35 protein-coding genes and 8 pseudogenes are annotated in these 41,664 nt (G+C 62.8%); 23 read left to right on the top strand and 20 right to left on the bottom strand.

The features are described from left to right. From ALII_RS23000 to ALII_RS23180, 7 genes and pseudogenes are all read right to left on the bottom strand, one after another. Nucleotides 1-284: pseudogene (locus ALII_RS23000) on the bottom strand (hypothetical protein); the annotation flags it as partial. Between the two features lie 132 nt (nucleotides 285-416). Continuing rightward, nucleotides 417-644: a hypothetical protein gene (locus ALII_RS23195; protein WP_024588634.1), complete on the bottom strand. Its 228-nt coding sequence runs from the start codon at nucleotides 642-644 to the stop codon at nucleotides 417-419. Continuing rightward, the gene (locus tag ALII_RS23190) at nucleotides 641-1,420 is read right to left on the bottom strand and encodes a recombinase family protein (RefSeq protein WP_244437466.1); all 780 of its coding nucleotides are present in this window, start codon (nucleotides 1,418-1,420) and stop codon (nucleotides 641-643) included. The genes ALII_RS23195 and ALII_RS23190 overlap by 4 nt, the downstream gene beginning before the upstream one ends. Nucleotides 1,421-1,453: 33 nt before the next feature. After that, nucleotides 1,454-1,776: pseudogene (locus ALII_RS23185) on the bottom strand (recombinase family protein); the annotation flags it as partial. A gap of 400 nt (nucleotides 1,777-2,176) precedes the next feature. Further along, a complete protein-coding gene (locus ALII_RS0118110; protein WP_024588632.1) occupies nucleotides 2,177-2,599 on the bottom strand; it encodes a hypothetical protein in 423 nt (140 codons plus the stop codon). Between the two features lie 7 nt (nucleotides 2,600-2,606). Further along, nucleotides 2,607-3,452, bottom strand: a complete 846-nt coding sequence (locus ALII_RS0118105; protein WP_152529678.1) for a hypothetical protein — start codon at nucleotides 3,450-3,452, stop codon at nucleotides 2,607-2,609. A 3-nt stretch (nucleotides 3,453-3,455) separates the two neighbouring features. Beyond that, a complete protein-coding gene (locus ALII_RS23180) occupies nucleotides 3,456-3,614 on the bottom strand; it encodes a winged helix-turn-helix domain-containing protein (protein ID WP_244437465.1) in 159 nt (52 codons plus the stop codon). Between the two features lie 281 nt (nucleotides 3,615-3,895). On the opposite strand from ALII_RS23180, the gene ALII_RS0118095 reads away from it, so the two are divergent. Beyond that, nucleotides 3,896-4,423 (top strand): hypothetical protein, encoded by a 528-nt coding sequence (locus ALII_RS0118095; RefSeq protein ID WP_152529677.1) that lies wholly within the window; start codon nucleotides 3,896-3,898, stop codon nucleotides 4,421-4,423. A gap of 358 nt (nucleotides 4,424-4,781) precedes the next feature. Here ALII_RS0118095 and ALII_RS0118085 read toward each other — a convergent pair whose 3' ends face one another. Continuing rightward, the gene (locus ALII_RS0118085; RefSeq protein ID WP_024588627.1) at nucleotides 4,782-5,078 is read right to left on the bottom strand and encodes a hypothetical protein; all 297 of its coding nucleotides are present in this window, start codon (nucleotides 5,076-5,078) and stop codon (nucleotides 4,782-4,784) included. Nucleotides 5,079-5,316: 238 nt separating this feature from the next. Next, nucleotides 5,317-5,873: pseudogene (locus ALII_RS22130) on the bottom strand (transposase). A 108-nt stretch (nucleotides 5,874-5,981) separates the two neighbouring features. Here ALII_RS22130 and ALII_RS0118070 point away from each other — a divergent pair. Continuing rightward, nucleotides 5,982-6,263, top strand: a complete 282-nt coding sequence (locus ALII_RS0118070; protein ID WP_035450172.1) for a hypothetical protein — start codon at nucleotides 5,982-5,984, stop codon at nucleotides 6,261-6,263. 817 nt (nucleotides 6,264-7,080) lie between these two features. Here ALII_RS0118070 and ALII_RS22995 read toward each other — a convergent pair. Further along, a complete protein-coding gene (locus ALII_RS22995) occupies nucleotides 7,081-7,401 on the bottom strand; it encodes a hypothetical protein (protein ID WP_024588624.1) in 321 nt (106 codons plus the stop codon). A gap of 252 nt (nucleotides 7,402-7,653) precedes the next feature. On the opposite strand from ALII_RS22995, the gene ALII_RS0118060 reads away from it, so the two are divergent. From ALII_RS0118060 to ALII_RS0118030, 7 genes are all read left to right on the top strand, one after another. Beyond that, a complete protein-coding gene (locus ALII_RS0118060; protein ID WP_024588623.1) occupies nucleotides 7,654-8,976 on the top strand; it encodes a DUF1598 domain-containing protein in 1,323 nt (440 codons plus the stop codon). A gap of 39 nt (nucleotides 8,977-9,015) precedes the next feature. Next, on the top strand, nucleotides 9,016-10,071 hold the full coding sequence (locus tag ALII_RS0118055; RefSeq protein ID WP_152529676.1) for a hypothetical protein: 1,056 nt from the start codon (nucleotides 9,016-9,018) through the stop codon (nucleotides 10,069-10,071). Next, complete coding sequence (locus ALII_RS0118050; protein WP_024588621.1) at nucleotides 10,029-12,146, top strand: vWA domain-containing protein; 2,118 nt, start codon at nucleotides 10,029-10,031, stop codon at nucleotides 12,144-12,146. The genes ALII_RS0118055 and ALII_RS0118050 overlap by 43 nt, the downstream gene beginning before the upstream one ends. A gap of 23 nt (nucleotides 12,147-12,169) precedes the next feature. Then, the gene (locus ALII_RS0118045) at nucleotides 12,170-12,898 is read left to right on the top strand and encodes an ATP-binding cassette domain-containing protein (protein ID WP_024588620.1); all 729 of its coding nucleotides are present in this window, start codon (nucleotides 12,170-12,172) and stop codon (nucleotides 12,896-12,898) included. 1 nt (nucleotide 12,899) lies between these two features. After that, on the top strand, nucleotides 12,900-14,816 hold the full coding sequence (locus ALII_RS0118040; RefSeq protein WP_024588619.1) for an FtsX-like permease family protein: 1,917 nt from the start codon (nucleotides 12,900-12,902) through the stop codon (nucleotides 14,814-14,816). 34 nt (nucleotides 14,817-14,850) lie between these two features. Then, a complete protein-coding gene (locus ALII_RS0118035) occupies nucleotides 14,851-17,979 on the top strand; it encodes an SUMF1/EgtB/PvdO family nonheme iron enzyme (protein WP_161632281.1) in 3,129 nt (1,042 codons plus the stop codon). Nucleotides 17,980-18,101: 122 nt separating this feature from the next. Further along, entirely contained in the window at nucleotides 18,102-19,571 is a 1,470-nt protein-coding gene (locus tag ALII_RS0118030; RefSeq protein WP_024588617.1) for a hypothetical protein, read from the top strand. Between the two features lie 202 nt (nucleotides 19,572-19,773). On the opposite strand, the gene ALII_RS23175 is transcribed toward ALII_RS0118030, so the two are convergent. Then, nucleotides 19,774-20,472 carry an IS3 family transposase gene (locus tag ALII_RS23175; protein WP_348265987.1) on the bottom strand — a complete coding sequence of 233 codons (699 nt, stop codon included), beginning with the start codon at nucleotides 20,470-20,472 and terminating at the stop codon, nucleotides 19,774-19,776. Nucleotides 20,473-20,607: 135 nt separating this feature from the next. After that, a pseudogene (locus tag ALII_RS23170) lies at nucleotides 20,608-20,844 on the bottom strand (transposase domain-containing protein); the annotation flags it as partial. Between the two features lie 110 nt (nucleotides 20,845-20,954). Here ALII_RS23170 and ALII_RS21390 point away from each other — a divergent pair. The 5 genes and pseudogenes from ALII_RS21390 to ALII_RS0117995 all read left to right on the top strand — a co-directional run bounded on the left by ALII_RS21390 (nucleotide 20,955) and on the right by ALII_RS0117995 (nucleotide 24,410). Beyond that, the gene (locus ALII_RS21390) at nucleotides 20,955-21,287 is read left to right on the top strand and encodes an IS110 family transposase (protein ID WP_024588615.1); all 333 of its coding nucleotides are present in this window, start codon (nucleotides 20,955-20,957) and stop codon (nucleotides 21,285-21,287) included. A gap of 357 nt (nucleotides 21,288-21,644) precedes the next feature. Beyond that, nucleotides 21,645-22,547 (top strand): annotated as a pseudogene (locus tag ALII_RS21385) (IS110 family transposase). Nucleotides 22,548-22,914: 367 nt separating this feature from the next. After that, nucleotides 22,915-23,126, top strand: a pseudogene (locus ALII_RS22900) (IS110 family transposase); the annotation flags it as partial. A gap of 170 nt (nucleotides 23,127-23,296) precedes the next feature. After that, entirely contained in the window at nucleotides 23,297-23,554 is a 258-nt protein-coding gene (locus ALII_RS0118000) for a DNA cytosine methyltransferase (RefSeq protein ID WP_024588613.1), read from the top strand. 187 nt (nucleotides 23,555-23,741) lie between these two features. Further along, nucleotides 23,742-24,410: a hypothetical protein gene (locus ALII_RS0117995; RefSeq protein WP_152529673.1), complete on the top strand. Its 669-nt coding sequence runs from the start codon at nucleotides 23,742-23,744 to the stop codon at nucleotides 24,408-24,410. A gap of 51 nt (nucleotides 24,411-24,461) precedes the next feature. On the opposite strand, the gene ALII_RS0117990 is transcribed toward ALII_RS0117995, so the two are convergent. Beyond that, nucleotides 24,462-25,238: a cyclase family protein gene (locus ALII_RS0117990; RefSeq protein WP_024588611.1), complete on the bottom strand. Its 777-nt coding sequence runs from the start codon at nucleotides 25,236-25,238 to the stop codon at nucleotides 24,462-24,464. A gap of 175 nt (nucleotides 25,239-25,413) precedes the next feature. Between ALII_RS0117990 and ALII_RS0117985 the strand changes: the two genes are divergently transcribed. Further along, on the top strand, nucleotides 25,414-26,124 hold the full coding sequence (locus ALII_RS0117985) for a ribonuclease activity regulator RraA (RefSeq protein ID WP_024588610.1): 711 nt from the start codon (nucleotides 25,414-25,416) through the stop codon (nucleotides 26,122-26,124). 43 nt (nucleotides 26,125-26,167) lie between these two features. Here the strand turns inward: ALII_RS0117985 and ALII_RS0117980 are convergent, their stop codons facing one another. Then, nucleotides 26,168-26,464 (bottom strand): DUF6074 family protein, encoded by a 297-nt coding sequence (locus tag ALII_RS0117980; protein ID WP_152529672.1) that lies wholly within the window; start codon nucleotides 26,462-26,464, stop codon nucleotides 26,168-26,170. A gap of 185 nt (nucleotides 26,465-26,649) precedes the next feature. Between ALII_RS0117980 and ALII_RS0117975 the strand changes: the two genes are divergently transcribed. The 4 genes from ALII_RS0117975 to ALII_RS0117960 all read left to right on the top strand — a co-directional run bounded on the left by ALII_RS0117975 (nucleotide 26,650) and on the right by ALII_RS0117960 (nucleotide 31,181). Beyond that, nucleotides 26,650-27,972, top strand: a complete 1,323-nt coding sequence (locus tag ALII_RS0117975) for a tetratricopeptide repeat protein (RefSeq protein WP_024588608.1) — start codon at nucleotides 26,650-26,652, stop codon at nucleotides 27,970-27,972. A gap of 83 nt (nucleotides 27,973-28,055) precedes the next feature. Continuing rightward, complete coding sequence (gene xylB, locus ALII_RS0117970; protein ID WP_024588607.1) at nucleotides 28,056-29,504, top strand: xylulokinase; 1,449 nt, start codon at nucleotides 28,056-28,058, stop codon at nucleotides 29,502-29,504. Nucleotides 29,505-29,508: 4 nt separating this feature from the next. Then, nucleotides 29,509-30,819, top strand: a complete 1,311-nt coding sequence (gene xylA / locus ALII_RS0117965; RefSeq protein WP_024588606.1) for a xylose isomerase — start codon at nucleotides 29,509-29,511, stop codon at nucleotides 30,817-30,819. Between the two features lie 143 nt (nucleotides 30,820-30,962). Then, nucleotides 30,963-31,181 (top strand): hypothetical protein, encoded by a 219-nt coding sequence (locus ALII_RS0117960; protein ID WP_024588605.1) that lies wholly within the window; start codon nucleotides 30,963-30,965, stop codon nucleotides 31,179-31,181. 3 nt (nucleotides 31,182-31,184) lie between these two features. Here ALII_RS0117960 and ALII_RS0117955 read toward each other — a convergent pair whose 3' ends face one another. Further along, nucleotides 31,185-31,958: an IclR family transcriptional regulator C-terminal domain-containing protein gene (locus ALII_RS0117955; RefSeq protein ID WP_024588604.1), complete on the bottom strand. Its 774-nt coding sequence runs from the start codon at nucleotides 31,956-31,958 to the stop codon at nucleotides 31,185-31,187. Nucleotides 31,959-32,083: 125 nt separating this feature from the next. On the opposite strand from ALII_RS0117955, the gene ALII_RS0117950 reads away from it, so the two are divergent. From ALII_RS0117950 to pcaF, 3 genes are read left to right on the top strand one after another with little or no spacing between them, the layout of a single operon-like run. Beyond that, the gene (locus tag ALII_RS0117950; protein WP_024588603.1) at nucleotides 32,084-32,821 is read left to right on the top strand and encodes a 3-oxoacid CoA-transferase subunit A; all 738 of its coding nucleotides are present in this window, start codon (nucleotides 32,084-32,086) and stop codon (nucleotides 32,819-32,821) included. Beyond that, nucleotides 32,818-33,489 carry a 3-oxoacid CoA-transferase subunit B gene (locus ALII_RS0117945; RefSeq protein WP_024588602.1) on the top strand — a complete coding sequence of 224 codons (672 nt, stop codon included), beginning with the start codon at nucleotides 32,818-32,820 and terminating at the stop codon, nucleotides 33,487-33,489. The genes ALII_RS0117950 and ALII_RS0117945 overlap by 4 nt, the downstream gene beginning before the upstream one ends. Nucleotides 33,490-33,491: 2 nt before the next feature. Beyond that, nucleotides 33,492-34,700, top strand: a complete 1,209-nt coding sequence (gene pcaF, locus ALII_RS0117940) for a 3-oxoadipyl-CoA thiolase (protein ID WP_024588601.1) — start codon at nucleotides 33,492-33,494, stop codon at nucleotides 34,698-34,700. Between the two features lie 74 nt (nucleotides 34,701-34,774). Here the strand turns inward: pcaF and ALII_RS0117935 are convergent, their stop codons facing one another. The 5 genes and pseudogenes from ALII_RS0117935 to ALII_RS0117915 form a co-directional block, all read right to left on the bottom strand. Then, on the bottom strand, nucleotides 34,775-35,560 hold the full coding sequence (locus ALII_RS0117935) for a carnitinyl-CoA dehydratase (RefSeq protein ID WP_024588600.1): 786 nt from the start codon (nucleotides 35,558-35,560) through the stop codon (nucleotides 34,775-34,777). Beyond that, nucleotides 35,557-37,597, bottom strand: a pseudogene (locus ALII_RS21375) (acetate--CoA ligase family protein). Before ALII_RS21375 ends, ALII_RS0117935 begins: the two are co-directional and overlap by 4 nt. A gap of 187 nt (nucleotides 37,598-37,784) precedes the next feature. Continuing rightward, nucleotides 37,785-38,948 carry an acyl-CoA dehydrogenase family protein gene (locus ALII_RS0117925; RefSeq protein ID WP_024588599.1) on the bottom strand — a complete coding sequence of 388 codons (1,164 nt, stop codon included), beginning with the start codon at nucleotides 38,946-38,948 and terminating at the stop codon, nucleotides 37,785-37,787. A gap of 192 nt (nucleotides 38,949-39,140) precedes the next feature. Continuing rightward, nucleotides 39,141-40,199, bottom strand: a complete 1,059-nt coding sequence (locus tag ALII_RS0117920) for a 3-hydroxyacyl-CoA dehydrogenase NAD-binding domain-containing protein (protein ID WP_024588598.1) — start codon at nucleotides 40,197-40,199, stop codon at nucleotides 39,141-39,143. A 193-nt stretch (nucleotides 40,200-40,392) separates the two neighbouring features. Then, the gene (locus tag ALII_RS0117915; RefSeq protein WP_024588597.1) at nucleotides 40,393-41,307 is read right to left on the bottom strand and encodes a 3-keto-5-aminohexanoate cleavage protein; all 915 of its coding nucleotides are present in this window, start codon (nucleotides 41,305-41,307) and stop codon (nucleotides 40,393-40,395) included. Between the two features lie 73 nt (nucleotides 41,308-41,380). On the opposite strand from ALII_RS0117915, the pseudogene ALII_RS0117910 reads away from it, so the two are divergent. Next, a pseudogene (locus ALII_RS0117910) lies at nucleotides 41,381-41,664 on the top strand (GlxA family transcriptional regulator); the annotation flags it as partial.

Below are 41,664 nucleotides of genomic sequence, written 5' to 3'. Positions count from 1 at the left end.
AAATCCTGCCCCCGCAACCACCGAGACTTGTATCTTTCCCCATTCCTCACGTCGCTGCGCAAGTTCTTTCTGGAACCGCGACATGAAGGCAACCTCTCGTCCGTCGTCTTCAGCACGCCCTCCGAGCGGAGGCGGGTGTACTCGGCCTGCTTCTCGAGCCCGAGACGCTTCTCCTCGGCCTTCCATGCCTCGAGAGAGGCAAGGATCGCGGCCAGTCTGCCGTGGATCTGAAGATCGACACCTTTGTCGTTAGGGGCCGGCAAGATGATAACCTGCTGGATCATCTTGCGAACGAGGTTGACTGCCTTGCCGACCTCGTCGCCGCCGCCTCCGTTGCCGATGCTCGCGCACAGCGCAGAAATAGCAACGCGCAGCAGGGAAGAGGAGAAAACAGGGGAGGAGGTCGATTCCGCCGCCTACTTCGGTGACTGGTTCGTTGCCACATCTCGCTGCACGGCCAGCTTCTCAAGTTCAGCTTCGAGTTCGTCGAGCATGGTGTTGAACATTGCGAGACTCGTTCGCCCTTCCAGTTCCCGCCTTGTCATCTGCTCGAAGATGCTGCGCTGCCTGTATTTTGCTCCCCGTATCCTGGCATCCAGTTCTTCAGTGGTTGGTTCCCGAGCGTTCAACGCTGCTTCGTTCACGCGAGCGGCTCTCTGGACGTCCTTTTGGATCTGCTCGAGACTGACGACTGAAAACAGGCTTGCCGGAAAAGCAGCCACCACGCGTGCCTCAAGTTCGGCGCCGCGGATGCCCTTGTTGTTTGAGCAGCGTTCGCCATCCAGATGCTCGATCGGCAACTTTTTAAGTCTGTTTGTGCAACTATAGCGCCGGTTCGCTCCCGACACCGCGAAGCGCCCGCCGCAGACATCACACTGGAGTAGACCGCTGAGAAGATAGGTCGGCCGATGATTGCGGTTGAACGCATTGGTTGTTGTGCGGTCGAATGTCTCGTTGGCTTCAGCTGTTGCGTCTTCACGCGGGACCAGAGCTGATCCTCGACGATCCGCAGTTCGGGGACCTCCCGCAGAACCCAATCTTCACGCGCATTCGACTGCGCGACGCGCCGCTCCATGTCGGGGTCCTTGACGAATTCGCGGCGGTTCCAGACGATCCGGCCTACATAGAGTTCATTGTTCAGTACTCCCGTCCCACGTTCGCGGCTTCCGCGGATCGCTGCGTCGCGCCAGTGGGCGCCTCTTGGGCCGGGAACGCCGTCGGCGTTCAGTTCGGACGCGATCTGCTGCGGTGACTTGCCGTTCGCATTGTCGGTGAATATCCGCACGATGATATCCGCTTGCTCCGCGACGATCTCGCGGTGGCCAGGAATCCGCTCGCCCTTCTCATCATAGATCAGTCTGGGCTGATATCCGTAGGACAGCCCGCCAGCCGCCTTCCCCTCTTTGACTGCCTGCCGCATACCGTCGCGCGTGCGTCGGCGGATTTCCGAAATCAGTTCCTGGCTGAGGACCGCCTTCATCGCCAGATGCAGATCGTCGATCCTACCGTCGTGAACAGTGTGGAGCTCAGCGCCCCAGAACTTGAACCGCATGTGCAGCCGAGCGCTCGTTTCCAGGTCCCGCAAAATGCGATCCAAGGTCACGCTCAGAACGCGGTCGATGCCGCGCCGTTTGACGCGGGCCTCGAGTTCCAGAATACCGGACGGATCTTGTAGCGCGTGCCGCTCACGGCGTGGTCAACGAATTCCTCGGCGATCGTCCAGCCGTGCTTGGTCGCATAGTCCCGACAGACCTCCAGCTGCGTCTCGATCGACACCTCGTCCTGCTGTCCGTGGAATAGCGGGCGTAGATGACGACGGTGACGGGCATGCAGAACTCGTGCGGGAACGGTGGATCAGAGATTCAGCCTATACAGGCAGTACGCCAGCGAGCCCAGACCGTGGGCGCATCAAAAGGAGTCGATGTTTATTGAAATCGCAATTTGATCTGATCACATCTGACAGCTGGCGTCGGTTTCTGCGCGACGTTTTTCGATCAACGAGCGAGGGTAGATCTGAACCGTTCCGTCAGTGGCAGCGGCACGGTTGATGATATTCGAGGGTCGATCTTGCCGATGTTGCGGGCATAGGAAGAGCGTTTCAAGCGGCCAAAGCAGCGACCGATTTGGATTCATAGAACAAGAAGGGTTCGAGCTGTCAGATCGTCAACGTTTCAGCTCAGAAATCCTTACCGCTCCGGCAGCCCGGCGATCTGCAGTGCCCTGATTGTGGCTTCAAGCGATCTGGAGCGCTGTAGAAGAACCGTCTTCGATGTTTGGCCAGGGTCCAGGTTGGATCATGTGCACGCAGCTTCGCCATCTCCATTTTCGCCTCGCCCTGGCGGTCGAGCAAAACCAGCACGATGGTTCGCAAAAGGTAAGTGGTCCGTAGCACGATCTCGTCGCTGCTGCGGATGGCATCCAGAACTTCCAAAGCCGCTGCGGGTCCGCGCGCCGCCAGCAACGCAGCAGCCTTCATGCTAGACAACTCCTGCTGCCGAGGGTCGCTGGCAGGATGAAGGTCCGACGCCCGCTCGATCCATTCGACTGCCAAGTCGGTTTGCCCGCCAACGATCGGTATCTCGACCAGATAGTAGACCAAGCGGCCATCATAGGGCGACAGAGCAAGCGCGGCCTCTGCTTCGGCCCAGAGCCTGCTCGAACCTGCGTTCGGCCAGAGGGGCATAGGCAAGCGAAACGTGCGCGTTCAACCTCAACATCGGCGAAGCCGCAGCATCGCCCAGGACCTCGCGGGCGAGTTGACTTGCGCGCCTGATCTCTACCAAGGGCACCTTCCAGCCCCTGGCAAACCTCCATATGAAGGTCGAGGCTTGTTGAGCTTTGAGGAGGCTCGATTCGGGAAACCTCGAAAGCCCTTCCTTCAGGACAATGTCGGCTCGTTCAGCGGCTTCCGGCGTGCCTATTGCGATCCTCGATAGGACGCGCAACATGTAGTCGTATTCCTGAAGGTTGGCCGTGTCCTTGCCCCAGGCCTCACGGTACTGTTTTATGTGGGCACCGAGTTCATCCCCCATCTGGCGGAGGTTGACCGAACGCCTCTTGTATTGAAAGCTCGAACTGCGGGCGACGACCGCGAGGTTGGGCACACGCGCCAGCATGGCGATTATATCGCCGCCGACGCCTTCACCGAAATAGGCAAGATCGGGGTTGCCGGACATGTCCTCAAATGGCAGTACGGCAACTGACAGATTCCCAGACATATCGGCACCTGGCAAGGCTTGCATGATCCGCAAAGCTGCCAGACCGACACTGGTGACCAACACGATCCCAATCATTGCGAGAATGACCGATCGTGATGTGCCGGGTTGCCGATACTTCACCCCCCAGAATTGTCGGCCGCTGACAGCACGCGTTTCGGCGGCGCCAGTAATCGCCTTTCGATTTGGTCCGACAACATCCGGCATGAAGCGGTAGCCGACTCGGGGTACCGTCACGATTCATTCACCGCCGCCTGGAGCCGGTCCGAGGACCTTGCGCAGCGAGGCGATCTGTACATGAAGATTGGCCTCCTCGACAGTCGCGTCCGGCCAAGCGGCGTCGAGCAGTTCTTCTTTCGTCAGAACGTCGCCTGGACGCTGCAAGAGCGTCTGGAGCACACGCACAGCCCGTTGACCGACATGCAACGGGTCGCCTTCGCGCAGCAAAGTGCCGTTGGCGCTGTTGCGGCGGAATGGACCAAAGATCAAAGAAGACTATTCCATGATCCGGCATAATAGCCGCTTAAGAAAAGATTCAGAAATTCTTTCGCCGCTGTTCGATACGCGCCAGCCAACCCCTTTTCATCGTGCCGCCTAGCGACCCTTACGGGAAGCAGCCACGCAGGTGAGCATCGGCATCATCCGCGTGTCTCGTTTCATTCCAGATGGAGGAGACTGCCATGAGAACCGTGTTGGGAATCCTTGTTATCTTGACGAACGCCGGTCTTGCCGCGGCCCAGTCCGCTGCCCCGGTTGCCGGCGATGATTTTCAGCCGGTCATTGAGACGACCAACCCAGGGGCGGTTGGTATCTGGCTGCCGCACCCTGTGGAAGGCTATTCCGCTCGATCGGTCATGATCATTGGGAGCGATGGGCGGTTCGCAACGTTTGTCGCCCCCCGCGAGGATGGCAAAAGAACGAAGGGAGGCGCCGACGGGCTGAACGCTGTCAGTGGATCCTGGGATTTGGCTGACGACGGGGGTGAATTCGTTCTGATTCTCGACAATCACCTGTCTCGCAAGATGCCGGGAGCGACGCGATATCTCCAGATGCTGCTGCTGGGCGACGAACTGTACCCCTATCCCGGCATGGAGAATCGCTTTCCGAGTATGCCGGGGTCTCCCCAACTGGCTATTTGGGCGAACCCTGAATTTGTCATCCTTGGGCTGAGTTCACCTGCACGCGTTCACAGCGGTGGGAAAGCATAGTGCGCCATACGGAAGCCTTCTTCCGGATCGGGAGGCACGAAGTAGCGGGTCACTTCATGAAACGTGTCTTCACCGACATGCCCCCAGTAGATTCCGTTAGGTCGTTGGCGTTGCGTGCCGAATATTGGAAAGGCACTGGTCGTCCTCTGCCCCGATGACGTGCAGGACATGATCGGCTCCTGCTTGATCGAAGATGCTCCGCACCCACCGCCGGCTTTCAAGTGGCAGATGAGTTCAATCGCTCGGCTGGCGTCCTTCAGGCAGGCCGGCCCTGACAAGAAGCTCGCTCATGAATGCCACGTCTAATGACCGACGAAAAAGGGAATCTGCAAATGCTCTGCGATGGAACAACGCGGGTTTACCTTGAGCAGGCCTGACGCCGGCACCTGCGCGAGTTCCTGCTCGCCGGCCGCTGTCGCCGCTGCTTCGAAAGGATATATTCGACCTTGTAAGTAAGCCGCTCAAGAATTTGCAGCCCGGCGTCCCGGCGCAAAATCCCGCCGGGGCAATCACCTATTATTTTCCCGTTGCACAGTTTGGCAAGCGCCAGAACAGCGTCCTGGAGTTCCCTGGCAACGATCATATCGCCGAGGTCTTCATTCCCATTGGCTTCCTCGTCCGCCCCATATTTAACAGGCTCGCCGCCAGCTTCCATTCCAGTCTTCTGAAGTTCCGGGCTTGAGGTTGGACAAGCGGCATCTTCCCAACTTGGAGCATGGCGTTCATCCGAACCCACAGATCGTTGTCCATGCCCAGACTGAGGATATCCTTCGAGGCTATCGAGTTGCAATAATGCTTCGGCGGCCGGATATCTGCAGAAATAACCCGCGTACTTTTTGGGAGGGGACCGAAATATACGCGGCGACTTGCGATCTGCTAGGGCTGAGACTCGTTCAGACCCAGAACGCGAGGAGGGTCGCGAGGGCGACAGCCGAGAGTAAGTTGCGGGCGAGTTTGTCGTAACGGGTGGCAACCCGCCGGAAGTCCTTCAGCCTGCAGAAGGCTGCCTTGATGCGCCAGTGTCCCCTGTAGCGGACCTGGTCGTAGTCGATCGGCACCTTCCGGTTCGATCGCCCTGGAATGACGACATCGGCACCTTCGGCGTGCAGGCGTCTGCGCAGCGCGTTGGCGTCGTAGCCCTTGTCCGCGATCAGGCAGTGCACCCGACCGGCCGCGTCCATCAGCGGCCCGGCCCTGGGGACGTCGGCGACGTTGCCTGCCGTCAGCAGCAGAACGGCCGGCCGGACCAGCGGTTAAAGCGGTTGTAGATCGTCGTGGACGGACCGTATTAGGCCGGTCAGTCCTGCCAGCGACAGCCTGTCTTCAGCACGTGCAGGATGCCGCTGATCACTCGGCGATCATCGACCCTACGCGCGCCCGGCTGGTTCTTCGGAAGGTGCGGCTCGATCGCCGCCCAAGCCTCGTCGTCTAGCCAGAAAAGCCTGCTCATCATCGCCTCAGTCGAAAAACGACGGCAGGGAATCTGATTTGCTACGGACCTTCAACACCCTGATTGAGTTTCGACCCTAAGCTCAGGGCCTGTCAATTCGTTTGAGATGTGATTGATGGCGATGCCGGTCTGGACCTGTCGATGGGAACCGCGCAGGTCTGCATCGTGGATGAAAAGGGTGGGAAGCTCGCCTCGATGAAGGTCGAGAGCGCTCCGGACATGATGGTACATGCGTTGCGCGACGTCGGTGGCGTCGAACGGGCGGTCCATCGAAACTGGCCGCATGTCGCTGGCAATCTGTCACGGCTTGCGTACTCTCGACGTTCTTCCATAGTGGGCATCGATGCGCGTCAAGGTCACCAGAGCTTGAAACTCGAACTTCAGGTGTGAACCGAGCGCAGCAAACGTGCGGTGTCCGGAAACGGCCGAAATTACTGTGCTGGCGGCCAAGACGGCGCATGCTCAGAATGTGTTTAGTTTGTAGGTTTCGCGCTAGCCATGTCCATCTAGACTGCCATTCATGCGTGCACACAACAAATGTTGCGGGCACCCCCCCAAATGTGTTCTCATGCCGTTACGTACATTCACCGTCAGGTGATGGGGGGTCCGCCATGAGAACACATTTGATTAGCATGTTACTTTTCGGGCTAGCATTGAATGGCTGCCAAACCGTACCTAAAAGTCAAATTCCAGGTCGAATGTATGATGCATGCCAGCCGCATCTTTCCAATTACATGTCAAAGCCAGACCACAAATATATGGTTGCCGGTGTCTCCGGCAGCAGAAACCGATGCTACTGGAATTGGAGCAAAGCGACTTGGCTGGATGCTCGGCGAGTAGCGTTGAAGGACTGCGAGGATGCGGGCAATCAAGAGTGCTGGCAGTACGCCACCAACAACACGCTTCAGCCTTTCGTCCATATCGTTGAAGGCCAGCGAGCCGAACGCGCCGCAGCGCGTAATCGAGCCGCCAATACGAGAAACCAGTACCGCGCGCGCTCTTCAGCGACTCCTGCGCGAAGCGTATCGGGTCAGGGCGGTGGCGGGCAAGCCTGCTTCGACAGACGTCAGAACGACATCTCGGCTAGGTTCATTTCACGAGTTAATGCGGCTGCAGGCATCTGTCAGCAGGGTACCGTCTCGAGGGACATGTGGCAGGCAGTCCTTGAAGCCGCCGCTGCCTGCAACATGCCTGAGGCCACCCGCAGCTACATCCGGTCGAACTTCTCGCAGTCCAGGCAGACAATGCAGAATTCCTGTGCTCGATAGCGTACGATCACATCTGCTATTTCGTCGTCAACCTGATCAACAATGCGGCGAAGCTCACTCCGACCGGTGAGGTCGGGCCGTCGGCGCGCCAGGAAGGCGATTGGATCGATATCTTCGTTTCCGACTGGATCCCGGTAACCACCGGAAGACGTGGAGAAAGTCTTCGACAGGTGGGTGAGCGGTTGAACCGGATAACTTAGACAATGGCCTCCGGCGAAAATGGTGCAGTTCAGACTACCCCCACAGTAATAATTGAACATGAAATTCTATATTTAAAGACGAAGTAAAATGAGAGCGACGGGCAGGCGACTAAATCATATTTGTCTGAATTAATAGCGGCTTCCATTTTACTTTGCCGCCGCATGAGTCAATTGCGTCTCGCAAATCGGCTTGGTTGAGATTCGAACTCGAACAATTGAATGAATAGGCGAACGCAATTCCTTCTGGAAATTCTTGCACTCCTTATGTAGACTGCCATTTGACTGGCGCGATAACTGGAGGCTGTGTGTGCAATGCATCGGCGGGTGGTGTTGGAGATGATGGCAGCCGGTGCGGCCGCGCTCGCACAGGGACTTTCCGTCAATCAGGCGCTGGTACAGGAGCTTTGGTGTGGAATCGCGTCAAGGGAATACGCCGCCGACGCGCAGATCGCCGTATCGCTTCGCCAGGTATCCGAGGAGTTGAAGGAGTGCCTTGCCAATGGTGGCGCGCGCGCACCGCTCAAGAGCGCCTGTGGAACTTTCCTGCAGCTTGGAGGCATGACGCGGCTCGACGGGCTTGTTTACGATCCCGCCGGTCAGGATCTGATCCTGTGGGGACTGGCCGATTCCGATGCCGAACCCTTGCATCTCGACGATTTCGTCGTCGCACTGAGAAGTGCGTTCTGGAAGTATCCGCAGACAAAAGACGGAAAGGAAATATTCTATTCACCGGCGATCTCGCTGGACGCAGTCGAGCCGCAATGGCGGCAATTCAACGCAATGATCGACAGCGGCGAAATCCACGATCGGTTTGACCTCCAGACTGAACGCGGACGTGCCGATATTTCGGAATTCTGCAAGACGCTGGGAATGAGAATCCGGGTGGACGGTCTGGAACGTCATTCGCGGCTGGCGTTCGTGCTGGTGGATGCGGACTACCGGATGAAACTGGTGAGCGGCGGGGCAATGCACCTCAACATCAAGGATCCGTTTCCCTCGGCAGATACGGCGTTATACCGGCACTGGCACTATCTTTCGGCGCATGGCCGACAATCGGCTGAGTTCAAATCCCATCCGACGCGGTTCTGGTTCACTCCGGGCGAGTTTCGGGTCGAGGCGGACTGGCAGAACAATATCGCCCACCTCAAGACCTCGCAGATACTCCTGAGGGATGCGGAACAAGGGTGGGTCGATGGAGCCGGAGAATCCGTCGATATCGATGGCGCCAATCCGTTCCGGCGCGCATTCACCTGCGCATGGACCGAACGGATGGACGAGGTGATCGAGTCGGACAAGATCTGGAGGGAGATGTTCAACGTCTTCCGGCATATGGCGATCGCGCGCTTGATCCACGACAACGACTTGGTGGCCAAAGCGCGGTTCGACGCCAGCTACCTGCTCGAAGGGCATCGGATCGAACGTTACGAAATGCCCGACCACATCACTTTCGTTTCCGATGTGAGGCAAATAGAGGAGTTTGGGTTGAGCAAGCATTATGGCATCTGCGGCGGTGTTTCGGTCGGGTTCGACAGGGATACGCTGGTCGAACGGCAGACAGAAGGCAAGCATCGCGATCTGACGTCCCGGATCGCGGGAGCGCGGCCGAATGCCGATGCCCTGAGTTGGATGCTGTAGGTCCAGGGCCTTGAGCGGAGCGGGAGGCAATTATTCTCAATGAAGGCTTCGCGACAGACCAGTTTGCGCAATAGGTCAGCCGTGCTTTCGCTGGCAGCGGCGCTGACAATGACGGTGGCGGCCTTCGTCGCTCCGGTCCATGGGGAAGAGGTTGGGCCTGGCGCAGAGTACATGCTCGGTGCCATGTTCACCCGCACGACATATCAGGACGTCGCGCCTGATTTTTCTTGCGAGAATTATCCGTTGACCGGGTCCGGTATCGAGGCCCTCGAAAATGACGGCAAGAAAGTTACCGTTCACGCCGAGCATAGCAGGCCGCTGATGCGCGTGCTGATGCGCCAGCAGCTACCGGTCGAACTCCAGGTGACCGACATCCGCGACCAGCAAGCGTTCCGGCGAACCGAGCGCGACATCGTCATCGTCTACCAGGACTATACGCCAACGACCCAGGCCCGGTTGGAGCAATTCACCCGCATGCTTGCGCTGACGCGCGAAAGTATCGTCGACCAAATCCGGTGCGGTGGCGATGACGTCGCGCTTTATGCGCCGTTCAACAGGTTCCACCCCGAAACCGGTATGCTGGAGCATTCGGGTGAGGCGATTGCCTTCGTCACCGACATCTTCGAGCGGCAGGCCGAAGGAGCCTACCCCTGGGTCGCCGATTTCGACCTCTCCGAAATGAAGCAGGGCGACGAGACTTTAGTCGTCGAAAAAGCCGAATGCGCGCCGGACGGAAATTTCATGATCGCTTCGATGTCCCGGATCATCGACGCGCACGAAGATCAGGTTACGATCGCGCGCAGCCGGATGATGGCCGTCGCCAACAATTACGGCGTCAGCGGCGACGCGACGCGACGCTCGGTGGTGGAGCGCAGTCTCGACGACAGCCACTACTGGTGCGTGCCCAAGCGAGAGTTCTGCTACAAGAATGTGGAATTCGGCCAGTTCCAGGTGGAGGCCGAGCCTGGCGTCGAAGTCATCCTTGAGCGAAACAAAGCCTACAATTTGAGCCTCGGTCTGGTTTCCGCCTTTCAAAAAGCCTTCGTCGATCAATGCGCGCCGGCGATGGCCGGCGCGGAATCAAGTGGGGAGTAGGTGACATGCTGTCTCGAGGCATCGGTTTGAACGGCGGCAAGAAGCCGCGACTGGCTGCGGTAACAGCTCTGACCGGAGCCTTCGTGGTGGGACCGGCTCTTTTCAACGCGGGACTCGTGAGGGCCGACCTGTCCGACGTCGAATGCAATACCCCCGAACAGGTCTGCGTTGTCACCACGCTCGGCCTGCCGCTGCGGCTTTTGACCAAGCCCCAGTCCAACATCTACATCCAGCCGGACGAAACCTCGGCCCAGCTCCATGGCAACGTCGAGGCGTTCAAGCCGTACTATGCGTTCGAGGCGATTGACGTCGAATTCACCAACGAACTGGACGCGACGGGCTGGTTCCGGGTGGGACCGACTTTCCAGGCGCCTGAGGGCTACATGCGCGCCCAGGACGTGGTCATCTGGAAGCAGGCGCTGGCCGTGACGTTCACGAATCCAGGTCCATCGGAGCGCAAGCCGGTGCTGATGTTCGACAACGTGCAGTCCCTCGAGACGACGGTCGCGGAGGCTTCCAACGATCCGCAGGTCGCCGAAGACCTCTACCAGCGGGTTCTGTCCAGCGATGTACCGCCGGAAATCAAGAGCCGGGAGCCGAACGGCTGGGTCGATGTCGAGAAGTCGTTCTATCTTATGCCGATCGTGTCGTACCGGGACCTGTCCCTGTTCTGGCCGGGCGGTGACCTCAAGGCGGTGCAGGTGGCGGCGGTCACCAATGCCGCGCGCTCGCAGCAGCAAGACGCATGCAACCTCCGGAACTCGGACGGCAACGAATGTATTCAGCGCCAGAGCGGCGGCGGCGCGGGTTCCTTGGGTCTCGACGCCGTCTTCGTCATCGACACGACGTCGTCGATGCAACCCCATATAGACGCGGTGCGCAATGCGGTGCGCGATGCCGCCCGTTCGCTCAGTGCCAACGCCACCTCGGCTGATACGTTGAAGCTCGGCCTGGTCGGCTATCGCGACGATCCGGATTCCTCTCCGGGCCTCGAATATGCCGCACGCAACTTCACCAGCGAGACCCTGCTCGATGCCGACGGCTTCATCGAGATGATCAGCGACGGGACCGTCAAGGCGGCCAGCGTCGGTAGCGGCGACTATACGGAGGACGTCTTTGCGGGCCTCAAGGCGGCGATCGACGCGACGCCTTGGACGCCGGACCACGGCCGCGTCATCATCCTCATCGGCGATGCCAGCGCTCATGGTACGGAATCGCAAAAGAACTCGACCGGCCTCGATGAACGCTCGATCAAGGCGCTTGCCAGCGAGAAGAACGTCTATATCGCCGCTCTTTACATCGGCAGCGAGACGGATAGCGATTACACCATCGCGCGGCCGCAATACGAAACCGTTGCCGCCGGTGACGGCGAGTCGGCGATCGCGTTTGCCCGTGTAGATCCGCAGGGCAGCGAAGGGGGCCTCGAACTGGCGTTGCGTGATTCGATCGACAAGATCGTCGGGCTCGTGGCCAACAGCGATTTCGCCGGCATCATGAGCGGCAGCACTGATGCCGGCGATGCGGCGGGCCAGGCGATCGTCGGCGCCGTGCGCGCCGCTGTCGTGGACTATATCGGCAAGGACGCGGTACCGCCCAGCAACATGGTCGTTTGGGCTCTCGACCGCGACCCGTCGAACTTCAGGAAGAAGGCGTTCGATATCCGTGTGGTCGTGACGCGCAACGACCTCATCGACATGATGGAACTGCTCAAGACCCTGCTTGCAGACCTCGATGACGAACAGGTGGGCGGCGGCTTCGTCTTCATGGGCGCACAGCAGCAATCTGGCAGCACCTCCGTCGACCTCGGAATAGCCGAGGCGCAGGCGATCAACGAAAGCGAGATGACGCCGAAATGGGCGAAGGCGCTGCCCTACCGAAGCGAACTTCTGTCGATGACGCTGGAAGAATTCAACCAGATGCCGGCTGACAGCCGCGCGAGCTTCGAAAAGAGACTCAACGCCCTCGTTTCCTTCTACGACACGATCCTCAACAAGCCCGAAGCCTGGATCGTTCTGAACGAGCAGGCCGGACCCGAAGAGAAGGCCTATCTGCTCGATCTGGCGAATCTGCCTTAGGACTCGATGGCGGGGGCTGCGCGATGACGGACAACATCCTGGTGCTGGAAGGCTTGAGCAAGGTCCTCTCTTCCGATGCCGGCGAATTCGAGCTCCTTGTCGACCGGTTGGCGCTGGAGCGCGGCAAGTTCTACGCGCTCGTCGGCAAGAGCGGCAGCGGCAAAAGCACGATGCTCGACCTGCTTTCGATGGTCTCGTTTCCCACCTCCGTCGACCGTTTCGAGATGATCAGCGAGACCGGTACGGTCGACCTTGCCGGCCTGATAGCTTCCGGCAAAGACGCCGACATATCGGCGGTGAGGCGGACGAAGTTCAGCTACATCCTCCAAAGCGGAGGACTGTTTCCCTTCCTGACGGTGAGGGAAAACCTCGCGCTCCCGTTCCAGCTCCGCAATGCACCCGTTCCGCCGGGCTATTTCGAGCGCTTTGCCGAACAGTTCGACATGGTCCACCAACTCGACAAGAAGCCGTCCGCGTTGTCGGGCGGCCAGCGGCAGCGCGCCAGCATCCTGCGGGCGCTCGCCGGCGAGCCGCAGATGGTGCTCGCCGACGAGCCGACCGCGGCAATCGACGAGACGATGGCACTGATCGTGGTGAAGGAGTTCCGCGATCTTGCCGCGCGCCAAGGCGCCACGGTACTGATGGTTTCGCACGATCTCGACCTCGTCGGGCGTTTTGCGGACCAGATTTTCACGCTCAAGCCGCACGTCGTGTCGCCACGCCTGACGCGGTCCGAACTGGAGGCGCATTGACATGACGGTCACGGCGAGCGGCACGCAGGCGTCCGGCGGCAGGCCCCTGCCCGTGACCGTCTTCGTGGCGCTGAAGGACCTGCTTGGCGAGCGGCTGCTGTCGGTCTGCCTGATCCTGTGCGTCGTCGCGGTGCTCACCCCGATCATGCTGCTCACCTCGGTCAAGGTCGGATTCATCGACCGGCTGAAGCAAGACTTCATCTCCGACCCGTCATTCCGCGAGATCAGGCCACTCGAAGCGGATTTGCGTACCGACGCGTTCTTCAAAGACGTCACCTCGTGGCCGGGCGTGCTGTATCTTCAGCCGTCGGTCATGCTGACGCCCCGCGACGTCGATTTTCAGGTGGCCGATGGCAACGGCATGCGGGGCAGGGCACGGCTGGTGCCCACCAGCGCGGACGATCCGATCTTCCAGGACAATTTCGAAGGCGCCCCGCCGACGGATGACGGCCTTGCCCTAAGCACCGATCTGGCGGCGCAGCTTCGAGTCGAGATCGGTTCGAAGATCAATCTCCTGATCAGTCGAATCGAGGGCGACCGCAACAAGATCGTCTCGATGGAGATGACTGTCGTCGGCTTGGTGCCCCAGGAGCGTGCGACGCTGCCTAGTATCTATGCGACAACACAGATCGACCGGGAAGTGGAGGACTATCGCGCCGGAATCGCAGTGCCGGGGCGAGGCTGGCCCGGAATATCCGCCACGCCACGCCGGCATTATTCCGCGCTCGTGGTCCGGCTGACGGAGCCGCTCGGTGAGACGGCGACCGCGGAACTGCGCATCCGCGTCGGCACGACGCAGGTGGAAAATGCCGCGCCGTCTCAGATCATCGGACGACTGATGCCCGAAGGCTTGCCGGACTGGCTTCAGCCGGTCGATCCCGAGCTGGAATTTCTCGTCCTGCTCAACGGCGATCGCGGGTATTCCGCCCGTGAGGTCGAGGAGGGTAACGCCGTCCTCGGCAACAGGTCGGCCCACGTGATCGGCCTTGCCCCAACGCTTGCAGCCACGGTGCTTGGCGAACAAGTGCCCTTCGCAGGTTATCATCCCGAACTTCATCTGGCGGGCGGCAGCGCCGCTGCCGTAATGGAGCGGGTGCGCGGACTGGGCGAGGATTACGTGCTCAACAACCGCGTGGCCCTGCCCGAGCGCTTGCGCGCCGCCTGGCAGACGGCCGGCGAGCCGGCGGCCGTCGAGATCGAATTCGCCTATGGCGAGAGCGCCGCCACGAAAACCGTCACGGTGCCGGTGCGCGTGGCGGGCTTCGTCGAAGGCGGCGCGGCGATAGCCAGCAGCAGCCTCATCGCTATGATCGCCCGCGGCAAGGAGGTTCCGATCGTCTTCGACCCCCTCGCCGAAAGCTTTGCCGAGACTTCGGTCGGCTATCGCGGGTTCCGCCTCGTCGGCGAGGAACTAGAGGACATTCCGGTGCTCGTCAGGCGTTTCGAGGAAATCGGTGTCGGCGTCAGGGCCCGCTCCGACGCCATCATCAAGCTGCAACGGCTCGAACGCAGCCTGAATATCCTGGTCGCCGTGGTCGCCCTCGTCGGGCTGGCGGGCGGTTACGCGATCCTGACCGCGAGCTTTTTCGCCAACGTGAAACGCAAGCAGGTGGACTATGCGACCATGCGCCTGATCGGCATGGCCAAATCGACACTGTTCCGCATCCCGATCGCCCAAGCGCTGTTCATATCGGCGGCCGGCTATGCGATGTCGATCGCACTCTACCATCTCATCTCGTGGCTGCTGAACAGGTTCATCGCCGCCGAACTCGGCTTCGATGGCCGGCTGTCGGTGCTGCGGATCGAACACTTCTTCTTCATCGGGATTTTCGTGATCGGGGGCGCCTGTCTCGCCTCCATCGCCGCTTCGCGCGAAGCGACCCGCATCGATCCGGCGCATGCGCTGCGCGGGGCATAGAACAACGGGGCGGCGCAAGGAGAGGGGCGAAGGAATGTTGGACACGAAGCGATGTCTCTGCTTTATCGCATGTTGCATCCTGTTGGCGCTGACGTCGGGGCGCGCGCTGGCACGGGTCTGCGAGGAAGCAAGGCTGACGGCCGAAGTCGTCGCCCGCTGGCACAATCCGTATCCCTCCGCTGACGATTTCCTGTTGCCGCTGCCGCTCGGCATGACCGTGGCCTTCACACCGATCGGATTGAGCACGCGGGGCCTTTATGGTGACGAACGGACCACCTACACGATGGGTGCACGCGAGACGCAACTCTTCGAGACGCCGCTGGAGGTACGCGTCGGTTCGTCGATCACGCTCAGCACGCGCGAGACGCTGCTGTTGATGGGCAAATACGAGTTGAGCAAGGCACAGTATGTTGCCGTGCTCGGCCGCGGCAATATGCGCCGGGGTATCGAAACGCTGGTGTCGCGCACGCTAGAACCGCGCATCAAGATTCTCTTTTCCGATTTCCTCCGGCCGGGCGATCCTTGCGAAAACAAGTTCACCAGCGAGATGGCGCTGGTTATGACCGAACCGGTCACGTTTCTGAACTACCGTTCCTATATCGAATTTATCGACGAGCTGAACGACTATTGCATCAACACACCCGCCTGCCGCCGCCAGCTTGGCGTGCTCGGCCGCAATCAGGACTATCCTGGGTTTGTGCGGCTACCGACCGAGCATGAATGGGAATTCGTTGCCCGCGGAGGGCGTGAGTTCGTCGCCGGGAGGCTGACGCGCGATCAGTTGCAGGGCGACGTGCCGGCGCTGCCGGAGGGAAAGACCATCAAGGATTTCGCGCATGTAGGTTCGGATCCGCAGCGGCTCGTGCCGATCGGCTCCAGGGATCCGCTGTTCGGCGTCTACGACATTCTCGGCAACGCCGAAGAACTGATGCAAAATCCCTTCACGGCCGAAAACGGCTACGGCGCCGTCGGCGCTTACGTCGGGCGCGGCGGGCATTACAGGATGGCACAGGAGGAACTGAGGGTCTCGCGGCGGGTCGAATTGACGGCTTTCCAGCGCGACGAAGCGACCGGGCAATTCGTCACCCAGTATTTTCCGTATACCGGGCTGCGGCTGGCGATGGGATATCCGATCGTCGGCTTGCAGCAGCGCACGGGCTCTAATGAGCTGGCGGGTGATTTCAAGGACACCTACGTCCCGCCCCAGGAGGCCGGTGATCGTGCCGGCGCGACGATTGCCGAGGCGCGCGACATGGGAGCAATCACCTCCAAGCCTTCCACGTTGCGCGACCGTGTGGGCGGTACCGATACGCTCGACATCTACCGCATGACGCTGCGCGGCTACGGATTGATCCAGCTTGAGGCGACGAGCATTTCGGGCAGTGTCAGGATCGACCTGCTCGACGAAAGCGAAACCCAGCTCGCATCCGCGACCGCAAGCGAGGGCGCGCCGGCGAAGCTCGACACCCCACCCTTGATGCCGGGGACTTACTTTTTGCGTGTCGCACCGCAGGGCAACACGTCCGCGGAGCGGACATACAACATTTCCCTTGTCACCAGTTCTGCGCCCGATACCGGCGTGGCGCAGATGACGACCGCAGAATTGGCCCAGGCGGTGCGCCTCGGAGCGCGTCAAGTTATCACCGAGCAGGGATTCGTCGGCGAAGGCGATCGCGTCGATCTCTATCCCATGCATGACATTGCCGGCAGAGGCGGGGTCGTCTTCACGCTTTCGCGCTATCGGGGCACGGCAACGCTTGCTTGGTACGACGAGGGGCAACAACGCATCCACGAGGTGTCGGGCGACGGTTCTGCCGAACTAGAACTGGTCGTGCCGACCCGCCGCGGCGACAGGGGGTTTTTGCGCGTTAGCGCCGATACGGGACCTGGAACGGTCTACGCATTGGAGGCGGAGGCAAGACGGCCCTACGACGTGATGCTGACCACGGCTCGTTCCCCAAAAAACATTGCTCGTATCGAGAGCGGCAAGACCCATGTAGGCTATCTGAGCAGCGCGCTAACCGAATTGAACCTACTTATATCGCTCACTGACCGCAAGAAGGTCAGGGTTGAACTCAGCGAGCTGTCTGCGGATGTCGATCTCGACATCTTGAACGATGACGACGAACAGATCGAATCCAATCACCAGAGGGCCGGCATCACCGCCGAATTTTTCCAGCAGGATCTTGATCGAGGCCGCTATTTCGCGCGAGTTCGTCTCAAGGACAGGGCTGGAACAAGCCGGTTTTCGATCACGGTTTACGTTGACGAGCCGACCAAACAGCTTGTCCGTACGCCTGACGACGCGCGCCGGTCAGCGGCCGATTTGGGCCGGTTGTCAGGGTCGCCGATCTCGCGGGTGGTGAACAGTGCCGAAGCTCACAATTACTACCGTTTCAGGGTCGACGGTCTCCAGCATGTAACGGTGGACGTCTACGGTTTTACCGCCGACGTCGATATCGACCTTACGCTCGAGCGCAACAACAGAAGCGTCATTGCCAAATCCTCGAACGTCGGATCCGAGCCGGAATCGATCCAGCAGCGGCTGCAAGGCGGTGAATACTTCCTGCGGCTTTCGCGGGCCGGCTCGGCGACCAATTCCTATTTCAACCTGAATATCAGCGGCTTTTCGCAGCCTGCCGAGTATCGCTTCGAACGGCATGGCGATCTGGTGGAGAATTCGGGGGACTATCAGATACGCAAAATGGGAAACTCCTGCTACCTTCTAACCCGCGCCCAGGCGATCCATCCCCAAATCGGTTGGCGACGCGAGTGGCCGGTCTTCAAGGTCGGCGTCGAGCGTGGTGACGGAAGCGTCTGGATCGCCCTTGACGCTTCCGTCAAGGCTGATGGCACGGATGTTTATGAAGCCAATAGTGCAACCCTTTCAATTGACGGCCAAACCTTGGGTCGGGACACGACAGTCATGTTTGAGAACGCCTGGCTCAAACCCCTCACCTACAGCAGCGATCGCTCGCAAACTTATGTCTCCAACGATGCGATCAGAGGGTTCCGCCGCGGCTCGACGATGCGCGTCACAGGGAAAAGCGCTCTGACGGGAGAAGACGTATCGGTGACGTATAGTTTGCGCGGCTATACGAAGGCCGCTCAGAGAATCAACAACTTATGTGGCGCGAAGGCGGATTGGGTATGGAGCAATTAAGTTGCTTTCATCTTGTAAGAATTTTTTTCCAGCAGAATTGGCTTGGGTATAGAGCTCACTTTCTTTTGCAGGTGACTTAAGGTAAAGTAATTTGTCGAGTTGAGGCTCATGGGGAGCGAGACATGCCGTATCTCATGATGAGTCGGATGTTTTTACTGACGTCCGCATTGGCTGCCGCAGTCTTCGTGAGCGCAGGCGGCGCAGCGGTCGCGCAGCACTCCATGCAAAACGAGATCAGGCTGCGAGAAGAGGCCAGCCAGATCAGGCTGGATCTCGATCATGCGCGGCAACGCCACCAGCGATATGACCACATCATCCGGGAATTCTTGGCCGGCCGGGTAACCCGCGAGGAGATGAACTATACGCGGGAACTCCAGCGCCGCAACGCTGCCGACATGGCGCGGTACGAATCCCGGCAGCAGGAGTTGCAAAGGGCCTTCCAGCTTTACGACAGCCAGCGCAAGCACCAGAATGAGGAAAGCCGCAAGCGCGCCGTTCACGAACATTACAACCGGCAGGACACGTTTTCCCGTCGGGTACGGCAGGATGCCTACCAGGCCGAACGGTCCGTGCGAGACGGCATGGGCTGGGTTGCCAACAAATGGGACGAGGTGAAAGGCATAAAGGACAGCATCTCACTTGATCGGATCTTTGACGAAAACGATTCGGGCGGAACTGCCCCGGAGAATTATTATCCGAACACGTTCTTCTTCCCGCCCGAACAGGAATCGTTCGAGGGCAGTGCTGCCGAGAGGCGCGTTCAAAGAGCCCAGCCGCCCAAATACGAGAAAGCCAAGCAAATTTCTGCTTACCAGCAGCGTTGGGCGGAGGAAGATGCGCTACTTCGACGGCTGAATAACAGGGCGCCCCAAGGCGCCGGCGGCGGCTACCAACAGGGCTTCCAACAGATCGATCCAGGCGCGGCATACAGGTATGAAACGGGAATCTCCGGTGGGCGCGGCGACAGCCTCGAGACCGGGATCGTCAATCCGCTGGGCGAAAATCCCTATGTGCCTGCGCAACCGGTTGACAGAGGCACCTGGGAAGAACCCCGGCCGGGTCAGCGTCCGGGCTGGCAGGAGGTCATGCCCCGCGAAGGCCCGCGTCCGGGTTGGCAGGAGGTTCGCGGTGATCCCGACTATGATCCGCCTCAGCAATTCGGCCGCGCCTATTCGGATGACGGCGGGGCTGGCGCCGGCATCGACCGCGCGGACTTGCAGAGGCAGCCTGCGATGGGAGGCCAGCTGTATCAGGACATCTCGCGCGGTTCCGACCCGTCGTCCGGCAGCGGACAGACATATGGCACCGCCTACGGTGACAACACGGCCGGTGGCGCCGCTCCGGACGCCTATGGCCAAGCTCGTAGTGTCCCCGGCGCAGATCCCTATGGGCAAGCCCGGCAGACGGCACATGGCGGCGCTACGATTCACGACCCTTACCACCGCCACCTTACACTGTCGGATCCCGTGGACCCCTATCCGACCGAACCCGACGATCTCGGCGGCGTTTCCGCCGATGTCCGACCCAACATCGTCACCGGCCCGGGGATGTCCTCGCTGCGCGACAGTATCCTGACGATGACCGCCAAATGAGTCTGCGCGGCATGGCTGCGCGGTGAGACTGCTGGAAGGGGGAGGCTCCCATCACCAAGCCCTCGAGCAATGTTCCGTAAATCGGGCAGGTGATCCGCCAGCCTTGCAACTGCTTCGGAGGATTGGAACTCCGTGCCTTCATTCCGGCAGCAGGGGGTCCTCGTGACTGTGATTCTGGAGTGGGCCCCTCGGGCCGGACAATTCAGGCTACTGATTTAACTGTTGGCCGGGTGTGCGGATCCTCGAATTGCGTGGGACTGAGATAGCCGAGGGCTGAGTGAAGCCGTCGACAGTTGTAAACCTCTTCCAGGAAACGCGGAAGGCTTTCCACGACGTCGGCGAAGGTCTCGAATGCCATCGGATAGTCAGCCTCGACCTTGAGCGTCTTCATAAAGCTTTCCGCTTTGGCATTGTCATAGGGATTGCCGCGCCGGCCCATGGAGCCGACCAGCCCATGGGCGGCAAGATGATCGCGATAGGCTGCCGCAGCATATTGCGAACCGCGGTCGGAGTGATGCACGCAACCGGCCAGCGGCCTGCGCGCTTCGATCGCAGCGGTCAGCGTCGCCAATGTCAGCTGTGCGTCGATCGACCGGCTGATGGCATAGCCGACGACCCGCCGTGACCAGGCGTCCAGGATAACCGCGACATAGATTAAGCCGTCGACGATGGTGACATAGGGGATGTCGGCCACCCAGAGCTGGTCGGTTCCGTCGGGAATGATGGAATGATGTCGCCGGCGAGGTTCGGAAAGATCGGCTGGCCGTGATTGCTGTCCGTCGTCGCCGTGAAGCGGCGACGCAATCGCGGCTCCAGATCGTGCTCGCGCATCAGGCGGCGGATTTTGTTGTGATTGACGACCATGCCTTGCTGTCGAAGAGCGGCGCGGACACGACGCCAGCCATAGTGTTCGAACTCGTCGCAGATGGTAGCGATCGCCTCGACGATCGTAGTGTCGTCGTTCGATTTCTCGGGACTGTCGTAGTCGGTCGGTAACCGCTGTTCTCAGGCCACGGCCTTGAGTGGCGCGGGGAGCATAGGCCCATGGCAGCAGGTCGTCGATCTGGTTCTGCGGGTGACCGGCGACGATGCGGGTGATGCCGTCGGCGAGGTAGGCGTACGGGTCGACGCCATTGAGCTTTGCGGCTTCTATGAGCGAGGCGATCGTCGCCCAATGTTCTCCACCGCCGTCGGAACCGGCGAAGAGCGCGTTCTTCCGGTTGAGGGCGATTGGCCTGATCGAGCGTTCGATGACGAGCTGCAACCGGAAATCGGTTCCATCGAACGCTCGATATTGGCCTGCCACCGCACGAGCGAGATCAGCCAACGGCTGAAGACAATACCGGCGTCAGCATCATCACCGCGACGGCGATCGCAGCGACGATGGCTGACGCCAAAGTGTTCGAATCCGGCAGGCACTTTGCCGCCTGGGTAGGTCTTCCGCCAAGACAGTCAGGGACCGGCGGCAAGGTCCATCTGGGCAATATCTCGAAGAAGGGGGAAGCCTATTTGCGCCGTCTTCTGGTCCTGGACGCGACCGCGCTTATCAGCTACGCCCGGAACAGACCGGAGATCGCGATCTGGATCAATGGATTGTTGGCGCGCCGGCCACCGAGGGTGGTCATCGTCGCGGTCGCCAACAAGCTGGCGCGAATTGCTTGGGCCGTCATGGCTGGCGGCAAAGGATACAAGGGTGGCGCGGTGACCGTCTCGTGATCACTGTGAATCGGGAATAACGGAACCAAACCACCTCAACGGAATGGCGGGAGCATAAACGACGTAATGGCTAAAGGGTCGCGTGTCCGACGGCCTGGAAAACCCGAACCTGTGCAGGCACCTCGCGTGCGTCACTGTTATTGGGACCAAGTCGGCGGACTTGCCATTAGGGCCGGGCGGGCATCGACCCGCGCTGAGAGGCCGGAGGGATGACCGCAACCGACCACCAGCCAAGACGAAGAAAAAGCTCTTGCCTGGCAGGCATCGTTCACGGATGAAGGTGTGGATGGCGCCGGTGCCAACTCAGCGAACGTGGCAAGGTAGACATCAGGATTCACTCGAAGGGGAGTAACCTTGATGCCTGCACTGAATATCGGCCTTGATCTGGCCGAGCACGTTTTCCAAGTCCACGGAACCGATTAGAACGGCGAAGTCGTTCTTCGCAAGAAGCTGCGCCGCTCGGAGATGATCGAGTTCTTCCGGCAACTGCCCAGCACGACGAGGTCGACGCGGAGGCGATCTGCGAAGCGGCGACGCGGCCGACAAATGCGGTTCGTCGGGGTCAAGAGCGTCGACCAACAGTCCGGACTCATGCTGCACCGAACGCGGTAGCTGCTGGTCAAGCAGCGCACCATGTTGGGGAACTCCTTGAGGGGACAACTCGCCGAGTTCGGATTGATCGCGCCCCAAGGGACGTGGAGCATTCCGGCCCTGCACGATGTTGCACGCGGCTCCAGCGAGGCTGTCCTGCCCGATGAGGTTCGCGGATGCGTCGAATTGATCATGGGGCAGATCGACGATCTCCAGTCCCCTGTTGCTGCGCTGGACAAGGCGCTCCTTGTCAGTCACCGGGCCAGCTAGATCAGCCAGAGGCTGCAAACCGTTCCCGGCATCGGCCTCATCACCGCGTCGGCCATTTCGGGCAACCGTCGCCAACGCCCGCGCCTTCAAGTCCGGTCGGCACTTTGCAGCCTGGATCGGCCTTGTCCCGCCCCAAAGCGGCACCGGCAGCAAGGTTTATCTCGGCTGCATCTCGAAGAAGCGCGATCCCTATCTGCGCAAGCTGCTGGTGCTGGGCGCGACAGCCGTGATCCGATACTCGCGCAACAAGCCGGGACTGGCGGACTGGATCAACGGCCTGTTGCGCGGCGGCCGGCGCGGGTGGTGACGGTCGCGGTGGCCAACAAGCTGGCGCGGATCGCCTGGGCCATCATGCGCCGCGGCGAGAGGTTCAATCAGGCCTTGTCAGCGGTTGCCTGAAATGTGGTATCGACATCGATTTCTTCCTGAGAACAAACGCGATCACCCTGATGAGGGGTGGGGCAATGGCGAGAGCGACGACGACGTAATGGCAACCGGTCGAAGGACCGACGATCTGGGAAATCTGTACCTGTGCACGTGCTTCGGGCACAACCAAGATGAATAGATCCAGATCAGCGGACTACCATTAGGGCCCTGCTGACAATCGGTCCGCTTTCATGAGGCCGGAACGATGACCGCATCTCGACTTTTGCAGGTTGCTAAGACGTCAAAGAGGTTCCCGCCAGGCCGGCGCCCAACTTTCCAAAATGTGTCGACGGGATGAAGATATCGCTCGTCAACATTCAACAGAGAGCACCTTGTGAGCATGGACGCTATTGCGATCGGCCTCGACCTGGCCAAGAACGTTTTCCAACTGCACGGCGTTCAATCGGATGGGTGGTTGTCGTGCGTAAGAAGTTGCGGCGGTCGGAGGTCATCGCGTTTTTCAGTAAGCTTGCGCCGTGCCTGGTCGGCATCGAAGCTTGCGGAAGCGCGCATTACTGGGGGCGGGAGTTGGCGGCGCTCGGCCACGAAATTGGTCAGTTGAGAAAATTCTGTCTGACGCCGCGGGCAGCACAAGGAGTGCTGCGCCGGGCGGAGCGCTACGGCTACCGGATGCCGCCGGTTCTACTGGAAGCGCTGCTGTCCACCATCCGCCGCGGTTAGGCACGCTTCTGGCCAGCGGTTCGGGTCTCAACCGGGCCGGCATGAAGTCGACGGAACTGAGTTTCCTCGTCGTCCAGGAGGATACGGCGTTGGGCCTGATCGTTCGACGGCCGACACCGCTTGAGGCGCTGCGTGCGCACGGGTTTCCGGACAGATGGCTTGACGGCATCATGTTCGAGAATGGGCCGCTTAAGGACATCGAGGTTTACCGGCTTGCCGGCAATGCGTGGCCTGTGCCGGTGGCGGCGCCCATTTTGGTCGAGGTTCAAAAGCATCGGCTTTCATCCTGCACGGTCTGAGAAGCCACATCGGAACCGAATCAAAAAGGCCGGCAGACTGCCGGCCTTTTGCGGTGGCGGTCCGACGATAGGATGTGTCCGCGCGGCGTTGTGTACCATTCAGTTGCGGACGGATCTAAGGTCGTTATCCCGATAGGCTGACAACCTTCGATCAGACTGGTCATGCGAACGGAAAAGGAGATTTCGCATGACCAGAACCAAACCATCCACAGGTACACGATCACAAGCGACCGTGACCGCGCCGCCGGCCCTGATCTTCGTCGGTTCCGACAAGGGGGGCATCGGGAAAAGCTTTCTGTCTGCGCTCACAGCGGACCTTCTCGACGTTGCGGGTATGGCACCGCGTATGGTCAAGATCGACGAACAGGAACGGCTACCGGCGCTCTATCCAGATCGCGTGACCACGGTGTCGCTCGCATCGATGGACGACGTGCGCCGCGATCCCGGTGCGATCGTTGCCGCCTTCGATCCGCATTATGCGGCGATCGAGCGGACGATGGTGGACGGCGTGACGACTATTGTCGGCATTGGCGGTCCGCAGCAGACGGCGGTGGAGGAATACTGCGCACTGGTCGATCTCGACGCCGATCTGGTCGAGGCAGGTATACGCGCTGCCTGGCTTGTGCCGGCGACTTCCGAGCCTGAGGCTATGCGCGGCGCGGTACGCACCAAAGGGGCGATTGCGCGTGTTCTGCCATCGGCCGGTCAAGCTCTCATTCTCAACGGAGGTGACGGCGATTTCCGCTTCTATCCGATGATGACCGCGTCGATGGCTTCCACCACGATCCTCTCTGTGACGAGCGCCTTGGCTGGCGGGCTACTCGCTATCCTCATGAACAGAATGTCTTACTCATGAGTATATTGCAAGGGTGTTCGGTATTTCGCTTTCGGCTGTCCGAAATCACCGTCAATCGTCGATGATCGCGACCGCCCGCGTCCAGCCGGCGGAGGCCTTTTCGATCTTCACGGGGAAGCAACTTACGGTGAAGCCAGTGGCGGGCAGCTCTTCGAGGCGGTGGAGCTTCTCGATGTGGCAATAGCCGGTGTGGCGGCCGGCCTTGTGGCCTTCCCAGATGAGCGAGGCATCGCCCGTCTCGGCATATTTGCGGGCGGTGTGGACGAAGGGCGCGTCCCAACTCCAGCCGTCCGTTCCAGTGACGCGGATGCCGCGGTCGAGGAGGTACATCGTCGCCTCGTAGCCCATGCCGCAGCCGCTCGCGACATAGTCGGGTCGGCCGAATTTCATGCCGGCGGACGTGTTGACGACGACGATCTCGAGCGGCTGCAATTCGTGGCCGATGCGCTTCAGCTCCGCTTCGACATCGGCGGCCGTGATGACATAGCCGTCGGGAAAATGGCGGAAGTCGAGCTTCACGCCGGGTTGGAAGCACCAGTCGAGCGGCACCTCGTCGATGCGCCAGGCGGGTTCGCCATGGTTCATCGTCGGGTGGTAGTGCCAGGGCGCGTCGAGATGGGTGCCGTTGTGGGTCGACAGAACGACGCGCTCCACCGCCCAGCCGGCGCCGTCCGGCAGGTCTTCGGCCTTGAGGCCGGGAAAGAAGGGCAGGAGCTGGCCGATGCTCTGCTTATGATCGATGTATTCGATCGAGGGGATCTGGATCGGCGGATCGGCCGGGATGTCGTTGGCGATCGGTACGGACAGGTCGATGATGCGGCGGGCCATGGGTTCTCCTCCGAAGGTTGCCCGCATAGGCGTACAAAGCGGAAGGCCGGTCGCGCAACTGGCCGGCGACGGGGCCAGCGGCGAATGCGATCGGTCCAGGCCATGTGGGCGGTTTCCCCGGCGCGCATTTGCGCTTAGAGGGAGTGCAACCAACCCAAGCGAGGAGTTTTAAGGAATGGCATTGGATCAGGCGGCAATCGAGACGCTGAAGGGCGTTTCCACGGCGACGCTCACCACGGTTCTGTTGAAGAAGGGGCTGCGCAATGTCTGGATGCGCGGCACCAAGCCGCTGCGTCCCGGCCAGCCGCGCTCGGTCGGCCCGGCCTTCACCTTCCGCTTCGTGCCCGCGCGCGAGGATCTTGCGACGCCGGCAAGCTGGGGCTCGCCGATTTCGACCCGCGCCGCCATCGAGGCGATGCCGGAGGGCGCGATCGCCGTCATCGACGGCCAGGGCGTGATGGATGCCGGCGTCTTCGGCGACATCCTCGTCTCGCGCATGGCCAAGCGCGGCGTTGCCGCCATGGTGACGGACGGCGTGGTGCGCGACCTTGCCGGCGTTCTCGGCGCGAATTTTCCGGTGTGGTGCAACGGCGTCGCGGCCTCGCCCTCGGTCGCCGGGCTGACCTTCGTCAACTGGCAGGAGCCGATCGGCTGCGGCGGCGTCGCGGTGTTTCCCGACGACGTGATCGTGGTCGACGATGACGGCGCGGTGGTCATTCCCGCGGCGCTCCTCGACGACGTCCTCGCAGAGGCGCCCGAGCAGGAGCGTTTGGAAGCCTGGATCATGGAAGAGGTGGATCGCGGCGTCGCGCTGCCGGGCCTCTATCCGATGAATGCGGAAACGAAGGCCCGCTACGAGGCCTTCAAGGCCGGCTCGTCGAAGTAAGGAGGATTGCCGGGCGCTGCCGATGCCGCGCCCGGCTTTCCGCTCAGCGCAGGGAAATGATCTCGGCCATCCAGGGCTCGGCGTCGCGGCGCGCGGCCATCGTCTGGTCGACCTCGTTGAAGAAGGCACCGACCGCCTCGTCCTGGGCGAGTTCGGGCAAGCCGAGGAGTTCGAGTTCGGCAAACATGGTCTGGGCCACGCGTCCGGCGTAGCGGTCGGCGACGCGGTCATTGCTCGCACGCTGCAAGGCGGTGGCTACGGCCTCGATGCGGCCCTGCCGGCGCTCCATCGGGAACAACCGGATCGCGGCACTGGCCGCTTCATCTTCATTCAAACGCACGCTACCCATCCCCTCGGTCACGAAATGCAAGTCTGCCGGTGCGAATCGCCCGGCGTTGTCCGCATGATTGTCGCCGCGTGGTTGACGAGATGTTACTTTCGCCGAAATGCGCGTGAACGCGGCAGGCTTGGCATCGTGGCCGCGGCAGGCGTAGGCTCGGCGCCGTCATCAACCGGGACTGCTTCATGGCGACCGACGCGCTCGATCTTTCCATCTCCGGCGGGGCGAACGGGGCGGACGCGCATCTGCGGCGCGGGGTCGCCGACCTGCAATGCTTCATCGGCGATCCGGTCGGCGCGGCGAATGCGGCGATCGAGGCCGATCCCGACACGGTGATGGCGCATGTGCTGAAGGGCTATCTCTACGGGCTTTCGACCGAGCCGACGGCCGGTCCCGTCGTCCGTGCTGCGCACGGGGCCGCGGTGGCGCTGCCGGCCAATCCGCGCGAGCGGGCGCATGTCGCAGCGCTCGGCCATCTCGCCGAAGGCCGCTGGCACGATGCAGGGCGCGTGCTCGCCGATTTGACCGGCGAGCATCCGCTCGATGCTTTGGCGCTGCAGGCGGGGCACCAGATCGACTTCTTCACCGGCAGTGCGCTGATGCTGCGGGCGCGGATCGAGCGCGCGCTGCCCGCCTGGGACGAAAGCATGGCGGGTTACCACGCCATACTCGGCATGCACGCCTTCGGGCTCGAGGAAAATGCCGATTACGGCGCCGCCGAGCGGGCCGGCCGCCGGGCGGTCGAGCTCAATCCGCGCGATGGCTGGGCGCAGCATGCGGTGGCGCATGTCATGGAGATGCAGTGCCGGCAGCGCGAGGGCATCGCCTGGATGCGCGGCAATGCCGAGCGCTGGACGAAGGAGAGTTTTTTGCAGGTCCACAATTGGTGGCACCTCGCGCTCTACCATTTCGACCTCGGCGAGACGGACGAGGTGCTGGCGCTCTACGACGGGCCGATCTTCGGCGCGCGCTCGACCATCGCGCTCAACATGGTCGACGCCTCCGCGATCCTCTGGCGGCTGCATCTGGGCGGGGTCGATGTCGGCGACCGCTGGGCGCCGCTGGCCGCGCAATGGGCGCCGCATGCGGGTGCGTCGGCCTACGCCTTCAACGACATGCACGCGATGATGGCCTTCGTCGCGGGCGGTCGCGAGGAAGAAGCGGCACGCCTTCTGGCCGCGCAGGACGAGGCCGTCGCCGGCGCGGACGACAATGCCGGCTTCACCCGCGATGTCGGCCGGCCGATCGCCCGCGCGCTCCACGCATTCGGTCGCGGCGATTATGCGCAGACGGTGCGGTTGCTTAGCGCCGTGCGGTCGCGGGCGCATTCCTTCGGCGGAAGCCACGCGCAGCGCGATGTGATCGACCTGACGCTGATCGAGGCGGCGATCCGGTCCGGCGACCGCGCGATGGCTGGAAGACTGACTGCCGAGCGCGCCTTGCGGCGCGAAGCGAGCCCGATGTCGGGCATCCTGCGGCAGCGGGCGGACGCCATCGCCGTCGTGTGATCGCGATTTATTGCGAGTTCCGAAAAAATTCGACTCGGCGGCGGCGCGCAATCTGCTAAGAGTGCGTCCGGGAGGATTTTTTCATGTATCTCGGGCTCGATCTCGGCACGTCCGGTCTGAAGGCGCTGCTGATGGACGGCGACCAGAAGGTCGTCGCGTCGGCACCCGCAGCGCTTTCCGTCTCGCGGCCGCATGAGGGCTGGTCCGAGCAGGACCCGGCCGACTGGATCGCGGCGGCCGAGGAGGCAGTCGGGGCGCTGGCCCAGTCCCACCCGCAGGAAATGTCAGCCCTGCGCGGCATCGGCCTTTCCGGCCAGATGCATGGCGCGACGCTGGTCGATGGCGCCGGCATGGTGCTGCGGCCCTGCATTCTTTGGAACGATACGCGCAGCCACGCCGAGGCGGGCGCGCTCGACGCTGATCCGCGCTTCCGGCAGATCACCGGCAACATCGTCTTTCCCGGCTTCACCGCGCCCAAACTCGCCTGGGTGCGGGCCAACGAGCCGGAGATTTTCGCGCGTGTCGCGAAGGTGCTCTTGCCGAAAGACTATCTGCGCCTCTGGCTCACCGGTGAAACGATCTCCGATATGTCGGATTCGGCCGGAACGGCATGGCTCGATGTTACCAATCGGCGATGGTCGCCCGAGTTGCTTGCCGCGACGGGCGTTGGCGAAGAGCACATGCCGCGCCTCGTCGAGGGCACGGCGCCTGCCGGCCAGTTGCGCGGCGAACTTGCGGCCAGATGGGGCATGACTGGCCATGTCGTCGTGGCGGGCGGGGCGGGGGACAATGCGGCCTCGGCCTGCGGGCTCGGCGTCGCCAAGGGCGGTGAGGCCTTCGTTTCGCTCGGCACTTCGGGCGTCGTCTTCGCCGCTACCGATGCCTACCTGCCGAATCCTGAGAGCGCGGTCCACACCTTCTGCCATGCGATCCCCGCGACCTGGCACCAGATGGGCGTCATCCTGTCGGCGACTGATGGGCTCAACTGGCTCGCCGGGGTCACCGGCGCGAAGCCGGCCGAGCTGACGGGCGAACTCGGCGCCGAGCTGCGCGCGCCGTCGGGCGTCACCTTCCTGCCCTACCTGTCGGGCGAGCGGACGCCGCACAATGATGCCGCGATCCGCGGCGCCCTCATTGGCCTGTCGCACCAGAGCGACCGCGCGAGCCTGACGCAGGCCGTGCTCGAAGGCGTTGCATTTGCGCTGCGCGACAATCTCGAGGCGCTGCGCGCGGCAGGAACCGAGCTGTCATCCGTGATGGCGGTCGGCGGTGGCTCCCGCTCGCAGCTCTGGTTGAAGACGATCGCGACGGCGCTCGGCATCCCGGTCGAGCTGCCGGCCGACGGCGATTTCGGTGCGGCCTTCGGCGCCGCGCGCCTTGGCCTCATCGCGGCGGAAAACGCCGAGCCGGCCGCGGTTCTGACGCGGCCCGGCATCGCCTCCACCATCGAACCCGACCGCGCGCTGGCCTCGGCTTATGGGGACGCCTATGCGCGTTTCCGCGCGCTTTATCCTGCACTCAAAGGAGTCTGACCTCATGAGCACCGGTTTCTTCGGCGACACCAAGCCGATCAAGTTCGAAGGCCCAGAATCGACGTCGGAGCTGGCCTACCGTCACTACGATCCGAACGAGATCGTTCTCGGCAAGCGGATGGAGGACCATCTGCGCTTTGCCGTCGCCTACTGGCACTCTTTCGCCTGGCCGGGCGGCGATCCGTTCGGCGGTCAGACCTTCGAGCGGCCCTGGTTCGGCGACACGATGGAAGCGGCCAAGAAAAAGGCCGACGTCGCCTTCGAGATGTTTCAGCTTCTCGGCGCGCCCTTCTACTGCTTCCACGATGCCGACGTGCGGCCCGAGGGCGCGACGCTCAAGGAGAGCATTTCGCGGCTCGACGAGATCGCGGATGTGTTTGCCAAGAAGCAGGAAGAGACCGGCGTCAAGCTGCTCTGGGGCACCGCCAACCTCTTCTCGCACCGCCGCTATATGGCGGGCGCGGCGACCAATCCGGACCCGGACGTCTTCGCCTATGCGGCCGCGACCGTGAAGAGCTGCGTCGATGTCACCAAGCGGCTCGGCGGCCAGAACTATGTGCTGTGGGGCGGGCGCGAGGGCTATGAGACGCTGCTCAACACCGACATGAAGCGCGAGCGCGAGCAGGCGGGGCGGTTCCTGTCGCTCGTCGTCGACTATGCGAAGAAGATCGGCTTTGACGGCACGATCCTGATCGAGCCCAAGCCTCAGGAGCCGACCAAGCACCAGTATGATTTCGACGTCGCGACCGTCTACGGGTTCCTCAAGGATTTCGGGCTGGAGAAGGAGGTCAAGGTCAATATCGAGCAGGGCCACGCCATCCTCGCCGGCCATTCCTTCGAGCACGAACTGGCGCTCGCCGGCGCGCTCGGCATCTTCGGATCGATCGACATGAACCGCAACGACTATCAGTCCGGCTGGGACACCGACCAGTTCCCCAACAATGTGCCGGAGATGGCGCTCGCCTATCTGGAGGTACTGAAGGCCGGCGGCTTCACCACCGGCGGGACCAATTTCGACGCCAAGTTGCGCCGCCAGTCGCTCGATCCGGTCGATTTGCTCGCGGCCCATGTCGGCGGCATGGATTGTTGCGCGCGGGGCCTCAAGGCGGCGGCGAAGATCATCGAGGACAAGGCGCTCTCCGCGCCGCTCGAGGAGCGCTACGCCGGCTGGTCCGATCCGGACGCGGCGAAGATGCTCGATGGGTCTTATTCGCTGGAAGAGATCTCGACCTGGGCCCTCGATGCCGGCATCGACCCGCAGCCGGTCTCGGGCCGGCAGGAGCGGCTGGAGAACATCATCAACCGCTACGTCTAGCGGCGCAGAAGCAAGGCGCGTTTACTTCTGGGGCGGATGCGGGAATATCAGTCTCGCAACTGCCCCAATTTGAACGCGCGGTTGTCTTCGCTCTGTCATCGATCCCGGCTATTTCTTCGCGCAATCGACGAAAGGAGGAATCGATGCTTCATCATCTGCACTACGCCGCCAATACGCATCGCGCCCCGTGCAGCGATTCCACCGACACGGCATCGATCGTTGACCGCCTGCTGGCCGTCGCGGAATTGCCGGCAAGCGACAACGAGATCGACCGCGCCATTGCGCAGCACCGGCAATTGACGCTCGCCCGGACGATCAAGGGCCTGATCGAGCGCGACGAAGGCACCTGCCAAGCGGCCTGACCGCTACTGCACCACGAAAAAATCCTCGATCGAATTGGCGGCCGTCTTCAGGAGCGGGAGGAATTCCCGCTCCATTTCCGACAGCGGCATCCGCGCCGACTGCGTCGACACGTTGATCGCCGCGACGATGGCGCCGGTGCGGTCGCGGATCGGGACGGCGATGGAGCGCAGGCCGATCTCCAGTTCCTGGTCGACGATGGCGTAGCCGTCCGTGCGCGCCTTGGCGATGAGGCGGGCGAGTTCGGCCGGGTCGGTCACCGTCCGGTCGGTCTTGGCGGTGATCCGCGCGCGGGCGAGGAACGCGGCGAGGTCGGTCTCCGATAAACCTGACAGGATCACCCGGCCCATCGACGTGCAGAAGGCCGGCAGGCGCGTGCCGACATGGAGCGCGACGCCGACGATGCGCGCGCCGGCGATGCGCGCGACATAGACCACGTCCTCATCCGCCAGCACCGCCGCCGAGCAGCTTTCGTTCAGCGCCTGCGAGACCTCGCGCAGGAACGGCTCGGCGTAGGTCCATAGTGATGCGCCGGATAGCCATGTGCGGCCGAGGGTTATGAGGCGCGGCGACAGGCGGAAGATGCGCCCGTCCTGCCGGGCGTAGCCGGCCGCGACGAGGGTCAGCAGGAAGCGCCGCGCGCCGGCGCGAGTGAGGCTTGCGCGGTCGGCGACCTCGCTCATCGTCAGCCCGGCGGGATGCGCCGCCAGGATTTCCATGACGCCCAGCCCGCGCTCCAAGGACCCGACGAGGTCGGAGCGGGTTGCCTGCTCTTCGATTGACACGTTACCCTCAGTCATCTAGAGCATGTATCGCATATGGAACATATGTTCGCAATGCGAACTTTGCCTCAAGTCGAACTGCGGTTGGCGTCCTGCCCTCCGTCCAAATTTCCGGGAGCGAGATGAACAAGATCACCCCCAGCATTGAGGATGCGATCGCCGGCATTGAGGACGGCATGACCGTCATGATCGGCGGCTTCGGCGGCTCGGGCGCACCGATCGAACTGATTGACGCGCTGGTCGCGCGCTACAAGGCAACCGGCTCGCCCGGCCGACTGACCGTCATCAACAACAATGCCGGCAATGGCGCGGTCGGCATCGCCGCGATGATCTATGCCGGCATGGTCGCCAAGATGGTCTGTTCGTTCCCGCGCTCGACCGATGCACGCGCCTTCACCGAGCGCTACCACGCCGGCGAAATCGAGCTGGAACTCGTGCCGCAGGGCACGCTCGCCGAGCGCATTCGCGCGGGCGGCGCCGGCATTCCGGCCTTCTATACGCCGACGAGCTTCGGCACGGACATTGCCAAGGGCAAGCCGGTCGCCGAGTTCGATGGCCGGCCTTACGTGCAGGAGCGCTGGCTGAAGGCGGATGTCGCGATCATCAAGGCGGAGCTTGCCGACCGGAAGGGCAACCTCACCTACAACAAGGCGGCCCGCAATTTCGCGCCGCTGATGGCGATGGCGGCGGCGACGACGATCGTCCAGGCGCGGCAAGTGGTCGAGCCCGGCGCGATCGATCCCGAACATGTCGTCACGCCCGGCATCTTCGTCGACATGGTCGTCGAGATCGCCGACGCAAAGCAGGAAGAGGCATTGTTGCGCGAAGGGGCGCTCGTGAAGGAAGGGGCGGGCGCATGACCGCGAAACTCACCAACGCCCAGATCGCCTGGCGCGCGGCGCAGGACATTCAGGACGGGGCCTATGTCAATCTGGGCATCGGCTTTCCCGAGATGGTGGCGAAATTCAAGCCGAAGGGCCGCGAAGTCATCTACCACACCGAGAACGGCGTGCTCGATTTCGGCGAGGCGCCGCCGGCCGGCGAGGAAGACTGGGACCTGATCAATGCCGGCAAGAAGGCGGTGACGCTCAATCCCGGCGCGTCCTTCTTCAACCATGCCGACAGCTTCGCGATGGTGCGCGGCGGCCATCTCGACGTCGCGATCCTCGGCGCCTACGAGGTTGCGGAGAATGGCGACCTCGCCAACTGGTCGACGGGTCCCAAATCGGTGCCGGCCGTGGGCGGCGCGATGGACCTCGTGCACGGGGCCAAGCGCGTCTGCGTCATCACCGACCACGTCACCAAGGACGGCAAGCCGAAGCTCGTCGAGCGCTGCTCGCTGCCGCTGACCGGCGTCGGCTGCGTGACGACGGTCTATACGAGCCTTGCCGTCGTCGAAATCATCGACAAGCGTTTCGTCCTGCGCGAAAAGCTGCCGTCCATCAGCATGGAAGATTTGCAGGCCGTGACCGGAGCGAAGCTCGTGGTCGAGGGTGCCTGCAAGGATCTGATCGTACCGGAGGTTTGAACATGGCTGACGCCTATATCTGCGACTATATCCGCACGCCCATCGGCCGCTTCGGCGGTTCGCTCTCCTCCGTGCGCGCCGACGATCTCGGCGCGGTGCCGCTGAAGGCGCTGATGGAGCGCAACCCCAGCATCGACTGGGCCGCCATCGACGACGTGATCTATGGCTGCGCCAACCAGGCAGGCGAGGACAACCGCAACGTCGCGCGCATGTCGCTGCTTTTGGCCGGCCTGCCGGAAGCCGTTCCGGGCGCGACCGTCAACCGGCTCTGCGGCTCGGGCATGAACGCCGTCATCAACGCCGCCCACGCCATCAAGGCGGGCGAGGCGGAGATCATGATCGCCGGCGGCGTCGAGTCCATGAGCCGCGCGCCTTTCGTCATGCCGAAGGCCGACACGGCCTTTTCGCGCAATGCGGAAATCTACGACACCACGATCGGCTGGCGCTTCGTCAACCCGCTGATGAAGAAGCAGTATGGCGTCGATTCCATGCCGGAGACGGCGGAGAACGTCGCCGAACAGTTCCAGATCAGCCGCGCCGACCAGGACGCGTTTGCCGCGCGCAGCCAGGAGAAGGCCGTCGCCGCGCAGGAGAACGGCCGCCTCGCCAAGGAGATCGTCGCCGTGACGATCCCGCAGCGAAAGGCCGACCCGATCGTGGTCGACAAGGACGAGCATCCGCGCGCCGGGACGACGGCCGAGAAGCTCGGCAAGCTGCCGACGCCGTTCAAAAAGGAGGGCGGCACGGTCACCGCCGGCAACGCTTCGGGCGTCAATGACGGCGCGGCGGCGCTGATCATCGCGTCGGAAGCTGCGGTGAAGAAATACGGACTGACTCCGATCGCGCGCGTTCTAGGCGGCGCCGTCGCGGGCCTTGCGCCGCGCATCATGGGCTTCGGTCCGGCGCTCTCGACGCGCAAGCTCGTCGAGCGCCTCGGCATGAAGGTTTCGGATTTCGACGTGATCGAGCTCAACGAAGCCTTCGCGTCACAGGGCTTGGCCACGCTGCGCGATCTCGGCATCGCCGACGACGCGGACCATGTGAACCCGAATGGCGGCGCCATCGCGCTCGGCCATCCGCTCGGCATGTCGGGCGCCCGCATCACCGGCACGGCGGCGCTGGAGCTGAAGGAACGCGGCGCGCGCTATGGGCTGGCGACGATGTGCATCGGCGTCGGCCAGGGCATCTCGATCGCGATCGAGCGGGTGTGATTCGGTAGGGCCGGCGTCATCCCGGCTCGCGCCTCGCTTCGCTCGGACTTCGGCCGGGATGACGCCTGTCTCAGCTACTTTCCCTTCCACACCGGGTCGCGTTTTTCGGCGAAGGCCTTGAAGCCTTCGAGGCCGTCTTCCGAATCGTAAAGCCGGTCGACCGTGGCGAACTGGCGCTTGGTGATGCGGTTCATCGCGGTCTGGAAGCTTTGCCCCTCGGCCTCGCGCGCGACTTCCTTGATCGCGGCGAAGACGAGCGGCGGACCGGAGGCGAGGAGGCGGGCGACGTCCCAGACGCGCTCTTCCAACTGGTCGGCCGGATGCACTTCGTTGACAAGGCCCCAGCGATGGGCCTCCAGCACATCCATCCAGCGGCCGGTCAGGAGCATGTCCATAGCGACGTGGTAGGGGATGCGGCGCGGCAGCTTGATCGTCGCAGCATCGGCAAGCGTGCCGGCCTTGATTTCGGGCAGGGCGAAGCTCGACGTCTCGGACGCGTAGATGAGATCGCAGGACAGCGCCAGTTCGAACCCGCCGCCGACGGCCATGCCGTGGACGCAGGCGATCACCGGCTTGTTCATGTCGCGCAGTTCCTGCAGGCCGCCGAACCCGCCGACGCCATAATCGCCGTCGACCGCATCGCCTTCTGCCGCTGCCTTCAAATCCCACCCTGCGGAGAAGAACTTGTCGCCGGCGGATTTCACAATCGCGACGCGCAGGTCGGGATCGTCGCGGAAGGATTTGAAGGTCTCACCCAGCAGGCGCGAGGTCGCAAGGTCAATCGCGTTCGCCTTCGGCCGGTCGAGCGTGATCTCCAGAATCGCGCCCTCTTGGCGGGTTTTGACGATTTTGTCGCTCATGTAGTTTCCTCCAGTATTTCGAAATCGCCGACCAGCAGCGCATCGGCGATGAAGGCGCCGCGCTCGCAGACGATCAGCGGGTTGATGTCCAGTTCGACGATCCGGCCCTCATTTTCGACGACGAAATCGCAAATGGCGAGGATCGTGTCGATGGCTGCCTCGACGTCGCCTTTCGGGCGACCGCGATAGCCGTCGAGGAGCGGGAAAAGCTTTAGCGAGCGTAACGCGGCCTCGATCTCGTCGCGGGGTGCGGGGACGAGAAGCGTGGCGGTGTCGGCCAGAAGCTCGACCAGAACGCCGCCGGAGCCGATGGTGAGCAGCGCGCCGAATACGGGATCGGGGGAGATACCGACGATGAGCTCAGCGAGCGGATTCTCGATCATGCGCTCGACGTAGAGGCCGGCGCCGAGGGGCAAGAGGGCGGTGGCGGCGGCTTGGATCTCGGCGGGGGTGTTGAGGTTGAGGCGGACAGCGCCGTGTTCGGATTTGTGGGCGAGGCCGAGTGATTTGAGTGCGACGGGGAGGCCGAGGGATTGGGCTGTGGTGAGGGCTTCGTGCACGGAGGATACGCGGCGGCCGGGGGGGACGGGGAGATTGCGTGAGGTGAGCAGGGATTTGGCGGATGCTTCGTCTAGGGATGCGCGCTGCACACCCCCCTCTGGCCCAAGCCTTTCCCACAAACGCCGCCGCTTCCGTCGCCACGATCGCTTCTTCGATGCCGTGCAGCGGCACGATTCCGCGCGCGAAGAGATCGTCGGCGTGTTCTTCCGGCAAGTTCTCCGCCATCGACGCCACAATCGCGCCGCGTGCATTATTGGCGTTCAACGCCGCCTCGAACGCACGCACCGTCGGCCACCAGTCTGCGTCCGAGCAGCGATCGGTGCGGGGAAAATCGAGCACCAGCATGTTGAGGTTGAACCCGCCCGAAACCATCGCCGTGAAGGTCGCGGTCATGGCCGGTTCGTCGTTCCAGATGAAGGTGTGGTAGTCGAGCGGGTTGGCGACGGCGACGAGGGGGCCGAGGGTGGCCTTCACCCGGTTGCGATGCGTCTCGCCGAGCGGCGGGAAGGTCACCGCGCGCCCGTCGGCCGCATCCGCCATGACCGACGCCTCGCCCCCCGAACAGCTCATCGAGGAGAGCCGGTTGCCGGCCAGCGGCCCGACGCCGTGGAGAAGCTTCAGCGTTTCGAGGAAGGCCGGGATCGAGTGGACGCGGGCGATGCCGAGACGTTTCAGGAACGCGTCTGAGCCGGCGTCCGAACCTGCCAGCGAGGCCGTATGCGAGATGGTCGCCGCGCGGGCCTGTTCGGATCGGCCGACCTTCATCGCGACGATCGGCTTTTGCAGTTCGCGCGCGCGTGCGGCGAGGCGTTCGAAGCCGGGGATGGAATCGAAGCCCTCAATGTGGAGTCCGAGCACGGAAACGCGCTCGTCCTCGATCAAGCCGAGCGCCATCTCCGACAGACCGGTCTGCGCCTGGTTGCCTGCCGTCATGAGGAAAGCGAGCGGCAGGCCGCGCTTCTGCATCGTGAGGTTGCAGGCGATGTTGGATGACTGGGTGATGATCGCCGCGCCACGCGTGCCCGGCGCTAGCCGCCGGCCGCCATGCTGGTCTGGCCAGAGCAGCGCGCCGTCGGCATAGTTGATCAGCCCGTAGCAGTTCGGCCCGATGACGGGCATGTCGCCGGCGGCCTCAATGAGTTCGCGCTGGAGGCGGGGGCCGTCCGGGTCGTCGGCCTCGAGGAAGCCGGCAGCGAAGGAGATCGCGCCGCCGGCGTTGCGGACGGCAAGCTCGCGCAGGATGTCGATCGTGGCGAAACGATTGACGCCGATGAAGGCCGCGTCGGGCGCGGCGGGCAGGTCGGCGATGGAACGGAACGCTTTGATGCCTTCGATGTCGGGTTTCGTCAGGTGGATGGGCCAGATGTGGCCGGTGAAGCCCATCTTGAGAGACTGTTTGACGACGTTGGTCGCGAAGGCGCCGCCGCCGACGATAGCGATGGAGCGGGGGTGGAGAAGGCGGTGGAGGCGGGTCATGAGGAGGAAGGAATCTTGCTAGGGGACCCCCACCCTTTATCCCTCCCCACAAGGGGGAGGGAGGTCGCCAGCGTCGCGCCGGTTCTACCAGGCGCTGCGCCGAAAGCACGTGCACCGCGTCGAAGTCTCCCTCCCCCTTGTAGGGAGGGATAGAGGGTGGGGGTCTGAAGTGCGAATACGCCGCGCATCAACCGCCCACCGCCCGCAGCAACGCCCGCGAGATGATATGCCGCTGGATTTCGCTCGTGCCTTCCCAGATGCGCTCGACGCGCGCGTCGCGCCAGATGCGTTCCAGCGGCAGTTCGTCCATCAGGCCCATGCCGCCATGGATCTGGATCGCCTCGTCGGCGACGAAGGCGAGCATTTCGGTGGCCTTGAGCTTCGCCATCGCCATGTCCATGTCGGTGACCGTGCCGGAATCGTATTTCCAGCCGGCTTCCATCAGCATCAGGTCGGCGGCTTTCAGTTCGGTCGCCATGTCGGCGAGCTTGAACGAGACACCCTGGAACTTGCCGATCTTCTGGCCGAACTGCTCGCGATTGGCGGCCCAGTCGACGGCGTGGCCGAGCGCGCGTTCGGCGCGGCCGATGCAGGTGGCGGCGACTTGCAGGCGCGTCGCGCCGAGCCAGGAATTGGCAACCTCGAAGCCCTTATGGACCTTGCCCAGAACCTGTGACGCTGGCAGGCGGCAATCGTCGAATTCGAGGACGGAATTGGTGTAACCGCGATGCGAGACGTTGCGGTAACCGTCGCGCACGGTGAAGCCCGGCGTCCCCTTGTCGACGAAGAAGGCGGTGATCAGCTTTTTGGGGCCGCGCGGTGTTTCTTCCTCGCCGGTCGCCATGAAGACGATGGCGAAGTCAGCGATATCGGCGTGGGAGATGAAGTGCTTGGTGCCGTTGAGCACCCAGTCGCCGCCGTCCTGCTTGGCGCTCGCCTTCATGCCGCGCAGGTCGGAGCCTGCGCCGGGCTCGGTCATGGCGAGGCAGTCCCACTTCTCGCCGCGGATGCAGGGGAAGAGATAGCGCTCCTTCTGCTCGTCTGTGCCGGCGAGAAGGATGTTCGACGGCCGCGCGACGCAGGTCCAGTGCAGCGCGTAGTTGGCACGGCCGAGTTCCTTTTCGTAGAGCAGCCAGGTCAGCGTATCGAGACCGGCACCGCCGACGTCCTCGGGCATGTTGGCGGCGTAGAGGCCGGCCGCGATGGCTTTGGCCTGCAATTCCTTGACGAGGTCCATGCGCAGGTGGCCCGTACGCTCGACTTCGGCCTCGTGCGGGTAAAGTTCGTTCTCGACGAAGGCGCGGGTGGTCTCGACGATGAGGCGCTGTTCGTTGGTGAGGGAGAAGTTCATGAGCAATTGTCCTCAGGTCGACGCGAGGCACCCCCCTCTGGCCTGCCGGCCATCTCCCCCTCAAGGGGGGAGATCAGTCTCGTCGTCGCCGCCCTTGAACCTGCAGGACTAGGTGCGAATTCCACGTGCTTGATCTCCCCCCTTGAGGCGGAGATGGCCGGCAGGCCAGAGGGGGGTGTCTAGGCGCCATCGTTATCCCTTATTCTTTTTCTTGGGCTTCTCCGCCTTCGCCTTGGCGGCCGCCTTCGACACCGGTTTCGCCTTGGCGAGCCGGTTGACATACGCCTTGTGCAGTTGCCCCGCGCCCCAGCCCTTGCCCTTGTTCTCCTTCGAGAGCGCTTCCATGATCGCGACGAGATTGTCGTCGCGGATCTTTTCCAGTTCGCGGATCGACCATTTGCCGGACTGGGCGTCGGACTGGCTGGCGATGAGGTCGACCAGTTCGTCGTTGAACTCGGGCACGTCCATCAGCTTGGTCCACGGCCAGGAGAGGCAGGGGCCGAACTGGGCCATGAAGTGGCGCATGCCGGCTTCGCCGCCGGCGATGCGGTAGACCTGGAACATGCCCATCTGCGCCCAGCGCAGGCCGAAGCCAAAGCGCATGATGTCGTCGAGTTCCTCGACCGTGCAGATGCCGTCCCTGATCAGCCACAACGCCTCGCGCCACATGGCTTCCAGAAGGCGGTCGCCGACGAAGGCCTCGATTTCCTTGCGGATCACGACCGGCTTCATGCCGATATCGGTGTAGCATTCGCGGGCGAGCTCGATCGCTTCCGACCAGGTCTGCTCGCCGCCGACGATCTCGACGACGGGCAGGAGGTAGACCGGGTTGAACGGGTGCGCGACGACGAGGCGCTCGGGATGGTTCTTCATCGCCACGGCCATGTCGGTCGGCTTGATGCCGGAAGTCGACGAGCCGACGAGCGCGGAGGAAGGCGCGTGGGCGTCGATTTCGGCCAGCACCTTGTGCTTCAGGTCGAGCCGCTCGGGCACGCTTTCCTGGATGAAGCCGGCATCGGCGACAGCCTCGGCGATGCTCGCCGCATAGGTTATTTTGCCTTCCTTGGGGCGGCCCGACGTCGCCAGGCGCTTATAGGCGCGGCGGGCGCCGGCCATGACTTCGTCTACCTTCCGCTTCGCCTCGGGGTCGGGGTCGAAGATCGCGACGTCGATGCCGTTCAGGACAAGGCGCGCGACCCACCCCGCCCCGATGACGCCGCCGCCGATGCACGCTGCCTTGGTGATGGTCATTTGGTTTGTTTCCTGCTGCGTTGGTCGACCCCCACTCCGTCGCGCTTCGCGCGCCACCTCTCCCCCGATCGACGGGGGAGAGGAAGTGCTGGATGCGACGCCGTGCTTTTCCTCTCCCCCGGGCAGGGGGAGAGGTGGCCCGCGAAGCGGGACGGAGTGGGGGTGATGTTTGCGAGCGCAAAGACCATAGATTCTACACCAAGGGGGCGCGTTTGGTCAGGTTGAGCTTCCTGCGCACCTCGTCCGGCCCGATCACCCGCGCGCCCATATTTTCCACGATCGTCACCGCGCGCTCGACGAGCTGAGCGTTGGTGGCGAGTTCGCCCTTGCCGAGCCACAGATTGTCCTCCAGCCCGACGCGGACATTACCGCCGGCGAGGACGGCGGCGGCGACGTAGGCCATCTGGCTGCGGCCGAGCGAGAAGGCTGACCAGGTCCAGTCCTTCGGCACGTTGTTCACCATCGCCATGAAGGTGTTCAAATCGTCCGGCGCGCCCCAGGGCACGCCCATGCAAAGCTGCACCAGCGCGTCGGGCGCGAGGACGCCTTCCTTCACCAGTTCCCTGGCGAACCAGAGATGGCCGGTGTCGAACGCTTCGATCTCGGGCTTCACGCCCATCTTGGTCATCATGCCGCCCATGGCGCGCAGCATGCCGGGCGTGTTGGTCATCACGTAGTCGGCCTCGGCGAAGTTCATCGTGCCGCAGTCGAGCGTGCAGATTTCCGGCAGGCACTGGCGCACATGCTCGACGCGCTCGGCGGCGCCGGCCATGTCGGTGCCCTGTTCCTTCAGCGGCAGGGGCTTGTCCGTCGAGCCGAACACCATGTCGCCGCCCATGCCGGCGGTCAGGTTCAAAACGACGTCGACATCTGCATCGCGTATGCGCTCGGTCACCTCGCGGTAAAGGGCGATGTCGCGGCGCGGGGCGCCGGTCTCGGGATCGCGGACATGGCAGTGGACGATCGCCGCGCCGGCCTTCGCCGCTTCGATCGCCGAATCCGCGATCTGCTTGGGCGAGCGCGGCACGTGGGGCGAGCGGTCCTGTGTGCTTCCCGAGCCGGTGACGGCACAGGTGATGAAGACCTCGCGGTTCATTTCGAGCGGCATGTGCATCCTCCAAGTTGCCGCCAGCTTCGCGTCCCTTGCGTCAGCGTGTTTTGCGATTTACGCATAGCAATTGATGCAAAGCGAAAAGCATTCGATCTTTCGGCCCGATGCCACGCTGCTGGCGGTGACTTTTCTCGTCTTGCCGGGCTGCTCGCTGATGTGCGTCGCGTGCGCCATCGATCCCTTGCGCGCCGCGAACCGCATCTGCGGTCGGCCGGTGTTCGACTGGCGCGTCGTTTCGCTCGACGGCGCGCCGCCGCAGACGACCAGCGGCTTGCCGATTGCCGTTTCGGGCGCGTTCGACGCTGCGCGGGCCGGCGATTTCGTCATCGCGATCGGCGGGGTCGGGTCGCGCGG

Origin of the sequence: Aliihoeflea sp. 2WW (assembly GCF_000497755.1) — a bacterium.
Classification (GTDB): domain Bacteria; phylum Pseudomonadota; class Alphaproteobacteria; order Rhizobiales; family Rhizobiaceae; genus Aliihoeflea.
This window is presented reverse-complemented; position numbering and strand designations above follow the sequence as displayed.

Coding starts and splice junctions, on each gene's coding strand:
- ALII_RS22995 (WP_024588624.1), bottom strand. CDS start 7,401: ATGTTCAATTATTACTGTGGGGGTAGTCTGAACTGCACCATTTTCGCC.
- ALII_RS0118045 (WP_024588620.1), top strand. CDS start 12,170: ATGACGGACAACATCCTGGTGCTGGAAGGCTTGAGCAAGGTCCTCTCT.
- ALII_RS0117990 (WP_024588611.1), bottom strand. CDS start 25,238: ATGGCCCGCCGCATCATCGACCTGTCCGTACCGATCGCCAACGACATC.
- ALII_RS23190 (WP_244437466.1), bottom strand. CDS start 1,420: ATGCGGCAGGCAGTCAAAGAGGGGAAGGCGGCTGGCGGGCTGTCCTAC.
- ALII_RS0118040 (WP_024588619.1), top strand. CDS start 12,900: ATGACGGTCACGGCGAGCGGCACGCAGGCGTCCGGCGGCAGGCCCCTG.
- ALII_RS0118050 (WP_024588621.1), top strand. CDS start 10,029: ATGCGCGCCGGCGATGGCCGGCGCGGAATCAAGTGGGGAGTAGGTGAC.
- ALII_RS21390 (WP_024588615.1), top strand. CDS start 20,955: ATGGCTGACGCCAAAGTGTTCGAATCCGGCAGGCACTTTGCCGCCTGG.
- ALII_RS0117935 (WP_024588600.1), bottom strand. CDS start 35,560: ATGAGCGACAAAATCGTCAAAACCCGCCAAGAGGGCGCGATTCTGGAG.
- ALII_RS0117950 (WP_024588603.1), top strand. CDS start 32,084: ATGAACAAGATCACCCCCAGCATTGAGGATGCGATCGCCGGCATTGAG.
- ALII_RS0117995 (WP_152529673.1), top strand. CDS start 23,742: ATGACCAGAACCAAACCATCCACAGGTACACGATCACAAGCGACCGTG.
- ALII_RS0118030 (WP_024588617.1), top strand. CDS start 18,102: ATGCCGTATCTCATGATGAGTCGGATGTTTTTACTGACGTCCGCATTG.
- ALII_RS0117945 (WP_024588602.1), top strand. CDS start 32,818: ATGACCGCGAAACTCACCAACGCCCAGATCGCCTGGCGCGCGGCGCAG.
- ALII_RS0117960 (WP_024588605.1), top strand. CDS start 30,963: ATGCTTCATCATCTGCACTACGCCGCCAATACGCATCGCGCCCCGTGC.
- ALII_RS0118085 (WP_024588627.1), bottom strand. CDS start 5,078: ATGGAAGCTGGCGGCGAGCCTGTTAAATATGGGGCGGACGAGGAAGCC.
- ALII_RS0117975 (WP_024588608.1), top strand. CDS start 26,650: ATGGCGACCGACGCGCTCGATCTTTCCATCTCCGGCGGGGCGAACGGG.
- xylB (WP_024588607.1), top strand. CDS start 28,056: ATGTATCTCGGGCTCGATCTCGGCACGTCCGGTCTGAAGGCGCTGCTG.
- ALII_RS0118060 (WP_024588623.1), top strand. CDS start 7,654: ATGCATCGGCGGGTGGTGTTGGAGATGATGGCAGCCGGTGCGGCCGCG.
- ALII_RS0117915 (WP_024588597.1), bottom strand. CDS start 41,307: ATGCCGCTCGAAATGAACCGCGAGGTCTTCATCACCTGTGCCGTCACC.
- ALII_RS0117985 (WP_024588610.1), top strand. CDS start 25,414: ATGGCATTGGATCAGGCGGCAATCGAGACGCTGAAGGGCGTTTCCACG.
- pcaF (WP_024588601.1), top strand. CDS start 33,492: ATGGCTGACGCCTATATCTGCGACTATATCCGCACGCCCATCGGCCGC.
- ALII_RS0117925 (WP_024588599.1), bottom strand. CDS start 38,948: ATGAACTTCTCCCTCACCAACGAACAGCGCCTCATCGTCGAGACCACC.
- xylA (WP_024588606.1), top strand. CDS start 29,509: ATGAGCACCGGTTTCTTCGGCGACACCAAGCCGATCAAGTTCGAAGGC.
- ALII_RS0118095 (WP_152529677.1), top strand. CDS start 3,896: ATGAGAACCGTGTTGGGAATCCTTGTTATCTTGACGAACGCCGGTCTT.
- ALII_RS0118000 (WP_024588613.1), top strand. CDS start 23,297: ATGAAGTCGACGGAACTGAGTTTCCTCGTCGTCCAGGAGGATACGGCG.
- ALII_RS0117920 (WP_024588598.1), bottom strand. CDS start 40,199: ATGACCATCACCAAGGCAGCGTGCATCGGCGGCGGCGTCATCGGGGCG.
- ALII_RS0118055 (WP_152529676.1), top strand. CDS start 9,016: ATGAAGGCTTCGCGACAGACCAGTTTGCGCAATAGGTCAGCCGTGCTT.
- ALII_RS0118035 (WP_161632281.1), top strand. CDS start 14,851: ATGTTGGACACGAAGCGATGTCTCTGCTTTATCGCATGTTGCATCCTG.